The 57,671-nt window shown below is 48.5% G+C and carries 48 protein-coding genes, 1 tRNA gene and 1 pseudogene; 29 read left to right on the forward strand and 21 right to left on the reverse strand.

Features of this window, described 5'->3' with window-relative positions; genetic code table 11:
• The first annotated feature begins 82 nt into the window (after positions 1 to 82).
• From lpxL to Q0882_RS10615, 4 genes are all read left to right on the forward strand, one after another.
• Positions 83 to 994: an LpxL/LpxP family Kdo(2)-lipid IV(A) lauroyl/palmitoleoyl acyltransferase gene (gene lpxL / locus Q0882_RS10600; RefSeq protein ID WP_299181265.1), complete on the forward strand. Its 912-nt coding sequence runs from the start codon at positions 83 to 85 to the stop codon at positions 992 to 994.
• Between the two features lie 19 nt (positions 995 to 1,013).
• A complete protein-coding gene (locus tag Q0882_RS10605; RefSeq protein ID WP_299181267.1) occupies positions 1,014 to 1,787 on the forward strand; it encodes a glycosyltransferase family 32 protein in 774 nt (257 codons plus the stop codon).
• Positions 1,788 to 1,871: 84 nt separating this feature from the next.
• Complete coding sequence (locus tag Q0882_RS10610; RefSeq protein WP_299181270.1) at positions 1,872 to 2,966, forward strand: glycosyltransferase family 4 protein; 1,095 nt, start codon at positions 1,872 to 1,874, stop codon at positions 2,964 to 2,966.
• Between the two features lie 247 nt (positions 2,967 to 3,213).
• Positions 3,214 to 4,266 carry an O-antigen ligase gene (locus tag Q0882_RS10615; protein ID WP_299181273.1) on the forward strand — a complete coding sequence of 351 codons (1,053 nt, stop codon included), beginning with the start codon at positions 3,214 to 3,216 and terminating at the stop codon, positions 4,264 to 4,266.
• A 10-nt stretch (positions 4,267 to 4,276) separates the two neighbouring features.
• Here Q0882_RS10615 and Q0882_RS10620 read toward each other — a convergent pair whose 3' ends face one another.
• Genes Q0882_RS10620 through Q0882_RS10635 form a run of 4 tightly spaced genes read right to left on the reverse strand, consistent with a single transcriptional unit; the run spans position 4,277 to position 8,094 of the window.
• The gene (locus tag Q0882_RS10620) at positions 4,277 to 5,581 is read right to left on the reverse strand and encodes a hypothetical protein (RefSeq protein WP_299181276.1); all 1,305 of its coding nucleotides are present in this window, start codon (positions 5,579 to 5,581) and stop codon (positions 4,277 to 4,279) included.
• A 27-nt stretch (positions 5,582 to 5,608) separates the two neighbouring features.
• A complete protein-coding gene (locus Q0882_RS10625; RefSeq protein WP_299181279.1) occupies positions 5,609 to 6,595 on the reverse strand; it encodes a glycosyltransferase family 9 protein in 987 nt (328 codons plus the stop codon).
• Complete coding sequence (locus Q0882_RS10630; RefSeq protein WP_299181282.1) at positions 6,585 to 7,361, reverse strand: glycosyltransferase family 2 protein; 777 nt, start codon at positions 7,359 to 7,361, stop codon at positions 6,585 to 6,587. The genes Q0882_RS10625 and Q0882_RS10630 overlap by 11 nt, the downstream gene beginning before the upstream one ends.
• Complete coding sequence (locus tag Q0882_RS10635) at positions 7,354 to 8,094, reverse strand: lipopolysaccharide kinase InaA family protein (RefSeq protein ID WP_299181285.1); 741 nt, start codon at positions 8,092 to 8,094, stop codon at positions 7,354 to 7,356. Before Q0882_RS10635 ends, Q0882_RS10630 begins: the two co-directional genes overlap by 8 nt.
• Positions 8,095 to 8,299: 205 nt before the next feature.
• Between Q0882_RS10635 and Q0882_RS10640 the strand changes: the two genes are divergently transcribed.
• On the forward strand, positions 8,300 to 10,435 hold the full coding sequence (locus tag Q0882_RS10640) for an FAD-dependent oxidoreductase (protein ID WP_299181287.1): 2,136 nt from the start codon (positions 8,300 to 8,302) through the stop codon (positions 10,433 to 10,435).
• Here the strand turns inward: Q0882_RS10640 and Q0882_RS10645 are convergent.
• The 4 genes from Q0882_RS10645 to Q0882_RS10660 are packed head-to-tail and all read right to left on the reverse strand — an operon-like array spanning position 10,426 to position 13,602.
• Positions 10,426 to 11,136, reverse strand: coding sequence for a hypothetical protein (locus Q0882_RS10645; protein ID WP_299181289.1), 711 nt, complete (start codon positions 11,134 to 11,136; stop codon positions 10,426 to 10,428). The two genes, Q0882_RS10640 and Q0882_RS10645, sit on opposite strands and share 10 nt — an antisense overlap.
• Positions 11,129 to 11,980, reverse strand: coding sequence for an MTAP family purine nucleoside phosphorylase (locus Q0882_RS10650; RefSeq protein ID WP_299181292.1), 852 nt, complete (start codon positions 11,978 to 11,980; stop codon positions 11,129 to 11,131). Before Q0882_RS10650 ends, Q0882_RS10645 begins: the two co-directional genes overlap by 8 nt.
• A 10-nt stretch (positions 11,981 to 11,990) precedes the next feature.
• Positions 11,991 to 12,902, reverse strand: a complete 912-nt coding sequence (locus Q0882_RS10655) for a radical SAM protein (RefSeq protein WP_299181295.1) — start codon at positions 12,900 to 12,902, stop codon at positions 11,991 to 11,993.
• Positions 12,903 to 12,912: 10 nt separating this feature from the next.
• Positions 12,913 to 13,602 (reverse strand): DUF2064 domain-containing protein, encoded by a 690-nt coding sequence (locus tag Q0882_RS10660; protein ID WP_299181298.1) that lies wholly within the window; start codon positions 13,600 to 13,602, stop codon positions 12,913 to 12,915.
• A 156-nt stretch (positions 13,603 to 13,758) separates the two neighbouring features.
• Here Q0882_RS10660 and nfsA point away from each other — a divergent pair, with 156 nt between their 5' ends.
• The 3 genes from nfsA to Q0882_RS10675 are packed head-to-tail and all read left to right on the forward strand — an operon-like array spanning position 13,759 to position 16,540.
• Positions 13,759 to 14,496 (forward strand): oxygen-insensitive NADPH nitroreductase, encoded by a 738-nt coding sequence (gene nfsA / locus Q0882_RS10665; RefSeq protein ID WP_299181301.1) that lies wholly within the window; start codon positions 13,759 to 13,761, stop codon positions 14,494 to 14,496.
• Positions 14,497 to 14,546: 50 nt separating this feature from the next.
• Positions 14,547 to 15,779 (forward strand): EAL and HDOD domain-containing protein, encoded by a 1,233-nt coding sequence (locus tag Q0882_RS10670; RefSeq protein ID WP_299181304.1) that lies wholly within the window; start codon positions 14,547 to 14,549, stop codon positions 15,777 to 15,779.
• A gap of 17 nt (positions 15,780 to 15,796) precedes the next feature.
• Positions 15,797 to 16,540, forward strand: coding sequence for a sulfite exporter TauE/SafE family protein (locus Q0882_RS10675; RefSeq protein ID WP_299181307.1), 744 nt, complete (start codon positions 15,797 to 15,799; stop codon positions 16,538 to 16,540).
• Positions 16,541 to 16,589: 49 nt separating this feature from the next.
• On the opposite strand, the gene ilvD is transcribed toward Q0882_RS10675, so the two are convergent.
• Positions 16,590 to 18,422, reverse strand: a complete 1,833-nt coding sequence (gene ilvD, locus Q0882_RS10680; RefSeq protein WP_299181310.1) for a dihydroxy-acid dehydratase — start codon at positions 18,420 to 18,422, stop codon at positions 16,590 to 16,592.
• A gap of 171 nt (positions 18,423 to 18,593) precedes the next feature.
• Here ilvD and ald point away from each other — a divergent pair, with 171 nt between their 5' ends.
• From ald to Q0882_RS10715, 7 genes are all read left to right on the forward strand, one after another.
• The gene (gene ald, locus Q0882_RS10685; protein ID WP_299181313.1) at positions 18,594 to 19,703 is read left to right on the forward strand and encodes an alanine dehydrogenase; all 1,110 of its coding nucleotides are present in this window, start codon (positions 18,594 to 18,596) and stop codon (positions 19,701 to 19,703) included.
• Positions 19,704 to 19,774: 71 nt separating this feature from the next.
• Positions 19,775 to 20,020, forward strand: a complete 246-nt coding sequence (locus tag Q0882_RS10690; protein WP_299181317.1) for a hypothetical protein — start codon at positions 19,775 to 19,777, stop codon at positions 20,018 to 20,020.
• A gap of 16 nt (positions 20,021 to 20,036) precedes the next feature.
• Positions 20,037 to 20,687 (forward strand): Crp/Fnr family transcriptional regulator, encoded by a 651-nt coding sequence (locus Q0882_RS10695; protein ID WP_299181320.1) that lies wholly within the window; start codon positions 20,037 to 20,039, stop codon positions 20,685 to 20,687.
• 66 nt (positions 20,688 to 20,753) lie between these two features.
• Positions 20,754 to 20,951 (forward strand): DUF2892 domain-containing protein, encoded by a 198-nt coding sequence (locus tag Q0882_RS10700; protein ID WP_299181323.1) that lies wholly within the window; start codon positions 20,754 to 20,756, stop codon positions 20,949 to 20,951.
• Positions 20,952 to 21,186: 235 nt separating this feature from the next.
• Positions 21,187 to 21,450, forward strand: coding sequence for a PepSY domain-containing protein (locus Q0882_RS10705; protein ID WP_299181325.1), 264 nt, complete (start codon positions 21,187 to 21,189; stop codon positions 21,448 to 21,450).
• A gap of 17 nt (positions 21,451 to 21,467) precedes the next feature.
• Entirely contained in the window at positions 21,468 to 22,157 is a 690-nt protein-coding gene (locus Q0882_RS10710; RefSeq protein ID WP_299181327.1) for a response regulator transcription factor, read from the forward strand.
• Positions 22,154 to 23,515 (forward strand): ATP-binding protein, encoded by a 1,362-nt coding sequence (locus tag Q0882_RS10715; RefSeq protein WP_299181330.1) that lies wholly within the window; start codon positions 22,154 to 22,156, stop codon positions 23,513 to 23,515. The genes Q0882_RS10710 and Q0882_RS10715 overlap by 4 nt, the downstream gene beginning before the upstream one ends.
• Here the strand turns inward: Q0882_RS10715 and argA are convergent.
• Both argA and argE read right to left on the reverse strand, forming a co-directional pair.
• Positions 23,512 to 24,849 (reverse strand): amino-acid N-acetyltransferase, encoded by a 1,338-nt coding sequence (argA, locus tag Q0882_RS10720; protein WP_299181333.1) that lies wholly within the window; start codon positions 24,847 to 24,849, stop codon positions 23,512 to 23,514. The two genes, Q0882_RS10715 and argA, sit on opposite strands and share 4 nt — an antisense overlap.
• Before the next feature lie 7 nt (positions 24,850 to 24,856).
• Positions 24,857 to 26,008: an acetylornithine deacetylase gene (gene argE, locus Q0882_RS10725; RefSeq protein WP_299181336.1), complete on the reverse strand. Its 1,152-nt coding sequence runs from the start codon at positions 26,006 to 26,008 to the stop codon at positions 24,857 to 24,859.
• A gap of 150 nt (positions 26,009 to 26,158) precedes the next feature.
• Here argE and Q0882_RS10730 point away from each other — a divergent pair, with 150 nt between their 5' ends.
• Positions 26,159 to 27,280, forward strand: a complete 1,122-nt coding sequence (locus Q0882_RS10730) for an inorganic triphosphatase (RefSeq protein WP_299181339.1) — start codon at positions 26,159 to 26,161, stop codon at positions 27,278 to 27,280.
• A gap of 69 nt (positions 27,281 to 27,349) precedes the next feature.
• Positions 27,350 to 30,244: a bifunctional [glutamate--ammonia ligase]-adenylyl-L-tyrosine phosphorylase/[glutamate--ammonia-ligase] adenylyltransferase gene (gene glnE / locus Q0882_RS10735; protein WP_299181342.1), complete on the forward strand. Its 2,895-nt coding sequence runs from the start codon at positions 27,350 to 27,352 to the stop codon at positions 30,242 to 30,244.
• Positions 30,245 to 30,300: 56 nt separating this feature from the next.
• Here glnE and Q0882_RS10740 read toward each other — a convergent pair whose 3' ends face one another.
• Positions 30,301 to 31,332 (reverse strand): branched-chain amino acid aminotransferase, encoded by a 1,032-nt coding sequence (locus Q0882_RS10740; RefSeq protein WP_299181345.1) that lies wholly within the window; start codon positions 31,330 to 31,332, stop codon positions 30,301 to 30,303.
• A 273-nt stretch (positions 31,333 to 31,605) separates the two neighbouring features.
• Between Q0882_RS10740 and Q0882_RS10745 the strand changes: the two genes are divergently transcribed.
• The 4 genes from Q0882_RS10745 to Q0882_RS10760 all read left to right on the forward strand — a co-directional run bounded on the left by Q0882_RS10745 (position 31,606) and on the right by Q0882_RS10760 (position 38,687).
• Positions 31,606 to 33,381, forward strand: a complete 1,776-nt coding sequence (locus Q0882_RS10745; protein ID WP_299181348.1) for a phosphoethanolamine transferase — start codon at positions 31,606 to 31,608, stop codon at positions 33,379 to 33,381.
• A gap of 36 nt (positions 33,382 to 33,417) precedes the next feature.
• Entirely contained in the window at positions 33,418 to 34,446 is a 1,029-nt protein-coding gene (gene waaF, locus Q0882_RS10750) for a lipopolysaccharide heptosyltransferase II (protein ID WP_299181349.1), read from the forward strand.
• Positions 34,443 to 35,441 carry a lipopolysaccharide heptosyltransferase RfaC gene (gene rfaC, locus Q0882_RS10755; RefSeq protein ID WP_299181350.1) on the forward strand — a complete coding sequence of 333 codons (999 nt, stop codon included), beginning with the start codon at positions 34,443 to 34,445 and terminating at the stop codon, positions 35,439 to 35,441. Before waaF ends, rfaC begins: the two co-directional genes overlap by 4 nt.
• A 195-nt stretch (positions 35,442 to 35,636) precedes the next feature.
• Positions 35,637 to 38,687 carry an EAL domain-containing protein gene (locus Q0882_RS10760; RefSeq protein WP_299181352.1) on the forward strand — a complete coding sequence of 1,017 codons (3,051 nt, stop codon included), beginning with the start codon at positions 35,637 to 35,639 and terminating at the stop codon, positions 38,685 to 38,687.
• Positions 38,688 to 38,854: 167 nt separating this feature from the next.
• Here the strand turns inward: Q0882_RS10760 and Q0882_RS10765 are convergent.
• The 3 genes from Q0882_RS10765 to Q0882_RS10775 all read right to left on the reverse strand — a co-directional run bounded on the left by Q0882_RS10765 (position 38,855) and on the right by Q0882_RS10775 (position 41,577).
• Positions 38,855 to 38,930: transfer RNA gene (locus Q0882_RS10765), tRNA-Thr, on the reverse strand.
• Between the two features lie 166 nt (positions 38,931 to 39,096).
• Positions 39,097 to 39,279 (reverse strand): DUF3012 domain-containing protein, encoded by a 183-nt coding sequence (locus Q0882_RS10770; RefSeq protein WP_299181355.1) that lies wholly within the window; start codon positions 39,277 to 39,279, stop codon positions 39,097 to 39,099.
• A 54-nt stretch (positions 39,280 to 39,333) separates the two neighbouring features.
• On the reverse strand, positions 39,334 to 41,577 hold the full coding sequence (locus Q0882_RS10775) for a PAS domain-containing hybrid sensor histidine kinase/response regulator (protein WP_299181358.1): 2,244 nt from the start codon (positions 41,575 to 41,577) through the stop codon (positions 39,334 to 39,336).
• A 130-nt stretch (positions 41,578 to 41,707) separates the two neighbouring features.
• Between Q0882_RS10775 and Q0882_RS10780 the strand changes: the two genes are divergently transcribed.
• From Q0882_RS10780 to Q0882_RS10795, 4 genes are read left to right on the forward strand one after another with little or no spacing between them, the layout of a single operon-like run.
• Complete coding sequence (locus Q0882_RS10780) at positions 41,708 to 42,502, forward strand: prepilin-type N-terminal cleavage/methylation domain-containing protein (RefSeq protein ID WP_299181361.1); 795 nt, start codon at positions 41,708 to 41,710, stop codon at positions 42,500 to 42,502.
• Positions 42,503 to 42,518: 16 nt separating this feature from the next.
• Positions 42,519 to 42,917: a hypothetical protein gene (locus tag Q0882_RS10785; protein WP_299181365.1), complete on the forward strand. Its 399-nt coding sequence runs from the start codon at positions 42,519 to 42,521 to the stop codon at positions 42,915 to 42,917.
• 3 nt (positions 42,918 to 42,920) lie between these two features.
• Positions 42,921 to 44,972: a GspE/PulE family protein gene (locus tag Q0882_RS10790; protein ID WP_299181368.1), complete on the forward strand. Its 2,052-nt coding sequence runs from the start codon at positions 42,921 to 42,923 to the stop codon at positions 44,970 to 44,972.
• Positions 44,973 to 44,999: 27 nt separating this feature from the next.
• Positions 45,000 to 45,722, forward strand: coding sequence for a transglutaminase-like cysteine peptidase (locus Q0882_RS10795; RefSeq protein WP_299181369.1), 723 nt, complete (start codon positions 45,000 to 45,002; stop codon positions 45,720 to 45,722).
• On the opposite strand, the gene Q0882_RS10800 is transcribed toward Q0882_RS10795, so the two are convergent.
• Together Q0882_RS10800 and Q0882_RS10805 are read right to left on the reverse strand one after the other, a co-directional pair.
• Entirely contained in the window at positions 45,719 to 46,525 is an 807-nt protein-coding gene (locus tag Q0882_RS10800) for a tetratricopeptide repeat protein (protein WP_299181371.1), read from the reverse strand. The genes Q0882_RS10795 and Q0882_RS10800 overlap by 4 nt on opposite strands.
• Positions 46,526 to 46,708: 183 nt before the next feature.
• On the reverse strand, positions 46,709 to 48,496 hold the full coding sequence (locus Q0882_RS10805; RefSeq protein ID WP_299181373.1) for a reprolysin-like metallopeptidase: 1,788 nt from the start codon (positions 48,494 to 48,496) through the stop codon (positions 46,709 to 46,711).
• A 183-nt stretch (positions 48,497 to 48,679) separates the two neighbouring features.
• On the opposite strand from Q0882_RS10805, the gene Q0882_RS10810 reads away from it, so the two are divergent.
• From Q0882_RS10810 to Q0882_RS10820, 3 genes are all read left to right on the forward strand, one after another.
• A complete protein-coding gene (locus tag Q0882_RS10810) occupies positions 48,680 to 49,057 on the forward strand; it encodes a thiol-disulfide oxidoreductase DCC family protein (RefSeq protein WP_299181375.1) in 378 nt (125 codons plus the stop codon).
• 144 nt (positions 49,058 to 49,201) lie between these two features.
• The gene (locus tag Q0882_RS10815; protein ID WP_299181378.1) at positions 49,202 to 49,822 is read left to right on the forward strand and encodes a fasciclin domain-containing protein; all 621 of its coding nucleotides are present in this window, start codon (positions 49,202 to 49,204) and stop codon (positions 49,820 to 49,822) included.
• Positions 49,823 to 50,009: 187 nt separating this feature from the next.
• The gene (locus Q0882_RS10820; protein WP_299181380.1) at positions 50,010 to 50,666 is read left to right on the forward strand and encodes a glutathione S-transferase; all 657 of its coding nucleotides are present in this window, start codon (positions 50,010 to 50,012) and stop codon (positions 50,664 to 50,666) included.
• A gap of 167 nt (positions 50,667 to 50,833) precedes the next feature.
• Here Q0882_RS10820 and Q0882_RS10825 read toward each other — a convergent pair whose 3' ends face one another.
• On the reverse strand, positions 50,834 to 51,151 hold the full coding sequence (locus Q0882_RS10825; RefSeq protein WP_299181383.1) for a hypothetical protein: 318 nt from the start codon (positions 51,149 to 51,151) through the stop codon (positions 50,834 to 50,836).
• Between the two features lie 199 nt (positions 51,152 to 51,350).
• Here Q0882_RS10825 and Q0882_RS10830 point away from each other — a divergent pair, with 199 nt between their 5' ends.
• Positions 51,351 to 52,646: an acetyl-CoA hydrolase/transferase C-terminal domain-containing protein gene (locus Q0882_RS10830; RefSeq protein WP_299181385.1), complete on the forward strand. Its 1,296-nt coding sequence runs from the start codon at positions 51,351 to 51,353 to the stop codon at positions 52,644 to 52,646.
• A gap of 276 nt (positions 52,647 to 52,922) precedes the next feature.
• Here Q0882_RS10830 and rimK read toward each other — a convergent pair whose 3' ends face one another.
• The 3 genes and pseudogenes from rimK to acnA all read right to left on the reverse strand — a co-directional run bounded on the left by rimK (position 52,923) and on the right by acnA (position 57,392).
• Positions 52,923 to 53,819, reverse strand: coding sequence for a 30S ribosomal protein S6--L-glutamate ligase (gene rimK / locus Q0882_RS10835; protein ID WP_299181538.1), 897 nt, complete (start codon positions 53,817 to 53,819; stop codon positions 52,923 to 52,925).
• A gap of 81 nt (positions 53,820 to 53,900) precedes the next feature.
• Positions 53,901 to 54,305 (reverse strand): annotated as a pseudogene (locus tag Q0882_RS10840) (ATP-dependent zinc protease); the annotation flags it as partial.
• Positions 54,306 to 54,674: 369 nt separating this feature from the next.
• Positions 54,675 to 57,392: an aconitate hydratase AcnA gene (acnA, locus tag Q0882_RS10845; RefSeq protein WP_299181387.1), complete on the reverse strand. Its 2,718-nt coding sequence runs from the start codon at positions 57,390 to 57,392 to the stop codon at positions 54,675 to 54,677.
• Positions 57,393 to 57,671: the final 279 nt, after the last annotated feature.

A 57,671-nucleotide genomic window follows, 5' to 3' on the forward strand; every position in this document is an offset into this window, starting at 1 on the left:
CAGCCAACCCCCAACAGCGATCTCTGGTTACCTCACCAGCGGATGGGTATAATTGCTCCGATTTACTAATGGATCATTTTTTGTGGCAAAACTTACTCAATTTACTGCTCCCCGTTACTGGCTGACCTGGCTGGGCATCGCTCTGCTACGCCTGATCGCATTTTTGCCATTTAAGCCAGGGTTAGCACTAGGCAGGTTTATCGGGATATCTCTCTACCACCTGCTACCCAAACGACGATATATTGCCGAAGTCAACACCACTCTGTGCTTCCCAGAACTGAATAAAGATCAGCAAAAGCAGTTTGTTAAGAAAGTTTTTGCCGACAACGGTATCGGTGTTGTCGAAACCGCGTGGGCTTTTTGGAGTAACAAGAAATCCCTTCTCAACAAGACAACATATGTTGATTTGAAGCTGATTGATCAGGCGCTGGAGCAAGGAAAAGGTTTAATTCTATTAGGTGGGCACTACTCAACCCTTGATCTGGGCGGTGCGCTGTTCAGCCTAAAAGGCTATCCTCTGGTCAGCATGTACCGGCGACACAACAACCCACTGATGGAAGAGATTATATGTCGGGGTCGGTCAAGCTGGAGTGACCCGATAGAGCGAAAGCAACTCCGTCAGATCGTCAGAAAACTACGTAACAATCACATTGTCTGGTATGGCCCTGATCAGGACTTTGGTCGTAAGAATGCTGTCTTTGTACCTTTCTTTAAGCAAACCGCTGCAACAATCACCGCCACCAGCAAAATGGTTCGCCTGAATGACTCTCCCATCCTATGTTTGAGACAGCGACGGAATGATGATGACTCCGGTTACACCATCTCAGTGGCTCCAATAGAAGGCTTTCCGAGTGGCGATGAAACTGAGGATGCCCGACTGATGAATTTAGCTATAGAGCAGGCTGTACGCCAGGCACCTTCGCAATATATGTGGGTTCACAGACGATTTAAAACCCAGCCTGACCAGCAACTCAATCCCTATCAGCAACGCTGAAATAGAGTAGGAACTCCCCATGCCATTTAAGATTGTTCTAGCTAATCGTTTGCTGAAAATAACGGGAGCACTGATAAAAATGTTCTCTTTCCTGTTTCATTTCTTATTTCCAAATAAACGATTCACGATCCCTAAATACAGTGCCCCATTAGTCAAAGCAAAAACGAATTCAAAAATACCGAAAACGATCTGGCAAACCAATTTTACTAACCGTGTGAGCCTGCCGGTTTACTGTAACTACCTGTTCAATCGGCTCATCTCTCCAGATTTTGAATACCGATACGTGAGCACTGAAGAGCGAGTAGAGTTCATTAAAGAACACTCTTCTGATGAGATTTTTGAGGCTTACTCCAAACTGACTGACGGTGCTGCCCAGGCAGACATGTGGCGAATGCTGACCCTCAACCACTACGGTGGGGTCTATATGGATATCGACGCTCACGCTGTCTGGCCCATCTCTAAGATGATTGATGATAGTGATAGTGAACTGTTTTTAATGAACAAAGAGCACTATACAAATTACTTTATTGCCAGTTGCAAAGAGAATGCTGTCTTAAAGAAAACAATCGATCTGATTGTTCACAATATCCAGAATAGAAAAATTGGCCGTGGAGTCTACGATCTCACTGGGCCGGCGGTATTCAATCTTGCTATTGGAGAGATCCCGGTTAAACACCGCTTTTATAAAATCACCTGCATCCAGGGAAGCTTCACCAATGAACACTTTCAATACATAGATAAGCCCAGAGGAAAGTGGACACACGCAAAAAAGGAAGACCTTCTCAAAGATTGAGTCAATGTTCTGAAAAGCTAAAAACCCCTTATATCAGATCAGTTAATACGCAAGAAACACGCATAACCTAAAGAGTGATGACAGATGAACAAACGTATTATGCAACTTTGCTTATCCCCCAATCTGGGGGGATTAGAGCTATACATGCACCGTCTGTCGATGTTCCTTCGCCCCCGGATCGTCACTCACATAACCATTGCGGAGCAAAGTAGGCTACTCACAAAGTTCACTGAAGATCAGCAACGCCTTGTTCTACGAAGATCCTCATGGAAAAACATTTTCCATAACGCCAGAGCTCTGGCCCGGTATATCGATGACAATAAAATAGACTGCCTGCATATGCATTGGACTAAAGACCTTCCTCTTTGTGTCTTCGCAATAAAGCTCAGTCAGAGACAGCCCAAGCTGATACAGAGCCGTCATATGAATATGACGCGGTTCAAAAGTGACTTTTATCACCGTTACCTTTATAAAAAGGTCGACTTAATGATCGCCGTCACTCAGCAAGTAAAACAGCAGATCACGCATTTTGTGCCTAAAGATATCTGTCCTACAGTCAAAGTTTCATATATTGGCGCGGCTCCTTACCAACCCATCTCTTCGCAAACTTATATAGCGCTTCGCCAACAATATAATCTCGGAGACAACTTCGTCATTGCGTTGGCTGGGCGCATTGAACCCGCTAAAGGCCAGGCTATTCTGATCGAGGCGCTACAAAAGCTGGATAAATGTAATATCAAGCTACTCCTCATTGGCGATGCGATGGAAGCCGATTACCTCGCTCAGCTCAAAGCGGATATTGCAGAATCACAGCTGACAGATGATATTGTGTTTACAGGTTTTGCGGATAATGTGCAGGATCTGATGGCGATCAGCGACTGTGTCGTTCTAGCTACAGACAAAGAAACCTTTGGAATGGTTATTATCGAAGCGATGCATACAGGTACAGCTGTGATTGCCAGCAATAGCGGTGGCCCACTGGAGATAATTGAGGACAAGAAAGATGGCCTACTATTTGAGAGTGGAGACCCTGACAACCTCGCCGAAAAGCTAACTTATTATATTGATAACCCTGAGTCACAAAAACAGATCGCACACTCAGGCAAAGAGACCGCAAAGCATAGGTTTGACCAAGATAAGCAGTTTAAAGAGATAGAAAACATTCTCACAAACGCTTAGAAGCACACTAAAGAAAGAGATTTAAAGTTTGTCTTTTAAAATTACAGAATTTAACAGCATTCTCTATACCAGGGCTTATCTAAGCCTCATCGTCGGCTGCTTCATCATTTTCTCAGTTACATTTCATAAAAGTTATAGCCTATTTGCCGGCTTACTAGTGCTCTCCTACTTAAGTTTCTTAAGCCCAAGCATACGTAAACAGATCAGTTTAAGCCGTACAGAGAAAGCGCTAATCTTAGTTATGCTGATGTACATAGCATCCTTTTTTATTGAACTCTTCCTATTTGATTCAGGGCCTCGCATCCTCGATAAGCCCGCCAAAGTACTATTATTAATCCCTCTCATCTTTCTGCTCAATGCGGTGAAGATTAACCATAAGCTGATTATCTCCTCCTTCATAATCAGCTCATTCGCTTTGTTCTGCGTAGCCATCTATGAGAAATACACTCTCGGTGCAGCCAGAGTCGGAAATTCCATCAATGCGATCCAGTTTGGCGCTATCTCGATTGCGATAGCTGCCGCTGCGTTAGCACTAACTGCTTCAGTCCCGCATCAATCACTTAAACAGAAGCTGCTGTTGATCACACTCACTCTTTTGTCATGCGGAGGGCTCGTAGCGGGGATTTTCACACAAAGCAGAGGAAGTATCATCGCAATCCCAATTATCTTTATCTTATTATCAGTTCTATACCTTAAACGGGAAAACAGTCACAAAATTAAAGCTGCATTAATCTTCCTGCTTTTAATAGCTGTTACCGGCATATCAATGAACAACAGTTCAACCATGGCAAGGTTCGAACACTCCTATAAGAATGCCATCTCTTTTTACGAGGGCCGTAAAACAGATACCTCATCTGGCATACGCCTAGGTCTTTGGCAGGCAAGTATAGAAGCAGGTCTACAATCACCGATTACTGGCGTAGGTTATGAAGGGTATGTTAGATATAAAAACGAGCAAGTGAAAAGTGGCAGGTTCGGTAAAGAGCTTCTTCGTTTTGATGATGCTCACAACACCTATGTTTATTCCTTTGCTCGTCGGGGCCTGATCGGGCTTGTCACAGCCATTACCTTTCTCGGTTTCCCAATCTATCTTGGATTACAGGCCTGGCGAAAAGAGGATCACTCAATCGCGCCCTATGCAGCAGCGCTGACCGCTTTCGGGAGCGTTTTCGTTATTGCGAACCTCTCTCAGGAAGTTATTCTTCTGAACACAGGAATCATAATGTATACGGGACTGCTGGTGATCCTAACCAGCCTGCTCCATGAAAGAATGAGCGCGATAAAAAGTCCACCGGACTAATTTACAAAACTTACCTTTCAACCAGATAAATAGGGCTATCAGAGATCATTATTTTGTTGCCAATCTCATGACCTGTTTTATCTATTATTTTTCGATTATCAAGGCTCAATTGATATCTTTCAGCATAAGTTTGAAGTGACTCCTCTTTACCATTACACCATAAGACAACAATGTTTTTACTATTCTGACAATCCAGATGGTAGACATTGCCATGCTCCAGATAAGCTTGCACTTCAACGTCCCCCAATAATTCCAGCATTGTCCGATAAACATAAAAGGCTTCACGCTTTCGAAGCCCTTCCCGGCTATCTACCAGGCCATAGCCGTTAGCAATCAACTGGTGCCAATAAACAGCTTCAACCCGACAAGAAGCGATGGCCTGGAGATAGTACCTAAGCATGTAATTCGCGTACTCAAATTCACTGACACATTCGGTTTCACTTGTCGGTGCCCAGGGCGCTGTGTTCTCAAGTGGCCAGTTGGTCTCAGTGAGTAACAAGCGATCAGATGATTTAGGACTAAGCCGAATGATGCTATGTAGGAAACCTATCTTGTTATATGTATCGAAGAGATATAGCTGTGTATTTTCCGGTGCACCTCTTCTGTCCACATATAACAAAGCTGCGACCATATCAAAGCGAACGGGAAACAGGTTAAACAGCGCTCTGAGGACATAAGGGTACTCAAAATCAATCACAGAGGGTCCCAGCAAGCTTAGTCCAGAAAAATGATGATCTCTGACGCTTTGAGCAACTTTGAAGAATCGCAGATACTCATCAACAGAGAAGAATCCCCACTTGGAGCGATTGATGGTCGTACCGATCTGGAATTTTTGAACAAAAGGAAAGAACGCTTCAAACACACGCTGTATATCTACCCTTAATCGCTCCGAATCTTCGATATGCTCACGACTCTGTACCACCACCAAGAGCACCTCTTTCCCCTTAAACCCTTTGAGGAACTGACAATACTCTTCAAGTCGATGCATATCAGCCAAAAAAAACCTGACCTGAATACTGTTACAGCCCAGCTCCTCCACAAGCTCATATTGGGCTTCCCCTTTATCCAGATTTACGCATAAAGAGAAAAAAGACTTACTGCACGCACGTACTTTCTTGCGATTCAAAAGCCACGCGAGCAATGCGATTGGGAAGATGATGCAGGATGTTAAAAAAGTCAGAAAATGAGCTTTAACATGCTGGCGCTTCATACTTGTTTTATACCTTCGATCCCTGATGATCGAAGGTTGATCGGAGTACTCATCCCATGGATGCTTCTCTCCAATCACAAATTTATTGATCTTTTGTTTTGCCACTATTGTTTCTAGCCTTGCACAATATGCTTAAAGAGCTGCAACCAAGTCGAGTAATCTGGCTTCAATGTCATCATATTTTTTCTGAGGATACCCCTCAGATAGAGAAAGATTATTCTGATATTCACTCTGATTTACAGAGGCCCAGCGTGCAGGTGACGCCACTCTAACTTCACCAAAGAAAGACAAAGTTCGGATATTCATTCCTGCTGCCAGATGCATAGTGCCCGTAGATGTACTGACAAAAATAGAGAAACCACTCAGTAGTAGAGCAAAATCATAAATACTCCCTACAGATTGATAGATAACCACTTGCTCACCCAGTCTCTCCTCGACCCCCGATACAAGCTCTCTATCATCTGGCCCAAAGGTAAATACGACCTGACACCCCCCTCTCTCTATCAGAGCTTTCGCCAGGCGAACATAGTGTTCCAGGGTGAGATTACCATCCGTACTCCCCCCGCTTCCGGGATGCAACCCAATGATTGGAAGCCCCATATCCAGATCATTTTTATTACAAAAATCCCGTACTGCAGCATCACATTTTCGTGGGTCAAAGTTAAACAGAGGAAAGCTGATCTGAGGATTATCGATCCGTTCATCCAACGCTTTTAATAGATCAAGGTTATATTGGTACTCTGTTTTTTCGACTCGACTACGTCGCTGTTTAATCCTGCAATTAAACCAGATTTGAGCAACCTTTGTGGCAGGTGCAATCCGCTTTGGAATACCTGCCCTCCAGAGCAAGAAGCCCAACTGATTATCGATATAGGCTGAAATACTGACACTACAGTTGGCTTTTTTTATAGCTCTTAACGTAGCGGACATATCATTTGGATCATACTCAATGACCTCGTCGATATAATCCAGTTCACGCGCAAGACTGACATTAACCTTAGCAACCAGAGCAACAAGTTTAAGGTCAGGTCTGGCCGCTTTAAGGCACTGAAACATAGGCAAAGCCACAACAAAATCGCCAATCTTGTCATGTCTGGTTATCAGTACACTAGTTGCCATTCCCGACCCCATTCTTAATCGTTTTATTCAGTTCATAAAGCTTCATGTACTTATAAAAATTTGTAGCCATATGGGAAAAAGCGATCACAAGGCCCGGCGAACCATCCATAAAACCGCGTTTAATAATATAGGTTTTAAAGAAGGAGAAATTTGAACTTAAAAAAGCCTTTAAAGGTGAGGAACTCTTCAGGCCCTTATTCTCTTCGGCAAACAGAGAGGAATACTTATCAAGCTTAATAATGAACTGAGAAATATTCTGATAGGGATAATGCTTTACTGCGCCCTGTAGCGGAATCACATCCATTCCATCGACAACCACATGCTCATGCACTTTGTTGCTGTTAAAGCCGGTCTTGGTACGGTTGTATAATCGAACAATAATATCTTTGCCCCAGCAGTGCTTAACTTCCCTGTCTTTGTAGAAGTTGCTGCGCAAGATAGAATAGACGCAATGATCGTCCAGCGATAACTCTTTCAATCCTTCGATAAACGTTTCTGACAGCACCTCATCGGCATCAAGCGACAGAACCCAGTTATTTTTGGCATAGCCCGCCGCTTTCTGTTTGGTTTCACCAAACCCTAAAAAAGCACCTTCAACCAGGTTCACATTTGGATACTCTTTTGCCAAATCCTGAGTACCATCATCGGAACCATTATCATATAAAACGACTTCGTCAAAAGCGGTCAGTGATTCCAGTACAGGCACAATCGTTTCTGCAGCATTTTTGACTATTATCACACAGGAGATATGACTGATATTAATCATTCACCGGTTTACCTTTTAAACGTTTTTTGAAGTTTTTGATCTTTTTATTTTTATTCGAGTAATGACACACTCTTTCACAGAAGTTATCAGGTACCTGAGCACAGCTCTGATACTCCTCCGCTATGAGCTGCAAGTCTGCATCGCTCGCCCATAACTTTTCAAACCCCTTCGCCCTCATTTCAGCATCCATTGCTTGAATCCGCATGCGGTTCACATCAACAATTTTGAATTGATATCCCCCTTCCGATGCCCGCTTAATGAGGATATTCCCCGGTGAATAGTCTTTGTGAAATATCCCTGCATTATGAAGATCAAGTGTAAAGCGAGCGAACGCCTTCAATACGTTATCCCTATCCTCAAAGTCAGCATCCAACAAGGGTTCCCTGATCGTAAAATCATACTCAAAGCATTCACTCAAAAAGTAACTATGACTGAGCAATCCATTTCGGCTGTATTCAACAAACCCGATCGGTGTCGGTGTAAATCTCTCCAAAAGCAGGGAGTTTTGGTAAGAGCGTTCCGCTTTACTCGGGCGCAGGAAAGTATAGATAAGGCGCTGCAGCAACCCTGGGACCTTAAACGATTTCAGTACTAAACGTTCTCCCTCGTACTGAATAATTTTAAGTTCATTACGCGCTTTATGAATCGAACGCTGACTACCTTCGAATGCTGATGGCAGATCACTCAAGAGCTTTTGAAAATCCATGCACAGGGGGTTCAAAACCGTTTTCATCAGCTGACCAGACCTTGTTTAGACATTAGCGACTTCTCATATCGATATGCACGACCAACCATTTCGTGATCATCTATACAAAACCGTATATTTTACCATAAGTTGCTATAGGTAGCCTTAAATCGAAACAGCATAATATCGCCGCACAACTGAACTAATTTCCTATCGCTTTGACTAATAGAAAATAATTTTAAAAGGTCTCCACATGAAGAAGGCACTCCTACTACTTTTCATTGCATTGGCCGTCAGCGCCTTCTTCATCTTCGACCTGAACCAGTACCTCAGCCTTGAATTTATCAAGGAGAACCAGGCCCGCTTTAATCATTTCTATGCTGAAAACCCAATTCTGACGCTAACAATTTTCTTTATTATCTATGTTGTGGTCACAGGATTATCTCTACCTGGTGCAGCTATTATGACCCTCGCAGGCGGAGCACTTTTTGGTTTTTCAGCAGGGTTACTGGTGATCTCCTTTGCCAGCAGTATCGGCGCTACTCTTGCTTTTCTCTTCTCTCGCTTCCTGCTGAGAGATGGGATCCAACAGCGTTTTTCCCAGCAACTCAGTTCCATCAATCAAGGGATAGAGAAAGAGGGTGCTTTCTATCTTTTCACATTACGCTTAGTCCCTATATTCCCGTTTTTTGTTATCAATCTGGCGATGGGCCTGACCCCAATCAAAACATGGACATTCTATTGGGTCAGCCAACTGGGGATGCTGGCGGGTACTGCCGTTTATGTAAACGCAGGAACACAATTGGGGCAGTTGGATTCTCTGGCAGGAATACTCTCACCAGAGATACTGGTCTCTTTTGCCCTGCTGGGTATATTCCCGCTGATAACCAAGAAAACCATCGATCATATAAAAGCCCGCGCAATCTACAAAGGCTTCTCCAAACCCAAGCATTTTGATACTAACCTTGTGGTCATAGGCGCAGGCTCTGCTGGCCTGGTGACCTCCTATATTGCGGCAGCGGTCAAAGCCAAAGTTAATCTTATCGAGAAACACAAAATGGGTGGGGATTGCTTAAATACGGGCTGTGTACCCTCAAAAGCGCTGATCCGCTCAGCTCGCTTTGTCGCCGACAGCAAACGAAGTAAGGAGTACGGAATTGCGCGTAGCGATGTGAAATTCAACTTTGCTGAGATCATGGAACGAGTCTCTAACGTTATCAAAACGGTTGAACCACATGATTCAATAGAGCGCTACACAGGGCTTGGTGTGGATTGTGTTCAGGGTGCCGCAACTATCCTCAACCCCTATGAAGTTGTTGTTAACGGAGAGATCATTACAACCCGCAACATTGTCATCGCAACGGGGGCTCGTCCCCGCATTCCCGCCATTCGCAATATTGAAGCGATGCAACCACTGACCTCTGATAATCTCTGGGAGTTACGCGATCTGCCTAAACGCCTGCTGGTTCTCGGAGGCGGACCTATCGGTTGCGAACTCAGTCAATGTTTCGCACGCTTGGGTTCGGAGGTAAGCATAGTCCTGCGAGGCAATCGCATCATGCCAAAAGAGGACCCTGATGTCTCAGAATATGTAAGTGATCAATTCGCCAAGGAGGGCGTTCAGATCCTTTCTGAACGAAAAATGCGCGAGTTTAGAGAGCAGGATGGTGAGAGGATTCTAATCTGCGAACATCAGGGAAACATTGAAGAGATTCGCTTTGACCAGCTACTGATTGCTACGGGTCGTCAGGCCAATGTTGAGGGTTTCGGCCTGGACAAACTGGGGATCCCCACCAAAGAGGATGGCACTCTTGAAGTTAACGAGTACTTACAAACTAAATACCCCAATATCTACGCATGTGGCGATGTTGCAGGTCCAAACCAGTTTACGCATGCAGCGGCTCATCAAGCCTGGTATGCAGCTGTTAATGCGCTCTTCGGAACGTTTAAAAAATTTAAAGTTGATTACTCTGTGATCCCAGCTGCCACATTTACCGATCCTGAAGTTGCCCGCGTCGGGCTGAATGAGACCGAAGCTGAGGCCCATGGGATCGCCTATGAGGTCACCCTGTTTGATCTTGAAGAGCTCGACAGAGCGATCGCTGACAGTGATAACCATGGTTTCGTAAAAGTACTTACAGTCCCCGGCAGGGACAAGATTCTTGGCGCCACGATCGTCGGTCCCCACTCAGGAGAACTCATTACCGAGTATGTAACCGCAATGAAGCATGGGCTAGGACTGAATAAAATTCTCGGAACCATTCATATCTACCCTACATTGAGCGAGGCCAATAAATATGCGGCCGGTGAATGGAAGAGAGCCAATGCGCCACAGGAGATATTAAATTGGGTGGCAAAATACCATCGCTGGATGCGCGGTCAGAAATAGCGTGTTCGCAGGAGCCGGATAAATTCCGGCCACGCCTGCTTTATCCACAACCGTTGATATAGCAGAGTCAGTGAGAGCCACCCCTTACGCTCATATTTACGAGCACTGGTTCGCAACTTTTGCCAACAGCATTTGAGTGGAACCCTGTTCTGACGTGCATACCAGACAAACAGGTGATCTTCGCCATAGGCTACAGATTCGGGATACCCCCCTACCAGATTAAATTTTTCCTTTTTAATCAAAAATCCCTGATCACCAAACGGAACTCCCAACAGAAGCGACCTCAAATTAGCCCCTAGGCTATTGAGAGGCATAGAGCTGGGGCCATCTGACATAAATTCGAGTAAACAATAGTGCAGGCTATTTGGGTAACGGGAGAGATTGGCTAGAAGCGCATCAATCAGGGCTGGCGAGAATCGGCTATCCAGATGTAAGAACCAGATAAACTGGCCTGACGCATGCGCAGCCCCCGTATTCATCTGGATACCCCGATCGGGAGCTGTAAAGAGCCAATAAACAGGGTAGGCATTCATGACCTGATCCGTTTGCTCCTTCAGCACCGCCTGCTCTATTGGATCACAACCGACCAAGATAATTTCACTACCCTCCGGCAGGAGATGAAGATCCTCAATCAACCCTTGTGGAATATCTGGCTCTTCAGGTCCAACCGGAATCACAACGGATAGCAGCGGCTCAGGCACTCAAAACTTCCAACAGTTGCAACTGGCTTTCGTCGAGTGCCTCCTTAGGCGTAAGCACGGCACTCGCTAAACTTTTTCGACAACCGCACACCTCTGAGCAGCTTTGTGCCTGTGCGATATAAGCTGTTAGTACTTTTTTAGCTTTCTCCAGGCTAGCGCCATAACGTGCAATGACCTGCTCGACACTCACATGTTGAGCAGGGTCATCCAACCAGCAATCATAATCGGTCGCTATTGCGATGGTGGTATAGCAAAGCTGCGCTTCACGCGCGAGAAAAACCTCCGGGACATTCGTCATACCCACCAGATCACAGCCGGCAGCTCCCCGAAGGAAAAAGCTTTCAGCACGCGTGCCCAGCCGGGGACCATCAACACAACCATACGTTTTATTCCGATGTAACTTAATATCAACGGTTGTCGCTGCTCGCTCCAGCGCATCTGCCAGTGACTTACAGGTCGGCTCCGCTGTGGAAACGTGGGCTGCCAGCCCGTTACCAAAGAAACTCTTCTGCCGGTCCCCCTTTACAAAATCGAAATATTGATCCGGAAGGGAAAGATCCCCCGGTTCAATTTCGGCCTGCAAACTGCCGACCGCTGACAAGCCGATCAGTTGGGTCACTCCCAGCTTCTTTAAAGCCCAGACATTGGCGCGATAGTTCACCTCAGAGGGGAGAAGCTCATGCCTCACACCATGCCGGGGTAGAAACAATAGATCCCTGTCACTCATGACCCCCTGTACGATGGGGGCTGAAGGCGCTCCGAAAGGGGTATCGATCTGATGCTTCTGCTTAACTTCAAGCCCTTCCAGCTGATAGATTCCCGTGCCACCAATAATACCCAGCATTAATACCCCCTTATCCTTCGCTACAGGATGCCCCATAGGCAAAACAACTATAACAACGATGATGTTTCATACTGATTCGCTCATCCAGACTCTGGCGTAAATCACTCCCCAGATCATATTCTTCATCATCATCCACCAATGTACAGGCATAGACCCGCATCTGACCCTGTTTTTTAACAACCATTTTACTGAAGGCGCACATGAAGTTTTGCCGACTCTCCTCATTTTGGTAAGTCGTCATACACGCAGTGGTCACTTGTGGTACCTGTGGCAGGCTCCCGGGTGTTGCAAAATCCGGGAAGGCCACAATATGCAGATTTTCAGGCAAGCCATTCTGTTTAAACAAAGCGCTGTAGGCTTGTTCAACCCGTTCTCGGTTCTCCCCCTTATCCATATGCCGGGCAACCGAGACCTGAAAGCCTGCTGAATATAACTGTTGTAACCCTTGCAGCGCCTTATGAAACGCCCCCTCTCCGCGACCTGCATCGTGCATCTCTGCTGCTGGCTTATCGATACTAACCCGGAACTTGACCGGATGTTTTGTTCCAGCCAACGTAGCAACCTCAGCCATCCTCTGCTGTAGCGCCTCGGTGCCATTTGTCAGCACTAAACAGGGACGAAATTGCGCCGCATAAGCTAAAATTTTCACCAACTGTTTAGCCAGAAAGGGCTCCCCTCCTGTAAACGAAAACTGCTCCACCCCCAGCTCCAGAGCTTCATCTATGTAAGGTTTCACATCGCCAAATTTCACAAGCTCCAGACGTTTATCACCGGGCCCTGATCCCTCGAGGCAGAAAGAGCACTGTAAATTGCAAGCGGTGCCAGTATGAAACCAGAGCTCGCGCAGGGTGAAAGGGTCGATATAACCACGCGCATCTCCCTCTGGCGTATAGTTCCAATTTTCCGTGCGGATTCTTTGCATAGTTTAACCATCAAACCTTAATCATATTGGATTCAGAGCCCACTAATGGGTTGACCAACCTCAACAGCGCCTGCCTTGAGGGGCGCTCATCATCGTGAAGATCTTTCACCAATTTAATCAGGTCCGCTTCCAGATCTATATCATAGCTAGGCCTTATATAGCTGACGGAACGATGTTGAGCCCGGCACGCCTGATCCAGTTCTTCGCCCAAACGGTCCGTACTCCAGGGAAGATCACTAATATCTGGCCATCCTGAGGATGATGCCATCAAGGTAATCCCCCCATCCTCCGCTGCACTCAGCACTACATCGGAGGTAACCAGTCCCTTTGCGGCTTCCCGCAGGTAACTGTGATCCAGGATAGGCGCATCAGAGCCAATGATGAGGATACGTTGGTGGCCTGAATCCCTGAGGTGGTTATCAACCGCCACAATCCGCTCACCCAGATTGCCTTCAGGCTGCACCACTACGGTGACACCAGGGAGCAGCCGCTCCGCCCAATCCCGATCCTGTTCAGAAGAGGGGGAGAGCACAACAGGTCCCTGCCAATGACCCGCATCCTCTATAGCACAATTTAAAAGGGCACGAGCAATATCCAGTGCCACTTCAGGCCCAAGAGTAGCCGCTATACGCTGTTTTCCCTGATGCAGGCGGGGCTTTTTACAAAATATCAGGAGTGTGGTGTCTGAACGATTAGTCAATGAATCATCCTTATATGGAACAACTGTTTGATAGACAGGAAGTTTTTGTAATAGTTCATGCAATCATCGTGTTTATAAGCTAACGTAAATTGATGGTCGATTCAGCCTCTTTAACGCTCTCAACCAACTTACTCACACATTCGTACCGGTATTAAGATGAATCAGGTAATACAACTTCTCAATAGCCACCGTTCTATTCGAAAATTCACGTCGCAAGCCGTCGAACAGGAGCAGATTAATCAGTACATCCAAGCAGGACAGGCAGCAGCAACCTCCAGCTTTATTCAGGCCTGCACTGTCATTCAGGTGAATCACCCTGATACCCGTGCATCTCTGGCAGAGTGGGCCGGCAACCAGACTTATGTTAAGGATGCCCCACGCTTTCTGGTGTTCTGTGCTGATATGAATCGACACCGTATCAGTTGTGAGATGCATGATTCCGAAATGCTTTCCGGATTTACAGAACAGTTTATAACTGCAACGGTCGACTGCGCCCTGTTTGCTCAGAATGTTGCGATCGCGGCCGAATCAGAAGGCTTAGGTGTGGTCTATATCGGTGGTCTGCGCAATAAAATTAACCACGTTACTGATGCACTTTCCCTTCCTCAGCTGGTTTATCCGGTATTTGGTATGTGCCTGGGCTACCCGGATCAAGATCCTGAAGTGAAACCACGCCTCCCCCTGGAAGTAGTACTAAAACAGGACCGGTATGATGATTCCACAGACGCGGAACTGATCGCGACATATGACCAGACGGTCAGAACTTACTACCAGCAGCGCACGGGCGGTCAGAAAGAGATGAGCTGGAGTGAGCAAATTTCCACTATGCTACGAAAGGAAGCTCGCCCCCATATGCTTTCTTTCTTACAATCTCGCGGGTATCTTAGGAGATAGATAAAATTTTACGCTTAATTTAATTTTCATGGTCGGCAAGGAGAATAATAATGGGCGATTCCATTGAAACGGGCGAATCACTCGATCTACTGTTAGCACGTCAGCCTGTATTCAATAAAAGCCAGGATGTTGTCGCTTATGTACTGCTTTATCGCAACGATGATGAACAGGCGCCTCATACAATTAATGACCACCTTGCAACCTCCTCTGTCATTCTGAATACCTACGCCAGCATCTGCGAAGATGGCCAGGTTCGTTCTCTCCCCTGCTACATCAAGTTGACAGATAAGACGTTGATGGCAGAGAACTTTCCAGAGCTGCCCAAAGAGCATTTTATTCTGGAGATATTAGGTCACTCAGATATCACACCTGAGTTTGTCGAGCGGGTTAAAGAGCTGGGGCAGCAGGGATACCGGTTAGCACTATCCGACTTTAAACCAGTGAAAAAATTTAAACCTCTACTGAACCTGATCCATATCCTTAAACTGGATATGCAAGCCATTGAGTCGGATAAACTTCACGATCTGGTGCGCACCCTGCGCCCATATAACTTAGAGTTGCTCGCCGACAAAGTCGAAACTCAGGAGGAGTTCCGGCAGTGCCATGAACTGGGCTTCTCACTCTATCAGGGCTATTTCCTGTCAAAACCCGAGCCGGTCAAAGGCAAAAAACTGGGTAGCAGCAAAGTACTCTTGATGCAGATGATGGTGGAACTGCAGAGCCCAACCGCAACCGCACAATCTGTCGAGCAGTTAGTGGTTAATGACCCCCTGCTGACGTATCGGATACTGCGCGTGGTGAACTCAGCCGCTTTCAGTCTGCAGCGCGAGATCGAGTCACTCTCCCATGCCATCAGCCTTCTGGGCTTTGAGCAGATACGTAAATGGGTTAGCCTCTTTCTGGTCACTGATACTCAGGATAAGCCTGAAGAGCTGACCCGCAGCATGCTGGTGCGTGGGCGAATGTGTGAACTGCTTGCCGAGATGCTGGGCCGACACCAACCGATCAATAACTTCATCACCGGGCTCTTTTCTAAGCTGGACGTCTTGTTAGATATGGAGATGCAGGAGCTGCTTGAGCAGGTTCCTTTACAAGCTGATGTGAAAGCCGCACTACTAACACATGAGGGACAACTGGGCCAGATCTTGCAGCAGGTGTCTCAATACGAAAGTGGCGACTTTGATGATATGGATCTGCTACTGGACAAATCCTTCTACGAAGCCGCCTACCGCCACAGCCTGACATGGTCTCAGCAGGTGATGATGAGTTTGAGTGAGAAATAAACTCAGCTAGCGCTCTCATGCCAATAACAGAGAACTTCGATCTGGTCCTGCTGCTGGTTCTTTCAGCAGCAGGAACCTCCTTCATCACAGCTGCGATGGGGATTGGTGGCGGGGTTCTTCTACTGGCCATTCTCGCATCCGTTCTTCCTCCTGCTGCGCTTATTCCTGTACACGGTCTGGTACAACTGGGGTCAAATGGAAACCGCGCCTGGATGACCCGACATCATATCGACTGGTGCATGGTTAAAAGCTTTACCGCAGGTGCATGTACCGGTGCATTTTTAGCCTCATTTGTAGTGATTCAGTTACCCCTTGAGTTAATACAACTCTCCGTCGCTCTTTTTATCCTCTATCTGGTTTGGGGCCCTAAACCCCAGAAGCATCAAACCAGTGAACAGGGGCATCTAATAGCGGGAGCAGGAACAACCTTTATATCGATGTTTGTCGGCGCAACAGGCCCACTAGTCGCAGGATTTGTACACCGTAAAAACTATGATAAACATGTAACAACTGCCACCTTCGCTACCTGTATGAGCTTTCAGCACCTGTTGAAAATGCTTGTATTCTCCCTTATCGGGTTTGCTTTCTGGGCTTGGTTACCTCTCATCATATTGATGATCCTCGGCGGAGTCTTAGGTACCTGGCTTGGTCTGAAAATGCTGAATCGAATTCCTCCAAAGCGCTTTAAATTGGTATTTAAAACCGTGATCACACTGATGGCCTTCCGGCTTCTGTGGCAAGCCTCACAGACGCTACTTTGAGGCAATAAAAAAGGCAGCCGAAGCTGCCTTTAACGATGACTTAGTGGAATCAGTCCAGTTTAGCCAGATCCCTTACAGCACCCTTGTCCGCAGAGGTTGCCAGTTTCGCGTAAGCTTTCAACGCTGCAGATACCTTACGTGGACGCTCCTCTACAGGCTTCCAACCCAGCTTATCCTGCTCAGCACGACGCTCCGCCAACTCTTCATCCGAGAGTAGAACATCAATCGTACGGTTCGGAATATCGATCCGGATACGGTCACCATTGCGTACCAACCCTATCGCTCCACCCGCAGCCGCTTCTGGGGAAACATGTCCGATAGACAGGCCCGAAGTACCGCCAGAAAAACGGCCATCCGTCAGCAATGCACAGGCCTTTCCCAGGCCTTTAGACTTGATATAGGAGGTCGGATACAGCATCTCCTGCATGCCCGGACCACCCTGAGGGCCTTCATAACGAACGATAACAACATCACCCGCCTTCACCTTATCTTCAAGGATGTTTGCAACCGCTTCATCCTGTGATTCTGTTATATGCGCAGGCCCTTCAAAGACCAGAATGGACTCATCCACACCTGCAGATTTAACAACGCAACCATCAAGCGCAATATTACCGTGAAGGACGGCCAAGCCCCCTTCCAATGAGAACGCATTCTCGATAGAACGGATACAACCATTCTCACGGTCACCATCCAGCGTCGGCCAACGGGTCGACTGACTGAACGCTTCCTGTGTCGGGATTCCAGCAGGACCCGCTTTATAGAACTCCATCACCTCCGGAGTCGGGTTACGCATAATGTCCCACTGATCCAGCGCATCTTTCATCGTTGGCGCATGTACAGTCGGTACATCAGTGTGAAGTTTACCCGCACGATCCAGTTCACCCAAAATACCCATAATGCCGCCTGCGCGGTGCACATCTTCAATATGGTATTTCTGAGTATTCGGCGCCACTTTACACAGCTGAGGGACAACCCGGGAGAGACGGTCGATATCCTTCATCGTAAAGTCGATCTCAGCTTCCTGAGCGATCGCTAACAGGTGCAGAATGGTGTTCGTGGAGCCACCCATCGCAATATCCAGCGTGATCGCATTTTCAAAAGCTTTAAACCCAACAGCACGAGGCAATACACCTTCGTTATCCTGCTCATAATACTCTTTAGCCATATCGACAATGGTACGGCCCGCTTGCAGGAACAACTGTTTACGGTCTGCATGCGTTGCAACGACAGTACCATTACCAGGCAGAGCCAAACCAAGTGCTTCCGCCAGACAGTTCATCGAGTTTGCGGTAAACATGCCGGAACATGACCCACAGGTCGGGCATGCAGATCGTTCAACCTCATCAACCAACTCATCCGAAGCTTCCGGGTCGACCGCCAATACCATTGCGTCTACCAGATCCAGCTTATGCTCTGCCAGCTTGGTTTTACCCGCTTCCATAGGACCACCGGTGACAAAAATAACCGGGATATTCAGACGCATAGCGGCCATCAGCATCCCCGGTGTGATCTTGTCACAGTTCGAGATACAGACCAATGCATCCGCACAGTGAGCATTGACCATGTACTCCACAGAGTCCGCAATAATGTCGCGAGACGGCAGCGAATAAAGCATACCGTCATGCCCCATTGCGATTCCGTCATCCACTGCGATCGTATTGAACTCTTTCGCCACACCACCCGCTTTTTCAATCTCACGAGCAACCAGCTGTCCCATATCCTTCAGGTGGACATGCCCTGGTACAAACTGGGTAAAGGAGTTGGCAACAGCGATGATAGGTTTATGGAAATCTTCATCTTTCATACCTGTCGCACGCCAGAGTGCGCGTGCACCAGCCATATTACGACCCGCAGTCGATGTCTTTGAGCGATATTGCGGCATTAGCTTAACCCTTGGAGTAATAAAATTTTCTTTGCAGGCGGTCGAGTATAGCAGAACCACCGTAAAACCGTTGTCTGGCGATATTGTTTTCTTCGCAACAACACATGTCATGAATTGGATCACAGATTGATTGACTACACTAGAAGTAGTCTGGACTTATGGAGGCAGGTCATGCGTATCGGTATCCCTAAAGAGATTAAAGTGCATGAATATCGCGTCGGGCTCACCCCCTCTGGGGTACGGGAACTCGTCACACAGGGTCATCAGCTACTGGTTGAACAATCCGCAGGGACTGCGATCGGTTTCAGCGATACGGATTACCAGCAGGCAGGCGCCCGGATATGCGATTCTGCTGATCTGCTCTGGCAACAAGCTGAGATGGTCGTCAAAGTAAAGGAGCCTCAGGCAGAGGAGGCGCAGCAGCTTCGGGAGGGGCAGATTCTGTTCACTTACCTCCACCTGGCTGCCGAGGAGCAGTTAACCCACGCTCTGATCAACTCTGGAGCGATCGCCATCGCCTATGAAACCATCACCGATTCACATGGCCGTTTACCGCTCTTAGCACCGATGAGCGAGGTCGCAGGAAGGATGTCTGTTCAGGCGGGTGCTCACTGTCTGGAGATCGCGCAACAGGGGCGCGGCGTACTGCTCGGAGGCGTACCCGGTGTAGCCCCCGGAAACGTTATAATTTTGGGCGGAGGTGTTGTCGGCACGAATGCGGCTCAAATGGCACTTGGGCTAGGGGCCAATACGACTATTTTTGATACATCACCCGATCGTTTACGCGAACTTGATCAACAGTTTCATGGCCGGCTCCAGACCCGCTACTCCACGCGAGACAGTATCTTAACCGCGCTACCGGACGCTGACCTGGTTATCGGCGCAGTTTTGATTCCCGGCGCTGCCGCACCCAAACTTGTGACCCGCGAAGATCTGACACTACTGCCAGACGGTGCTGTAATTGTTGATGTCGCCATCGATCAGGGAGGGTGCTTTGAAACCAGCCGTGCGACAACACACCAGAACCCGACCTTCATCGAGGAGGGGGTGGTACATTACTGTGTTGCCAATATGCCCGGGGGGGTGGCACGTACATCCACGCTGGCACTCACCAATGCAACCCTGCCTTATATTATCCGCCTTGCAGCCAGGGGTTGGCGGCCAGCATTACGTGAGGATATCAACTTTGCCCGCGGATTGAATGTTGCTGGCGGCCATCTTTACTGTCCGGGTGTGGCTGAAGCTTTTGACCTTAAACTCCGACCAATTGATCAACTGTAAGCTCCTCCCCCTCTTGATCAAAACCGAGTTGCGCACTAGTCTGGGCGGCACTGTTAATTTTCGGAGCCAATATGTCCAGCCTTGATAAAAAAGAGATCCGTTCAGATATATGGATGCAACGTCTGATTAAAACAGGGATTCCCATTGCCGTAATCAGTGTTATCTCCCTGTGGACCGGTTGGTTTTTCAAGATTCCCGAGCTGGGTAATCTGTTTATCGTCACCGCAGCGATCGCCCTGTTTCTGGGATTGATCTATAACGTCCGTTTTGTCATTCTCTCTGTCCGCCAGCTGAAAGCAAAAGACCCGAAGCGCTGAGTTAAGATAATCCTATATGTCTCATCCATTGCTTAACCACTATCCTGAACTGGATCAACTTGACACAGCGGGCAGAGAGATCATCCAACAGGCCCAGCTAATTAATGTGCCTGCGGGCACGGTTCTGTTTCGTCATGGGGATCGCTGTAACAACTTTATTATGGTTACAGGTGGCACCGTCAAAGTGGTTGCGCGCGCGCCCTCAGGTCGAGAGATTGTTCTCTACCGTATCGAGGGGAGCGGCACCTGTGTTTTGACCACTTCATGTCTGCTGGGCCAGAGGGATTACCCCGCCGAGGGTATCGCGGAATCACCCGTTGAAGCATATTTATTACCCCATCATGCGTTCTCTTCAGCCCTGAATAACTCATCAGGCTTACGCGCATTTATCTTTTCCTCCTATGCTCATCCTCTCTCCGACATGATCGAGCTGGTACAGAGCATCGCGTTTGAAAGTATTGAAACCCGCCTTACCGAATATCTGTTAGCCCATACCGATAAAAGTCTGCAGATTCGAGCATCCCATCAACAGATCGCGGATGAACTGGGTACAGCCAGAGAAGTTGTGTCACGCCACCTAAAAAAGATGGAGCAGCAAAACAGTATCCGCCTCGAACGTGGCTGCATCCATATATGTGACCTCAGTCAACTTAGTTCTGTGACTTAATCACAGACCCAGCTCTTCCGTCTCACTAGAATAACCTCAAACGTAGATTTTAAGAGGTTAATCGTCATGGAAAAGAACATTGGTAATCTGGATAAGATGGTAAGAGTTCTGGTGGGACTGGTTTTGATCGCACTGGTATTTGTCGGCCCCCAATCAGTATGGGGGTGGATTGGTGTTCCAGTCATTCTGATCGCACTGTTTGGCTGGTGCCCGCTCTACAAAGTATTAGGCATCAGCACTTGCCGCAAATGCACTAACAGCTAACCGCTTAGGCAGAGCGATTTACGCTCTGCCTTTCCCTCTCCGTTCACCCTCGATACAGTTTCATCTGCCTACACTTCTCTCACAAGCACTGTCCTCAAAGCGTTTCCCGTTCAACTATTTACTTCTGATTCAATGATACGTGATACTTGTGAGCCTACACTTAAGATACAAGCAACAGATACGATCCGGTGCGCCAAAGTATCGGAGCATTACACGCAAGAATGAGGTTGGAGTCATGTTTAAGCAGCTGCTTCTCAGATCGCTGCTCACATTGAGCCTTGCTATGGGTTGTTCTCAAATTACCCTAGCGACAGAGCCCACAACGGTAACGCTAAAAGAAGCGATGATCAAAGCGACTGAGGTCACAGGTGGCGAAGTCATTAAAACTGAAACAACCCAATTCCGGGATCGGGCCGTTTATAAAATTCGTCTGGTCAAAGAGGGTCGGGTCAAAGATGTTCTCATCGACAGCCAAAATGGCAAAGTATTGAAACACTGACAAGGAGCTGTAGCACAATGAAACTATTAGTTGTTGAAGATGATCCGGATCTACGCCGTCAGTTAGTCACCGCTCTAAACAGTAATAACTATACGGTCGAAGAGAGTGCCGATGGGGAAGATGCTCTCTATATGGGGCAGGAGTATCCCTACGATCTTGCTATTGTCGATCTGGGCCTGCCCAAGCTATCGGGTATCGAGGTGATCAAACAGTGGCGTGAAGAGGGTAAAGAGTTTCCTATTATTATTCTGACAGCGCGCGGCGACTGGCAGGATAAAGTGGAAGGGCTTGAGGCCGGTGCTGATGACTATCTGGTCAAACCGTTCCATATGGAAGAGTTAAACGCCCGCCTCAATGCACTGCTAAGAAGAGCGGCAGGCCATGCCAAACCGGTGCTTAAATTCGGTTCTCTCAGCATCGATACCACGGGTCGGGTGGTCTATCTGAATGACGAACCCGTCAATCTGACCAGCTATGAGTATCGCACCTTTGAATACCTGGTACTTAATGCCGGCAAAACCATCTCGAAAAGTGAACTGACCGAGCACCTTTACCATCAGGATTTTGACCGTGACAGCAATGTCTTGGAGGTCTTTATTCGTCGACTTCGTCAGAAACTAGACCCCGATCAGACCCTGCAACCGATCACGACTGTTCGCGGTTTGGGATACCGCTTTGCCCTGAGCGAAGATAAGGGTAGCGAGTGAATATCAAATCCCCCCTGCGCTCGCTGCAGGGGCGACTGCTGATCGCATCGGTATTTGTTCTTCCTGTCGTCCTGCTGATCGCAGGACTGGCTCTCAGCAATGCCTATCACTACAGTCTGGAAAACTCGGTTAAGGACCGCCTGCAACTTCAGGTATACCTGTTGCTGGGCGCAGTCGAACTGAAAGAGGACCATATTCGCTTTCCTGAAAGCCTTCACGAGCCCCGTTACGAACAGATTGGATCCGGCTTATATGCGTCTATCCACGATCAAAAGGGCAACCTTCTTTGGCGCTCACTCTCCTCTGTACTCCTGGACGATCCCCAGCTATCCGAAGCGATCAACCTAAGCGGTCTGACCACAGGAGAGCCTCTCTTTGAGCATATGAGTGAGGCCAATCTATACCGGTTCCAGCTACGTATTATTTGGGAATCTGGGGGGCAGGAAAAATCTTTTCTCTTCACCGTCATGGAGAGCGATGATCTGGTCGTCAGGGATATCAAAGCTTACAACCAACAGATCACGCTCTGGCTGAGTATTATTTTCTTAGTTGCCCTACTGGCGCAAAGCATCATCCTCAGTTGGGGCCTGACCCCTCTGCGCCGTCTGGCCCGAGACCTGAAACAGATAGAATCAGGTCATTCAGAGCAACTCGCAGGTAGCTATCCGGAAGAGGTGGAACCGGTCACTGCCAACCTGAATGGATTAATTGAGAGCGAACGGAAACAGAGAGAGCGCTATCGCAATACGCTGGGGGATCTGGCACACAGTTTAAAAACACCCTTGGCTGTGATGCGGGGTGCTGAACATGAGCCGCATGAACTACCGGAGTATCAGGCGCTGGTAACAGAGCAAGTTGAGCGCATGGACCAGATTGTGCAGTACCAGTTAGCCCGTGCCGTTAAAAGTCAGACGAAACCCTTAGGCAAAGCGGTTGCAGTCGTTCCAATTATCGAACGTATGCTGGGGGCTCTGGGCAAAGTCTATCGTAACAAACAGATGCAGGTTGAAACGCAACTGGCGGACAGTTTGACCTTCTATGGAGATGAGCGGGATCTGATGGAGGTACTGGGTAACATTTTGGAGAACGCCTTTAAATATGGGCACAGTTCAGTCTCCATCAGCGGTACCTACCAACACTCAGAACTTAAACTTTCAATTTGTGATGACGGCCCCGGAGTCAGTCCGGAGATGCGACAGATGATTCTTCAGCGGGGGGCTCGACTGGATACCTCGATTCAGGGACAGGGGATCGGCCTATCGGTGGCAACCGATATCATTAGCAGCTATCAGGGGCAGTTAGAGGTGAAGGATTCACCTCTGGGGGGCACCTGCTTTATCATACATTTCCCCGATTAAAGGGTCCGTACAAAGACCTTCGAGTTGCGTTGCAGGTTAAACATCTCTTTTTTCTCCCCCGGAAGCTGCTCTACAGTCGATTCAACAAACCCATGCTCCACAAACCAGTGAGCTGTTTTTGTTGTCAGAACAAACAACCGCTTCAGCCCCTGTTTAAGTGCCTGCTGCTGGATCGCTTCCAGTAACTGATCACCCCGCGCTCCCCCTTTGTATTCTGAGGCCACCACAACGCAAGCAAGCTCACCCATCTTCTCTTGTGAGAACGGGTACAGAGCGGCACAGCCGATGACCACACCATCGCGTTCAATCAGGGTGAATCGCTCAATTTCATTTTCCAGAACTTCACGGGAACGCCGTACGAGCGTGCCATCCTGCTCAAGCGGGTCAATCAGTTCGAGTACCGCGCCAACATCCTCGATTGTTGCCTTACGCAACTGTTCATAAGATTCCTGAAGCACCATCGTGCCGGACCCATCCCGGGTAAACAGTTCAGCCAGAAGGGCACCATCCACTTTGTGACTCACCAGATGACAGCGTTTAACGCCACGCCTGCAGGCATTCACTGCGGCTTCCAGGTTCCGCGACAGCTCGGTATGAGGTTGATTGGTCTCCTCAAGAGAGGACAGATATTGCCCCACCAGCCTTTCAGCCTTGCGTGTCAGCAGCTCACTGCGGAGCTTACCGCTGCTATCGAGCACTCCGGGATCTGCGCCAAACAGTATCAGCTTATCAGCATCGATGGCTGAGGCTGCTGCGGTCGCTACATCTTCAACAGCCAGATTAAACAGTTCACCCGTCGGGGAGTAACCCAGATGTGACAACAGGACGATATTACCGTCATCAAGCTGCTGCCGAATCGCTTCGCTATCAAGACGTCGTACCTCACCCGTATGGGCCATATCGACCCCATCCAGCACACCTACCGGCTTAGCCGTGACAAAATTACCAGAAACCACCTTGATCCGTGAGCCCGCCATTGGTGTATTCGGCAGGCCCAGCGAGAGACGCGCTTCTATCTCTGCCCGGACAATCGCAGATGCCTCAATCACGCAGGTCAAGGTTGCCTGATCCGTCACACGCAGGTGATGGTGCAGACGTGTTTCAATCTGCTTATGTTCTAACCGTTCAGCAATCTGTGGGCGAGAGCCATACACCAGAATCAGTCGCACCCCCAGGCTATTCAGAAGCGCGATGTCATGCACGATATTGGCAAAATTAGGATCCGCCACTGACTCGCCGCTCAACATCAGCACAAAGGTATTTCCCCGATGTGCATTGATATAGGGAGATGAGTGGCGGAACCAGTTAACGTATTGTTTAGTATCGTCTTTCACAGCAGGTCTACAGGCAGTATTGTTCAATCATTTTCTCTAATATGGCTACTGTAGGCTTAATCTGATCAAAAGCCAAATACTCATCCGGCTGGTGCGCCTGATCAATAAAGCCTGGCCCCATCACAATGGTATCCATACCCAGCTCCTGCATAAATGGCGCCTCCGTTCCAAAGGCTACACTTTCTGCATTGTAACCGGTCAATTGCTCGGCCATCTTAACCAGTTCAGAATCCTGTTTGTTTGCAAATGCGGGGATACCGGGAAAAAGCGACTCAGTACGTATCTCGACACCAAACTGCTCAGCCAAAGGCGATAACCGCTTGGTGACATCTTCTCGCAGGTTATCCAGATCCATACCCGGCAGAGGGCGGAGGTCATATTCCACTTCACACCGGCTGCAGATCCTGTTCGGATTATCTCCCCCATGGATGCACCCAAGATTGAGCGTTGGCTCAGCGATTTTGAAGGCACTGTTTTGATGTGTCTGCTTCATCTCATTGCGGAAGCTGATCAGCTCTGTCAGAACCGAGTGCATCGCATCCAGCGCGTTAGCACCTAATGATGGGTCCGATGAGTGCCCCGCTTTTCCCTCAACCCTGACCGCTTCCATCATCATCCCTTTATGCATATAGATCGGCTTGAGCCCTGTCGGCTCACCGATGATAGCGTAACGCGCTTTGGGCTTACCCGCTTTTGCCAGCGCACGCGCGCCACTCATGGAACTCTCTTCATCAGCCGTTGCCAGAATAATCAGGGGTTGCTGCAGCGGCTGCTGTAGATATTTTTTTGCCGCCTCAATCGCGATCGGAAAGAACCCTTTCATATCGCAGGTTCCCAACCCATAAAACCGATTGTTTTTTTCCGTCAATTTAAAGGGGTCGCTCTGCCATAATTCAGCATTAAACGGTACCGTATCGGTATGACCCGCCAACACCAGACCACCGGGGCCCGATCCTAACGTTGCAATCAGGTTGGCCTTACCCGGATGCCCCTCTACCGGCATAACCTCGGTGCTGAACCCCAATCCGGAAAGCCAGGTATCCAGGAGCTCGATCACCGCTAAATTACTCTGATCCCAATCCGGCTGAGTACAACTGACCGAGGGACTTGCAATCAACTGGGTCAGCATGGTCACCAGATCTGGGCAGTTTTTAGACATTGGTTGCTCCTGAAAACATCATTCTTTTCCTGCATTGTCGCTGGTTTACTGATAGAGGTCCATTTAAAGGCTATAGACCTATGTTTAGCTCGCATCCGTGGGGTAGACTTAGGAAAGATTGATCGCCAGCTTAACCAGAGAACGACAATAATGGCATTGGAAGTAGAGTTAAAACTAACCTTGAGCCCACATCATGTGGAATCTCTCAAACAACAACCCCTTTTCCGCTCCGAGCATATTCGCGAACTAGGTACGCAACGCTTAGGCAATACCTACTACGACACGCCAGATCAGCAGCTGACAGCCCATCGGGTCGCACTGCGTATCCGCCGTAAAGGGGAGCAGTTGATTCAAACACTCAAAAGCAGTGGCTCATCGGAAGCGGGCCTGCACAGTCGACATGAGTGGGAGTGGTTACTCGCGTCGGAACAACTCGATTACGACCTTCTGAAAACAGCCGAGTGGCCTAAGGCCCTGCATTGTGAAACCCTGCAGGATGAGATTCAGCCTGTCTTTAGTACCGATTTTAATCGCACAATATGGATCCTCGATACCCTGGATCAGCAGGGCAGGACGCTAAAGGCTGAGATCGCTCTTGATCAGGGCATGGTCACTGCAAACGGCCTTGAGGATCCGCTGTGCGAACTTGAACTGGAGCTGCTCGAAGGGGAAGCCACTGAGCTGGTAAGGTTTGCGCTCGAGCTTGCGAGGCATGTTCCCCTCTACATCAGCGACATAAGCAAAGCTGAAAGAGGTTATCGCCTCCTCGATCCAGAAAGCTATAGCGTCACACGGCAACAGCCTGAGTTCACCTCGGAAACGTCTCTGGAGGAGAGTTTCTGCGCCCTTTTACAGAACGAGCTCAGTCTCTGGCCTCGCTACTTTGAAGCCTGGAAGTTTAGCCGCAACTGGCAGTATATCCCGCTGGCCCTGGAGTCATTGCGCAATACCTGTGCCTTCTATGAGACATTCACGGATATCATCCCAGCAGAGCCCGATGGTGTACTGGATCAACTGCTGACCAAACTGATCCGTCAGGTACGTGACATTGATGCCTGGCGACGAACGGCCCTGCTAGCGGATTGCTCCGGATCTTCATGGATAGAAAAACATGCAGAACGGGCAGCCTCTCGTATGGAGGTTCTGCTGCAAACAGCTGAGCCCGGTGTCCTCGCACTGCTGATTTCGGAGCAGCTGATCGAACAGTCCTGGCGGGAACGCTGGGATGAGCAGAAACAACTTTTGGCTCAACGCCCTTTACAAGAAAAATGATAAGCGTCACACACCCGGATTCGGGTCACTGTTACACTTAAAGGATTCGTATTTCAGGAGAACAACCCCATGCTGCAACCGCATATGGCATTACTACCCGAGGCGCTTCACCCTCTCCTAGAACAGAATTGGGAGCAGGTCGCTCCGGTTCTTGAATCGCTGAGTGAATACCCGGATAGTTTTCCATCTGATCTGACCCGGGTGCTAACCGGCAGTAATTTTGTCACGGAGCAGTTGAGCCGAAGCCAGGAGATGCTGCCATCGCTTCTCGATAGTGGTGACCTCTACCGGAAATATGAATCCGATCACTATCAAGACACCCTCCACGCCCTGCTATCAGAACAGAGTACGGAAGAGGAGTTACATCGAGCAGTACGCAAATTCCGACAGCGTGAGCAGACCCGTCTGATCTGGCGGGATCTGACACGACTCAGCGATATGCGAACAACGACACGCGAACTTTCCTGGTTAGCGGATGCCTGTGTCGAGCAAACCATGAACTGGCTCTATGACCAGGCTTGTGAACGTTGGGGGACACCCACAGGTCGTCACAGCCGAAAACCACAACGTATGGTTGTCCTCGGCATGGGGAAACTCGGTGCAAACGAGTTGAATCTCTCCTCAGATATCGATCTGATCTTTGTCTACCCTGAGAACGGTGAAACTGAGGGCAGTAAGAAATGCCTGGATAATCAGGATTTCTTTATCCGTTTAGGTAAGAAGCTGATTCAGGCTCTGGATAACACCACCATTGACGGCTTTGTCTTCCGTGTTGATATGCGCCTGCGCCCGTTTGGCTCAGCAGGCCCACTGGTCATCAGCTTCGATGCAATGGAAGGCTACTATCAGGAACATGGCCGAGAGTGGGAACGATACGCCATGATCAAAGCACGTGTCATGGCGGGAGATAAAGAAGCGGGTAAAGAGCTGATGCAGATTCTGCGTCCATTCGTCTATCGCAAATATATCGACTTCAGCGCCTTTGACTCTCTACGTGAAATGAAAGAGATGATCAGCCGGGAAGTACGTCGTAAAGGGCTTAACAACAATGTTAAGTTGGGCTCCGGCGGGATCCGTGAGGTCGAATTTATTGCTCAGGTTTTTCAGCTGCTACGTGGTGGACGGGATACTCGGTTACAACAACGAGAGCTGTGCAATGTGCTACCAACACTGCCCGACGCCGTAGGCATGCCACAAAACGCTTCCGATGAACTGATGCTAGCCTATGAATTTCTGCGTAACGCAGAACATGCCATTCAGGCGGTAGCTGATAAACAGACACAGGAACTTCCGGTCGATGAAAAAGAACAGCTCAGGCTCGCTTTCAGCATGGGCTTTAATAGCTGGGATGAGTTTGCCAACGCCCTGGAAGCCTACCGCCAGAATGTTCGCATCCACTTTGCAGACCTGATCGCACCCAGCGAAGAGAGTGGCGATGATGATCAGAACCAGAATACAGAGATCTGGCTGTCGCTCTGGAATGATGATCTCGAAGCTGCCGATGCTGAGAAAATGCTCAGCACTCAGGGATTCAGTGATGCCCAACCCGCCTGGGAGTTGATCGATCAACTGCGTCAATCCCGTACCGTACAGATGCTACAACAGGTTGCTCAGGAGCGACTGCTGTTAGTCCTTCCGGTAATGCTACAGGAGGTGGCCTCAACCACCAATCCAACGGAAACCCTAGGGCGTGTGTTACAACTGATTCAGGCGATTCTTCGCCGTTCAGCCTATCTGGTGCTGCTTGCGGAAAACCCGACCGCATTACAACAGCTGGTCAGACTGTGCTCCGCATCTAGCTGGTTTTCAGAGAAACTCGCTAAACAGCCGATTCTTCTGGATGAACTGATCGACCCGAGTACGCTCTATTCACCTCCTAATAAAGAGCAACTAAACAGTGAGTTACGCCAGCAGCTGTTACGTATACCTGAAGAGGATACAGAGCAACTGATGGATGCCCTGCGCTACTTTAAAAATGCCCATGTACTTAAAGTCGCGGCATCGGAGATCACCGGCGCTCTGCCACTCATGAAAGTCAGCGATTACCTCACATGGACTGCCGAGGTGATTCTAGAAGCGGTCGTCGATATTGCCTGGAAGTTGATGACCGAAAAGCATGGCTCGCCGCAAAAATCAGCTGGTGTACCCTGCAACCCGGATTTTATCGTTTTGGGCTACGGGAAAATGGGGGGCATCGAACTCTCATACGGTTCGGACCTCGATCTGGTATTCATCCATGACTCCGACCCTAACCTGTTCACTGACGGTGATAAGCAGATCGCAAACTCGGTCTTTTTCACGCGACTGGGACAGAAGATCATCCATATCCTCAACACCTTCACCACATCCGGTCAGCTCTATGAAGTGGATATGCGCCTTCGCCCATCGGGCAACTCTGGACTGCTGGTCAGTTCGTTAAAAGCATTTTCCGACTATCAAAATAAAGAAGCCTGGACATGGGAACATCAAGCGCTGGTGCGTGCCCGGGTTGTTGCAGGTGATGCAGCGCTGGCTACCCGCTTTGAAGCCGTCCGTGCAGAGATTCTGGAGAAGGTTAGAGAAACTCCGAAACTGCTGGAGGAGGTCTCTGAGATGCGCGAAAAAATGCGTCAGCATCTGGGTAGCAAAAACAGCAGCAACGAAGAGAGCCCGGTCTTCCATCTAAAACATGATCGCGGTGGGATTGTCGATATTGAGTTTCTGGTTCAGTTCCTGGTACTGAAGCATTCACACCAGTTTGCTGAACTGCATGAGTTCACCGATAACATCCGCATTCTTGATGCGGCGGAACACACCGGTCTAATCAGCTCGGATGATGCAACGACCCTTCGAGAAGCCTATAAGGCTTATCGTGCGCTGGGACATCGTCAGACTTTGCAGGATCGCTCCAATACGATCTCTGACTCAGAGATGACCGATATGCGTTCAGCTGTCGCCGCCATCTGGGATAAAACGCTAGTCTGAGAGAGCATAAAAAAAGGCAGGTTCTAAACCTGCCTTTTTATCTGATACCGTTTGAATTAAACGTCGGTCAGCCAACCGTGCTTATCTTCAGCTTTGCCCCACTGGATATCGTTCAGCGCTTTACGCAGCTTCAGCGTAGTCTCGCCGATACCACCACTTCCAACAGTGAACTCTTTATTCTGATAAACCATAGTACCGACCGGAGCAAGAACTGCAGCCGTACCGGATAACGCAGCTTCACAACCTGGCTTGGCAATGCGCTCGAGCATCTCCTCAACGGTGATGCGACGCTCTGACACTTTCAGGCCCATGTCCCGTGCAATAGTCAGAATAGAATCTCGGGTTACACCGTGGAGGAAGCTTTCATCCAGATCACGGGTAATCACTTCATCCCCATCAATCAACAGGAAGTTTGCAGCACCTGTCTCCTGAATATCGCCATTCGGACAGAACAGTACCTGATCAACATTGTGCTCAGCTTTCGCTTTCATGGTTGGCAAAAGCGCACTGGCGTAGTTACCACCACTTTTGATCATGCCGTTATGCGGTGCACAACGAAGACCGGTGTCATCCACCAGCAGTCTCAGTGCCCGATCACCACCTGCAAAATAATCACCAACCGGCGAGAGAAGCACATAGAAACAAGCTGTTTCCGAGGGTGCTGCAGCCTTACCAATCGCAGGTTCTGTTCCAAACAGTGTCGGGCGGATATACATCGAACCTGGAGGCGTCGGCACATCTGTTTCAAAACGTTTTACCGTATCCAGAATCATCTGCGTAACGAACGTTTCATCCAGTTCAGGCAGAGCTAACAGGCGTGCACTTTGAGCCATACGCTCAACATTCCGATCGATACGGAAAACCTTAACGGTACCATCTTCATGTCGGAACGCCTTTAACCCTTCAAAACAGGTACTCGAGTAATGCAACACATGTGCTCCTGGGTGCAGCTGAATGCTGTCACTAGGGACCATTTCGACCGCACTCCAGCTAGAACCGTCAAACCATGTGATTGACATTTCAGGCATAAAAACGGAGCCGAATGCAGTAGCCATGTTACCTTCCTTACTCTTAACATTGTTATCCACGCCGGATGGGGCAGACAACAGAAATGAATGGGTGATCTATAAACAAGGGCTGATATTCTAATCGCCAAGCGAGCAAATTGGAATTACCCTGAAAAGATTCGCCCAACATAGTAAAAATATGCTGCCTCAGCGTGATTAGGGCGTTTAAATCTGGTTTACGGTATTATTCACCTCTGACCTGACACAGGCACTCATATTCAGCGACTAACTGGCATGATGCCATGCCTGTAATTTTGACTGATACTCACGTTTAGGACGCTTGATTTTACTGCAATGAGCAAAGCATTTACGCAACTGGTTGACCGGGGTAGAGCGGCACCTAAAAGATTTTTTCTACTGATTTTTATCTGCCTCGCCATCTCAGATCTTCTCTTGGTCCGCGACCTATCATGGTTACTTGAGAATCTGGAGGGGAAACGTTTCTGGGTCAATTACGGTTTAAGCCTGGGCACTCTGTTCCTGTTATTACTGGTTTTCGCACCAATTAAAAACGGGCCGGCACGATCACTGTTCCTTTTCTTTATTCTCGGCACTCAGGTAGCGCAGCAATCGTATTTTGCTATTTACGGCAACTTTGTTTCAGTGTTTGACCTTCGCTTTGTCGCAGCAGACCCGATGCTGACCCTACAACTCTGGTTAGACAACGCGATTATTCTAAAACCCCTGATTCTGCTGGCTCTGGAGATCCCCCTTTTACTCCTGCTGTTCCGTCTGGAGCTAAAGCCCAACCTCTGGCTGAAAGCCGGCAGTACCATTGTCGCCTCCCTACTCTTTTTGCTGGTCACCTTCAGTTGGTACGGGATCAGCAAGTTCCAGTTTAGCTCGGTCGCCTACGCGGGCGTTTTCCCCAGCCTGATTGAGCGCCAGACGTTTAAAGGTAAACTGGCGAACAAACCGGTTGTCCCTGAACAGGCTGACAATCTGGCTAGCAAACCGGATATTGTGTTTGTCATTGGTGAATCACTAACATTAAGCCAACTGGGTGTTTATGGTTATGAACGCCAAACCACCCCCCATCTTCAGGCCATGATAGATCAGAAAGAGATGCTCCTCTTTCGCAATGCCGTTTCAATCGGTACCCGCACATTAAGTTCGGTCCCTTATATGTTGACCGGCCTCCAGGGGATCGACCCTTACGGACTGGTCTACAGCAGCCCGACGCTGTTCAATTATGCTAAGGCCGCCGGCTACCAAACTGCCCTGATCACTGCGCAGGATTTCCAATGGCGCAATGTCGATCAGATCTTTGTCGACCAAGATCTGGATCACTATCAATCAGGGACCGACTTTAGCGCTTCAGTCTCAGTTTCCGAAGGAGCTGATGATATGAAGGTCTTGGAAGAGGGTATCTTTCCATACCTGACACGTACGTTAAGTAAAGAGCGGAAGGCGCCGATGCTGCTCGTTGCGCAGATGAACGGCAGTCACTACCCATACAACACCCATTCCCCCGCTTCGGTTAAGCAGTTTCTTCCAGAAACTAACCCCAATGGGGTGAACGCCTATGACAACACAGTGCTCTATACCGACCTTTACCTCTCCCGTTTGGTGGAACGGGTCCGCGAGTACTCGCCGAATGCCTGGATCATCTATTCCTCTGATCATGGACAGGATATATCACGTAACAAAACCCAGTTTAATCGTAGCTACAGCTCTGGTGTCATTCATAATCCATTGATGGTCTTCCCGCCTGCTCAAGCTTATACACAACTCAAACAAAATATTGATGCACCGGTGAGTCAGGCTGATATTTTCGCAACGTTTCTGGATATTATGCAGTTGGACCCCGTTTCAGAGATCAACGGCCTCTCGCTGCAAAATAAGATTGATCCAGAGAGAAACAGGGTTGTTTCTGCTTACATGAAAACACTGCACAATGAACCTAATGCGGTACTGGTATTGCCGGATTTGACCTATATCCATGTCGATTTTGATCGTCAAAGTGCAACCTTAGCCGACGGCAAGACTATTGTTCCCTATGATTCACTGGAACCTGCTCTGCGCCAGACGTTTGACCGCAGACTTACCCATGCGACAGAGACACAGTAACGTGCTGTCAGTGATAGAGATAGATTCAGGACGCTTATGAAAACACTGATTATCGGCCCCTCCTGGGTAGGCGATATGCTAATGAGCCAGTCTTTGTACCGGCATCTTAAAGAGCAAAACCCACAACGGTGTATTGATGTGCTTGCACCCGATTGGTGTCGTCCGGTCCTAGAGAGGATGCCTGAGGTCAACTCCGCCATTGCGATGCCAGTTGGACACGGCAGTTTGCAGTGGGAGGTGCGCAAGCGGATCGGTTCAGAGCTGCATGAGCATAACTACGAGCAAGCACTGGTACTGCCAAACTCCCTGAAATCAGCCTTGATTCCCTGGTTTGCTAAGATCCCTTTGCGAACAGGTTGGCGCGGAGAGATGCGCTACGGGCTGTTAAATGACCTGCGCAAACTGGATAAGCAAGCTTATCCATTAATGGTTCAAAGATATGTTGCACTCTCACAGCCCAAGGGCACCCCTGCTCTACCACTTGAAACGATCTTACCGCCTAGCCTAAGGGTTGATTCACAGGCCCAGCAAAAGGCGATTGACGAGTTTAAGCTCTCGCAAACCGGAGCCATCGCATTCTGCCCCGGGGCCGAATTCGGACCCGCAAAACGCTGGCCTGATTATCACTACGCTCAACTTGCACGCCACCTGATCGCGGATGGCCATACCATCTGGCTATTTGGCTCCCAAAAAGATGATCCGATATGTCAGCAGATCATCAACCAGCTTTCACCGGCTGAACAAGCCAACTGTCACAATCTTGCTGGCAGAACCAGTCTGCCTCAAGCGATCGATCTGATCGCAGCTTGCCAGGTTGCTATCAGCAATGATTCTGGATTGATGCATATTGCTGCTGCGGTAAATACACCACTTATTGCCCTCTATGGTCCGACCAGCCCAGGGTTTACACCTCCTCTTTCAGAGAGGGCCTCCATCATCCGTCTGATAGAGGGTTTCCATAAGATTCGTAAAGGCGACGCCGATCAGGGTTATCATCAAAGTATGATCGACATAACGCCAGAGATGGCTTTTGCTGAAACGCAGAAATGGTTGGATAAAAGATGAGAGTACTGGTAGTGAAAACATCCTCTATGGGGGATGTTATCCATACGTTGCCAGCTTTGACCGATGCGATGAACGCGCACCCGGAAATCAGGTTTGACTGGGTGGTCGAAGAGGGCTTCCAAGAGATCCCCGAATGGCACCCAGCTGTTGATCAGGTGATCCCTGTCGCTATTCGCCGTTGGCGAAAAAATATCATCAAGACCCTTAGATCCGGGGAATGGTCTGCCTATAAAAAACAGCTGACACTGAATCACTATGACGCAGTAATTGATGCTCAGGGGCTCCTGAAAAGTGCACTATTGGTTACTCGTCTTGCAAGCGGTTCCAGTTACGGGCTGGATAAACATTCTGCGAAAGAACCCTTTTCTGCGCATTTCTATGATCACCCGATCGGTGTGGCAAAACAGCAGCACGCAGTAGAACGCGTCCGGCAGTTGTTCGCTCAGGCTTTAAAATACCCCCTGCCTGAAACACGGGGCGACTTCGCAATCCGCTCACATTTTCTCAATCCGTCCGAAGATGCGTCCCCCTATCTGGTATTCCAACACAGCACCACACGGTTTGATAAACACTGGCCGGAAGCATACTGGTCATCATTGATAGAGAAAGCGGGTGCAGCAGGCTGGCAGATCAAACTCCCCTGGGGGAATCCTAAAGAGCGAGAACGAGCCGAACGTTTAGCTGCGCAACATAACTTTGTCGAGATACTCCCCAAACTTTCGATTGCAGAGGTTGCCTCAGTGCTGGTCAATGCACGTGCCTGTGTATCGGTGGATACCGGCCTGTCACACCTGGCGGCCGCATTAGATACGCCAAATTTCATTCTGTTTGGCCCAACTGATCCGGGTCTGGTTGGAGGCTATGGTAAAGATCAAACCTGCCTGAAATCCTCCGATTATCCTGAGATCCAGGCCCAGATTGAACCTGTAGTATTTGCGGCACTGACTCCTGAGATCGTTTGGAATGAACTGACCAATTTCCTGAACACGCGCTAGTATGCTTACCACTGAAAGTCGTACTCCCGTTCTACAGAAGCAATAGATAATTTCCAGTGCTAATATAAAAACCAAGATCTATAAGAGCCTAGGAAAGGCTAACCATAAACAGATCATTCACAGGCAATCGGACGCCACTGGCTGAATTGATAGAGTATAAATATCAGACTATGACAGTAGATAGGGTCAACTCGGGTGGATAACCGTTCATCACAATCACAAACTTGGGTCACAACCCGTGGCATCTTGGCTCTGGTTCTACTGCCATTATTTCTGGTGGCTGCCGGTGCAGGTTTTATCTACCTGAATCTACTCTCTCAAACTGAACGTGAAGCGAAAACTCACAGCCAAAACGTCTCACAGTTACTCGCAAATCAAGCAAGTGCATTTATCCGTAATCACACTCATACCGTTGAACTACTCGCTCAGGAAAACCAAATTCAGCGCTTCCTCAGCGAAGCAACAACCCAGCCAGATATACAAAATGTCACACCTCTCTTACAGCGCTATTGCCAAACACTTGGGGCCTCGATCTGTTACCTCCTTAATCAACAGGGAGACGCGATTGTAGATAGCCACACGGAAGGGGACTCAATCGTTGGTAATAACTACGGTTTCCGGCCGTACTTCAAAAATGCGATGCAGGGTAATACCAGCGTCCATCTGGCATTAGGTGTAACAACCAAGAAACGCGGGATCTATTTCAGCAGCCCCGTTTTATCTAAAGCCGCAAAGCCCATCGGCGTCGCTGTGATCAAGTATCTACCCGATCAGATCGAGCAACGCTTCAATGGACTTGCCGGTGAGGCCAATCTGGTCAATGAATACGGGGTAGTTTTCGCATCCAGCAAACCTGACTGGTTGTACAAAACACTGTTTCCAATCTCCCCTCAGGAACAACAGGTTATTGCTAAAACCCGGCAATTTGGTGATTCACCACCAGATAGCATCGGTTTCAAACGAAAAGAGCAGGGTCAGGTGATCTCCCCTGACCAAACTATCTATCTCCTAGAAAGTGAACCTGTCGCCGAGTTACCCAACTGGAAGATCACCTACCTTCTCCCCCCTGAACACTTCAGAGCTCTGAATCAAGCCAGCCAAAAACGCGCTGAACTGATTCTTCTTGGCTTGCTCATGTTTATTACTCTGCTGGCGATCTACCACCTCTACCGTCAGCTAACCTCCACCCTGCAGGTAAAACAGCATTACCAGAATGCATTACAAGAGAGCCAAAGCCGGCTGCTGCGTTTTGAACGCGCAAGCTCTGAAGCAATTCTGGTACATAACGATGATGGCATTGTCGACATCAATGAACGCGCAGAAGCACTATTTGGCTATAACCGGGAAGAGTTTTTGGCCCTCTCGCCTGAAGACTTCTTTACCTCAGATTCGTTGGATATCGCTATTCAACAGGCTGACAGCGGCTCAGAGCAACCTTATCAGGCAGCGGTCCTGACCAAAGACCACCGAGAGATCCCCGTGGTGATCACCGGCCGGGAGGTCGATTGGAATGGAGAGACAGCAAGAGCCGCATCCTTCCGGGATATCAGTAAGCGTATTGAAGCCCAGAGAAAGCTTCTGGCCAGCGAGGATCGCTTTCGACAACTGTCAGAGCTGGTCTCCGAGGGATTGCTAATCTACCAGAATCACAGGGTTATTGATGTCAATCACACCCTGTGCACGATTATAGGTGAGCGCAGAGAGGATATTATCTCATCCCCCTTAACCACTCTGTTTGAACCTGAGACACTGAACCAGATTGCCCATTATCAGAATCAGGGCTATACACAACCGTTTGAGATGGAGCTGATCCGCAAGGATGCTTCTCCCTTCCCTGCCGAGATTACTATCGCCAGCATGCGGTTTGACGACGGACTTTATACCGTCCTATCCATACGTGATATCAGTAGGCAGAAAGAGCAGGAGGAGCACATCCTCTATCAAGCACAGTACGATCTTCTGACACATGTACCCAACCGTTTTCTGGCCCGTGACCGTACCGAGCAGGCGATGCGCAATGCTGATCGGCATAAAACCCAACTCGCGCTGATGTTTATTGATCTGGACGGTTTCAAAAAGGTCAACGACAGCCTCGGGCATGATGTTGGAGATAATCTGCTGCAACAAGCAGCCAAGCGCTTCCAGTCCTGCCTCAAGGAGAATCATACCCTCGCACGACACGGTGGCGATGAGTTTCTGATCCTGTTAGAAGATATTCACTCAGCAACTGATGCTGAACTGATCGCAGAACAGATCCTGCAACAGTTCACCCATCCCTTTATGATTCAGAATAAGCAGTTGATTGTCACCACCAGTATCGGCATCTCCATCTATCCTGATGATGCATCCGATTACAGATCACTGCTTCGGGCAGCAGACATTGGGATGTACAAAGCGAAAAAAGATGGGCGCAACACCTTCCACTACTACACTCAGGAGATGAACGATATCGCAACCCGGCAGTTGGATATCGATAATAACCTGCGTACCGCGATCCAGAACAACGAACTCACCATGGTGTATCAGCCTCTTATTTCGGGTATTCGCGGTCATCAACAGATTATTGGTGCCGAAGCATTGATCCGCTGGCATTCAGACGCTCTGGGGTTTGTGTCTCCTGAGGAGTTTATTCCGATCACAGAGCAAACCGGACTGATTATCCCGATCGGTCGCTGGATCCTAAAACAAACCTGCCAACAAGCCCGATTCTGGGTCGATCAGGGATATTCGGAGTTCTCCGTCTCAGTGAATGTCTCACCACGGCAATTCAAGGGTAATGATTTTCTGTCAGATCTGAAGCATGCCCTTGAAGAGGCACAGCTCCCCGCGCACCATCTGAACCTCGAAGTAACAGAGGGGCTGCTGATCGAAGCCTCTACTGAACTGATGAACTCTTTAAGGGAGATCTCTGATCTAGGAGTGAAGATATCCATGGATGACTTCGGGACCGGTTACTCCTCCCTGAACTACCTGAAAACCTTCCCCTTTGATAACCTGAAAATCGATCGCTCGTTCATCAACGAACTGCCAGACAATTCCGACTCTAAGATTCTGGTCACTGCAACCATCGCTATGGCTCATCAGTTGGGTTTAAGCGTCACAGCAGAGGGGATCGAGACTAAGGAGCAGTACAACTATCTGAGTGAGCTTCGCTGTGATCTGTTACAGGGTTACTACTTTGGAAAACCGATGCCTGCGAAGGAGTTCACTGCGTTACTCGACAGTAGTGATTACTGCCACTCTTAGTGGCAAACCAATTGTCACCTCAGCAGAGCATCTAAAATCAAAATTTAAAAGATGGCTCAGATGACCCGTAGGTTGAACTATGGGTAGGTAACGATTTGAACCATTGGCTCCGAGAGGGTGTTTTTTTATAACGCTTTTATCTGAGGAGTATTGTTACAAGGGAGAGATGGTGCCGGCACCAAGAGTCGAACTCGGGACCTACTGATTACAAGTCAGTTGCTCTACCAACTGAGCTATACCGGCACATCGATCAGGCGGGCGCATGATAGGCAGTTATTGATGATGAATCAAGTCTGTTCAGTAAATTTATTTTGGATAAACCGAACAAAAGCCATCCCTCCCAACTCTGCCTATAAAAAAAGGGTTCCAGACCAATCTGGAACCCTTCCTAAGGGAAGGTCAAATACGCTTAGAAGATACAATGCTTAGCAAAATCTTTACCTTCATTTACGCTCCATTCACCCTTAGGTTTCTCCTTCAGGTCGGCGCACCACTCTTTGCTTCCAACTTCTGGGGAGCAACCCTGCAGAAGCAGTGCTGACATAAGCAACGATGCTGTCGCAACTAATTTAAAGGTGGCTTTGTTCATCATAATTCCTCTTTTCCCTGGCACTAACCAACTGTTGATCAGGCTGATAGCTGAAATTTAACATAATGAGTCTTGACCTGTAACAGTCTTCACTTCAACTGTGCTCCCACTTGCACCATCTCGCCTCTTCCCAATCCAGCGATCCAGCACCTGAAGAACCTGCGGAGGATCGATCGGTTTAGTCAGATAATCATCCATTCCCACCTTCAGTGCCTTTTCACGATCGCCTTTCATCGCATTGGCGGTCATCGCAATCACCGGTATCTGACAGAGCTGCGGCGATGCCCGAATCTGCCTTGTGGCCTCGTAACCATCCATAACCGGCATCTGGCAATCCATCAGAACAGCATCATAGGTCGCTGAAGTTAACCGCTGTAACCCTTGCTCACCATCTGCAGCAACCTCTACCACTACTCCGTTACGACGTAACAGCTCCTGAAGTACCAACTGATTGATCTCATTATCTTCCACCAGTAAAACCCGGCTACCTTTCAACGCTGCCAATTCAGACACCTCGCTAGCCTTCAGCTCTTTCGGTGGCATAGCCTCCTCGTCCTCTCCCTTACAGAACGTCAGGGTAAAGCTGAATGAACTCCCCTGATTTTCACAACTATCGACCCTGATACCCCCTCCCATCAATTTCACCAACCTCTCAGAGATCGCCAGGCCAAGTCCGGTTCCGCCATATTTACGCGTTGTTGAAGCATCCGCCTGAGAGAAGGGGCGAAACAGGAGGTTTTCCTCCTCTTCAGAGATACCAATCCCGGTATCTTCAACCGAAAAACGAACGCTCACCTGCTGTTGATCTAACACCTCATCAAGCGTTACTTTAATCCAAACCGCTCCTCCAGAGTGACTAAACTTAACCGCATTGGAGGTCAGATTTTTCAAAACCTGGCCTAATCTCAGCGGGTCCCCAAGCAATACCCCTGGGAGGTCGGGATCACAGTTCACCTCTAACTTCAGCTGTTTCTCCACCGCTCGTGGTTGAAACAGGCTTACGACATCATCCAAAACATCCCGAAGATCGAACCGGATCTGTTCTACTTCGATCTTATCCGCCTCAATTTTTGAAAAATCCAACAGATCATTCAGAATCCCCAGTAGATCCTCGGCGGAGGAGTGCGCCTTACCGACAAAGTTTTTCTGTTTGGTATTCAGATCAGTCTGCAGTGCAAGATAGGTCATTCCGATAATTCCATTCATCGGAGTGCGTAGCTCATGGCTGATATTTGCGAGAAACATACTTTTAGCTTCACTCGCAGCCTCAGCGCTTTTCTTCGCAACTAATAGTTCACGAGCTATCCGCTGGCTGTTGGAGATATCCTGCACTGTGCCTGTCATCGAGGCAGGATCGCCATTGTCATCAAAGATGACCTGGCCTCGTCCAGAGATGTCACGAACCGTACCATCAGCCCAGCACACCCGATGATCACATGCATACGCCCCATCTCCCTGGAGTGCTTCCAGGAGCGTCTGCTTTACCCGCTCTGCATCATCAGGATGGAGGCCCTGCTCAAATTGCTGCACTGTCGGTGTGAAAATTTGTGGTTGAAATCCCCACAAGCGAAAATGCTCATCAGACCATCGCAACTGATCATGTTTAATATCCCACTCAAAACTGCCCACCTGAGCCACCTTTTGAGCGGCATTAAGACGCGCTTCACTTCTTTTCAAAGATTCTTCACGCTGCTGTGCCTTCACCCTAAGGGTTATATTCTCCCGAAAGTTAGCAAAAAAAGATTGTGCCCCAGTGAATAATGCAGCCAGATAGAGCAACACCAGCCCCCCCATCACTGACCCCATCAAGGTCTGTGTGAGCAAGAGACGTGCCGCTAATGGAAGCAATACAAGAAACAGAAAGACTCTAATGGCTTTAGGGTTGCTTGACAGCGTCGTCAAACCACCGGCTGTCATACCCGCAGATATAAAGATGATGAACATCTGGTGCTCTGGAGAGTCCGGCGGGAAAAGAAACCAGGCCAGTCCTCCCCAGACACAACCAGAAAGAAATACGCCAACAATGAATCGCTTGTCCCAGAATCTGGAATTCTTCTGGTTGATCTCAGCTTTTAGATAAAACCGATAATCGATTAAGCGCCAACAGGTCACACCAAAGAAAAGGGCAAACCAGATCAGCAGATCAGATTGAGGGAGGACTTGCCAACTGAACGCTACAAACGCAACAGCATTGAACAGAGCAACCGTTTGCGAGCGGGGCAATGCACTGTAGGTTTGCCATAGCTGCTCTTTACATAAAGCCAGATCCACATTGGATAAATTCACTACATACTCACTCACAGCACTGATACTCAAATGATATTAGTAGAGGAGTGTGCGATTGTCATGCGCCCTAAACAATCACATATCCCCTGTTTATTGGAGTACTTTCTGGGAGGAAGAAACGTTATACATAAACTATATTCAGTTGATGTGTACGCAATACAGTAAGTATTCAGCGAAGGAGTATCCACTCTTGGATAGATGTAAAGGTTTCACCTTGATAGAAATCTTATTAGTGATTGCAATTATCGGTATTCTTGCGGCAATCGCCATACCCTCATACCAACGCTATATTCATACAGCCAAGTCAGAAGAGCTACTATTGCGCATTCAGACGTTGCGTGAAAGAGTTGCCATGGAGAAAAGCGCGGGTAACCTGAGCACTGACATGAAATCACCGCTTCATCCAGGAGTCTGGCCCAAACCGATCTCGCTTCAGTCTGCATTGCTCGAACTGCCTCACTTCAAAACACAGATCGCGCTTACACCTGACAAACGTCTCGTTGCCGTATTTATCGCTACAGATGCCGAAGGGCGGTTTATTGTCGATGAAGTACGTCACCATATCGCTGAGAAACTGATCCAAGGCTATTTCAACCGCACCCTGATCGGTATCTGGTTAACAGATCTGCCAATGAACACAACCACTGCCCAGACAACCGTCAACTTACAGACTCAATCAGCACAATCTACGGTTAAACCCAATAATCCCCCAGTTGTTTCACATCCAGCAGTAGCCGATAACCAACACACTACATCATCAACTCAAACAACCAGCCAAACATCGGCCCCAGCGGGTACAACACATCAACACACACTACCACCAAGTAAGCCTACTGTGCAGACTTCACAGGTACCTGTAGTCACAATCCCGGCAGAATGCATTAAACACAACGGTGGGTACTACCATCGCAACCCTCACCGCCCTAATTGTCCAATATGAGCGCAGGAAATCTATCATGAGCGATATTAACGATTATATAGCGATGGCAGTTGCAAAAGATGAATCTTCAGTTGAAACACAACAGGTTAAGAAAACCCTGGTAAAACGCTTCAACTTTTTTTTATGGCCACTGTTTCTCATTTTGGTCTTAGCGGAAGCTGAGCATTACAAACTCGCTCATGAACTTGGGCCGGATGAACACCATTTAATGAATATTGATCAGCTCTATGATCAAGCAGAACAGCAGTTGACTCTAAGGTATCAAGAGGGTGAGCCACTACTTGCACCTTTTGATGACCCTATTTTGAATTCAACGATCGGAGTCCTTCCTGACGGAGAGAGTAAAGTGACTCTTTTCTATCGCGGCGATCACAGACAAGCGCCTGGCCGAGAACTGGTTTTCAAAAATGGATAGTGCATGATTTCACTCAATTGGCTTCAAAAACTACTTATCACAGCCTGCCCAGAAAGAGCAGCCGAACTTTCAGCTATTCAATTAACCGATGATGACCTTGAAACCTGGAATCGATTGTCACACTCCATGGAGATGAGTTCAGAACAGCTCTTCCAGTTCATACAAAATCATACCCATACCCCCTGTGCAGACTTAACAACCATAAATCAGGGACAACTGCCCCCTATTAAAGAATCGGTAGCGCGCCGTTTCAATGTGATCGCGTGTGGAAACCGTAACAGGACACCCTTACTAGCCTGCACTAACCCTTTTGATGACCAGTTAAATCAAGAGATATCTTTCAACCTTGGTCACAAGGTAGAACTCCTATTTGCTCCTCCTGAAAACATAGCCAATGCAATCAACCTCAGCTATGCCTTACAGGATCAGGAAGGAAGCCGAAGTTTATGGATATCTGATGACACATTGAACCAGACGGCCAGTCCGGATGAAGCGATCGAAAGGATCACGCTATTAATACTGGATGAAGCAGTAAAGAAAAGTGCCAGTGATATACATATCCAATCCTTTTTAGGCGGTGGCCTAGTTCGATACCGCGTGGATGGTCAGTTGATCCGTGGTTCCAGTCTGCCTCGAAAAGTACAGGATTCAATCCTCCGTTTCATCATGAACCGGGCACACCTGGATACCTCCAACCACAGTACCCCCCAGGATGGGCGTATCCAGATGAGGATAAACAATCAGGCTTATGACCTTAGAATCTCAATTCTACCAAGTCATGACAGTCAGCGTTTAGTGATACGCCTGTTAAATCAAAGTCGTGAGTTTTCTATGATGAGACTTGGGTTTCCTCTGGCGGAACAACGAGCACTTGAAAGACTCTGTCAGGAAAGCCGTGGATTTATCCTATTTACCGGACCAACCGGTTCAGGCAAAACAACCAGTTTATATACGCTGTTGAGCAGTCTGAATACACCCAATAAAAACATTATGACTGCGGAGGACCCGGTTGAATACCGTATTCCCGGCATCAGTCAGATTGAAGTAGATGAGCAGAGAAACCGCGGCTTCGACACCATATTAAAGTCGATGCTACGCCAGGACCCAGATATCATCCTCATTGGAGAGATACGCGATGAACAAACACTAAAAACCGCACTGCAAGCTGTGATGACAGGGCACCTTGTCTTTGCCACTCTTCATACAACTGATATACAGGGGACAATTAGAAGGCTCTTGGATTTAGGTGCGACCCAAGGTCAACTTGCTGATAGCCTAAAAGGCATCATTGCTCAGCGGATGGCGAGAAAGCTCTGTTCAGAGTGTGCGACACCGATAGACACATTCAACCATCTGGAACAGTTATTCTTCGAATCTATTCAGGAACCCCCTGCCATGCGCTCAAGCGGGTGCGAACATTGTAACTACACCGGTTATAAGCAGCGTTTCCCACTATTAGAAGTCTACGAACCCTCTCAGGGCGATCATACTGCCTTAAGGCAGGAACGCTTTTTAGAAACGACGCTTTCAAAGCGAGATCGAAGTATGAATGTCATTGCCACGGAGTCCGTCATCTCTGGAATCACCAGCATTGATGAGATTACACGGATATTGGGGGCGGATTACTGGCGCGACTTCAACTCCCTAGTGATGCAGGATGCTCTCTCTCAAAGTTGTCACGGTTTAACAAACAAGCAAGAACCAACACTACTCCTAATCGGCGCAAACCCACAATTAGCCACCGAGATTGAAGAGTGCGTCCAATACCCTGTCATGATGGTAAATGATGCAGATGAGGCTGGTGCACAACTGCACATACATGCGGGCTTGTTCGCACAACTTATCGTACTGCATGCAGACGATGACATTCCCTCCAAGCTGAAGCTATTACGTCAACGACTTGCCTGGGCGGGATTACCTACTGCATTTATTGTTGATCAGATGACTCCCGGCTTAAAGCTGTTATTTGAACACCATCAGATAACTCGCTGGTTAACGACACCTATTAACGCCGATGAGCTTATAAGTCTAACCGCAACTCTGATTGAAATATGATTCAAGGGCTACCTGATGAAGCATTTAATGAGCCATCGACTAAAATCATTGCCTCTATCACTGATCGCGTTGTTAGCATTCACACTCTTCAATGTATCGCCGCTTTACGGATTTACCCACATAATCTGGACAGAAGATATGTACCACTTTGTTGGTAAAAAGTATGGCTGGAACGCAGAGAGACGTATGCGCCAATGGCATCAGGTCATCGAAAGGAATGGTAGAGAAAGTTGGCTGGAAGACCTGCAAGCTGTTAACGGATTTTTCAATCGAGTAAGTTGGACGTCAGATAGCTCGCATTGGGGCAAAAAGGAGTATTGGCAAACTCCCCTCGAAACGCTGATAGAGTTCAAAGGTGATTGTGAAGATATCGCTATCGCTAAATACACAACACTACGGATCATGGGTTACACTGAAAAACAGCTAAACCTTGTCTACTCACTGGCAGGTAAAACACCTCATATGGTGCTTACTTTTTATCCGCAAGGACAAGATCATCCCTACGTCTTAGACAGTCTAAATAAGCAGTTACTGACGAGCGACCAACGCAGAGACCTCACTACGGTTTATGAATTTAATAACGATTCGCTGTGGCTGACCGATAAACATTTCGAGAAATACAAACGTACACAATCCAGACACCTTGCCCTACTGGATGAACTAAAAGTAAGGCTAGACAACAATCGACATCTGCTCAGATCTCACAATCGGGGTAAACCCGTCGTTCCCTTCGCCAGTAATACACTTTAATCAGCAGGAGCCAACTTGGTAACGGCCGGCTGATAATGCTGCTCAGCTGACATGCGTAACCAATGCATCGAAGTGTCACTGTTTTTTGGTCTCCCCACCCCGGTCTCATACATCACGGACAGAGCATATTGCGCTTCAGCATCCCCCCCTTCTGCAGCGACCTGAAATAACTCACCGGCACGCGATATATCCTGCTCAACCCCAAGACCCGCCTCATAAAGCCAGGCCAGTCGGGTGATTGCAACCAGATTGGGAGGGTTCATTTCAGAAAGTTCGATCAGTTTAGAGAGCGCTTCATCCAGCTCCCCTTTTGCTATGAGCTGACGCACCGTCAGCATCGCATCCCCTTCAGTAGGGTGACCGGTTTGAATCGATTCAATCAGGGCCGCCGCATCAGTATCACCGTCCAAGGCAGCAATGGTGAGCCAGTGCAGCGCCGTCTCAGCGGAGATCATATCAGGGTGGTTCAGATGCATAAGCCCCACCTGATAAGCTCCGGCGCGGCTACCATGTTCAGCGGCTTTAAGATAAAAGTTCAGCGCCTGTGAAAGATCTTTCTCGACCCCCATCCCCTGCTCATAGAGAATCCCCAGATTGAAGGCTGCCTCACCGTTTCCTCTGGCATAGATCGTCTGCCACATATCATGCGCCGTATTATAATGAGCCATTTTAAATTCAGCATAGGCCAAATAGAGCTGCATCTTTGGCTCCGCCGCGTAAAACTCCTCTGGCAGTTCCGCCTCAGCACGCACATTCACCCCGATCAACAAGGTCAGAAGAACCCAACCATAAACAGTTCGCATAAACACCCCCGGCTATCCGTGTAAAAACTGTAGTAGATCTCCGCCCCCTATACGAGTCAGGGTCGTCTAAGGACACCGAAAACAGCGCCAAAGTAGTAGAGATAGATGAGAGGTAGAGGCCTAATGGGTAGTGATCAGGCGACATAGGACGCCGGGTTCATGAGTGAACCCGGCTGATGTAGATTAACGGTTTTTCTTACCTCCACGACCTCCGCCGTTAGAACCGCCAGATCCGCCACCATCGGTGATCCCCTCAGCAAGAGTCCACACACTGCTGGCAGTACCAAACTCATTATGTGCGGTCAGACGGTACCGGTAATCACCACCCCCGGGTTGATCTGTATGCGGGCTCACAACGGTGCCTAAAGCAGTCAGACTGGTCCACTTACCGTTCTTCGGATGTCGACGTTCGCGCTCAAGGGTGTAGTGCCCAACATTCGTATCATCGTTCCAACTCAATACAACATCGCTGCCGCTCACAGAGACAGAGCTAAAAGCAGGTTGAGCTGGAGGTTCTGGTACCGTATCCATCACATTGACAGAAACAATCGTAAAAGCGCTAGCACCCGTATCATCGGTGATATTCAGCTGTACCGAGTAGTTACCCGACTGACTGAAGGTGTGAGTCGGGTTCTGCAGTGTACTGCCTTGCTGATCCCCAAAATCCCAGCTCCACTGAGTAATCGGGTTACTCGCCGTGGATGAGTCAGTGAATGAACACGCCAGCAAGGTACAGTTATAGGTAAAGTCAGCAACCGGTGCAGCACCAACCACCGCCGAACGCCACTGCGACACAGGGGTCCGGGTTTGATTCAAAGAGCGTGCATTATCCGCCTCGCCTTCGATACCGGTGACTAAACCGTTAAATGTGAGATCTGGATTGGAGAAGAACTGCTCACGGCTACACCCACCCGGACAGTTATACGCCATAATAGTTCTGAAGTTTTCGCCCGGGTCCTGATAGCCGTAGGAGTAGGCATAGATCGGCGTACCGGGATTAGCTTCCACATTGTGGGTGGATCCCATGTTGTGGCCCAGTTCATGTGCGGTCGAGTAATAACCTGTAGCGCAGTCAGAGGCAACTACTGAGAAACCATAAGCTGCGTCATATCGAATATCACCGGTATTCACATAGGCACGGCCGCAGGTACCCGGCACTTCGCTAAACCAGCTCACCATATCGGCACCATACTGATCACGCAGGCTATGAACATGGTCCATCACACCATCATTAGTGGACCTGAGCGCCGCCAGATCGCTACCACTATCGCCCAGCGAATTAATCACCTCAGCGGTATGTACCAGCCGCAGTTGTGTGCCAACCTGACTGGTAGCGTAGGCCTGATTAGATTCGGTGATCGCCAGTGCGATATGTGCATTCACACCGTCTAAACCACCATAACGCTGCTTCGTGTCGGTGGAGTAAACAATCATAACGTCAATTTGAGAGCCATCGTCCGACGCCTGGTCGGTTGCCTCTCCCGTACTGCTACCTGTCGCAGCCAACCCGTCCGATTCAATCGGGTCACTTTCAGGGTAAGGCTCATTTGGCGTGACCTCCATCAGCATATGGATCTCTTCGGAAACCTGCTGAATCTTAAAGACCCGACCCGCAAACCGGATAACTCCAGCCAGCGCCTTACCGTGCTGAGTAATCAATGCACTACTGTCGGATTCACCCTCCACCGACCCACTCCAAACCTGGGAACCATTAGGGAACGGACGACCGGGTCGACCCAGCAGATCCATCGCTCCGCCATCAGGCAGAGGCAAGCTAAACTTACGCGATTTGAGTGAACGCAGATTCGAGGCAAAGTAATAACCTGCCATCGCGCCTACAGGAAGTTGTACGTGCTCAGGGATCTTATCTACAGCTGGGCTTTGGGCGAAGTCGGCCGCCTGCAGACTCAGAGAGAGCGGGCTGCTAGCAATAACGCCCCCGATAAGAAAAGCGCTGAGTTTAGTCTTCATAATCAGTACTCATAAAAATAAGAGACAGTTGAATAAACAGTAGCAGCAATCCCCTCCCCAATAAACTGCAGAATATTAATGACAGTTTTATCCAATTTTTACGCAGCATTGCTGACAGAGGCTTAACTACCAACCTTCAGCTAGCCTTATTATTAGAGAACACAGAGAGAGTTTTCAGCCAAGATGAAACCTTCAGATGGGAAAATTACCGTTTTTTACGATGGTTCCTGCCCTCAGTGCGTGCAGGATCGGTGTAACTATGAGCGCCACGCCAAAGGTGACGACAAAGAGATCGAGGTTGAGTGGTTCGATATCACCGGACGAGAGGGGGATCTGATAGCCATGGGTATAGATCCTGACAAGGCACTAAGGGAGCTACACATTCGCGATCAAAATGGAGAGATCCTGTCTGAACTAGATGCCTATCAGGTTCTGATGGCACGAGTCCCCCACTATCGCTGGTTAGGCAGGTTTATAAACCTGCCACTCATCAGACCTATCTCGCGCTACCTCTATCACTGGATGGTCATACGCCGCCTTAAAAAAGAGGGGCGCATCTGAAGCTCAAACTTTGATCGCAGATAATTTATAAAAAAAATTGATCTAACTTTCTACCTTCCTCCGTAGCAGAGATAACTTCAGCACAGATCTGAATCGTTCAGAACTGACTCCCTTTCTGAAGATGACCTAAACCGGAGAAGACCGATGAACAATGTAAAAAGAATTCTGGGTATCACTCTACTTGCAGCACCGATCAGTGTAATGGCGGGTAATAGCGATTCAGATACCATCGTATCAATTGCTGCGGGTAATGATTCATTTAGCACCTTAGTCACTGCACTAAAAGCCGCCGATCTGGTCTCCACCCTGCAAACAGATGGCCCTTTTACTGTATTCGCACCGACCAATGAAGCATTTGCCAAAATCCCGGAAGAAACATTAACTAATCTCCTCAAACCCGAAAACAAAGCACAGTTACAGGCAGTACTGACCTATCACGTAGTCTCAGGTAGTGTGAATGCTGAAACCGCGATGAGTTTATCTGAAGCGACCACCGTTCAGGGTGAAAAGATCGATATCCGCGTAAATGGCAATAAAGTGATGATCAACAATGCAGAAGTGGTCGCCACGGACATACAGGCAAGTAACGGTATCATCCATGTTATCGATAACGTCATCCTGCCGCCCTCAAGCATGAGTACAGCAAACACAGACGCAGTGAATAAAGTAATCGCCGAGCAACCCACTGCAGCAGGCAATATGACTACGGCATGGGATTATCAGCTGCAACAGCTCATTAACCCCGCTATCGGTGGTGACCTGTAACGGGTTATGAACTAATAAAGGCCTGCAAACGTGGCGTACGCACATTCATAATGTCGTGCAGCCACGTTTAAATACTCCCGACTGAACACCCCCTTTCACTCACCCTCTATTTGATCCCTGAATAAGTCTGCAGAGCACGCCATGACATCGTTGTATAATGCCGATAAATGTTACTCTGAGACCCGAAATGACCGATCACTATCCCGTTCTCTACACCTTTAGACGCTGCCCATACGCGATTCGTGCTCGCCTTGCACTGGCGTACAGTCGCCAGACTTTAATCTGGCGCGAAGTGGTACTCAAAGATAAACCTGCCGCTATGCTGGAGATATCTCCGAAAGCGACAGTGCCGGTGCTTCAGCTTCCTCAGGGAGAGGTGATCGATGAGAGCTTTGATATCATGCAGTGGGCTCTTCAGCAGAGCGACCCGGATAATTGGCTTGATCAAACAAACCGCCCGGAGATAATTGCGCTGATCGCTGAAAATGATCTCGAATTTAAACCCCACCTGGATAAGTATAAATACGCGGATCGCTTTCCCGAGGAGAGTATGACCACATACCGGGCCAGAGCAGAACTGTTTCTCACGAGCTTAGAGCAACGGCTGGAACAGCATCCTTTTCTACTCGGGGACAAGATAACCCTGGCTGATGCAGCGATCGTCCCTTTTATCCGGCAGTTTGCAGGCGTCGACGCCCAGTGGTTTCAACATGCACCCTACCCCTGCTTAAGACGCTGGCTAGAAGCGTGGCTCAACAATGAACTCTTTCTCTCGGTTATGAAGAAGTATCCACAGTGGAAAGAGGGGGATAGACCTCTGCTCTTTCCAACGGACATTGATTGAAAGTCACGGGTGCAGGTCCCTTATCACAAGATATTGGAAGCATTAATGGCGAATTCAAAGATATTCAACTACAGTGAAAAGACATCATATACCAGCGAGTATGATGTATAGAAAGGACTCAAGCCCCCTCTTGGATGAGGGGGCTTTATTATATCCGGGCTAAACTCCTACTCAGTCAGTAGTGCAATTTTCTCTTCAAGCAGATCAATCTCAACCTGAACCGGTTTGTCGGTCTCCCTTCGACCCAGAGGTTTAGAACGATTAAACCGTTCTCTGAGTTCTAGCTGCTTACGGGTATCATGATCTTGTCGACGATCATGAATGGAGCGTCTTCGGTCTTCTCCGGGATAGAGGTCAAACATAAATCGCTTCCACCACTCCTCCGCTTCCTGCATGTTATGCAGATGGGGACTGACTTTTTCCCTCTTTTCATTCAACCAGTAGAAAACGATCCTGCTATTAAGGAGATCTTTAACCAGCTTCACAGCATCACCTATTCGGTTATCACCACATTTAATTAAAACTAGTCGACCCTGTATAAATATTCCAATTCCCACCCATCCAAAGACCCTCCATCCCTTAATTATCAGGCTTTAGCGCTTATTTACTGGTGCGGCTGTCTTTTTCGGTATTAAAACGCTATAAAGCGCTCTGGATCTATTATTTCCCTGATTGGAGTTAAACATGTCACCCCGAATTGCCTCTAGCCCTCAAGATGCTGTCTCATCCATCCAGGATAATGAGGCGATCTGGACACACAACATGGCTGCCACTCCCGATCTGCTGCTCAAAGGGCTGGCTCAACATGCACTATCATGCCGTAATCTGACCCTATTACAGTTGCATACCGAAGGTGAAGGTGCCGGCTTAATGGTGTCACCCGAGCTGCAAGGTCACCTCCGCTGTCGCTGTTACTTTGTCAGTGCCGTCACCCGTAAAGCGGTACAGAAGGGGGACGCTGATTATGTGCCGATGCTACTGGCAGAGGTTCCCAAATTAATTCGTAATGGAGAACAGCGGGTAGATACCGCCATCATTCAGGTGAGTCCACCCGACCAGCATGGAAACTGCTCTTTAGGTATTTCAGTAGAAGCAACCCACGCTGCACTGGAGAAAGCGGGTAAGATCATCGCGCATATCAACCCCAATATGCCCCGTACCCACGGTGATGGCATCATCTCTTATAAAAGTTTCCACACCGTGTACGAGGAGGCTGCCCCAATAAGCTGCCATACCCCTGCGGTTCAAAATGAGATCTATCAGGCAATTGGTCAGAATGTTGCTGGACTAGTTCAGGATCGAGACTGTATCCAAACAGGGATTGGCGCCATACCTGATGCAGTACTTGCCTGCCTGGGTGATCGAAAAGATCTGGGAGTACATACCGAGATGTTTTCAGATGGTGTGCTTCCCCTCGTTGAGAAAGGTGTTATCACCGGTGCATATAAGAAAAATCACCCGGGTAAAATTGTTACCAGTTTTGTGATCGGCAGCCAGAAACTGTATGACTTTGTCCATGACAACCCTGCCGTACAGTTCCTGGACACCGAGTATGTGAACGATATGCGCAGCATACAGCGTAATCCCCAAGCGATGTCGATCAACAGTGCCATTCAGGTCGACCTGACCGGTCAGGTATCAGCCGATTCGATGGGGACAAAGATCTACTCAGGCTTCGGCGGTCAGATCGATTTTGTTCGCGGTGCATCCCTCTCCGAAGGAGGACGCGGGGTAATCGCCTTACCGTCAACCGCAGCGGGAGGTTCAGTCTCACGTATCACAACCACCCTCAGCGATGGAGCCGGTGTCGTCACCACACGTGCCCACGTTCACTACATCGCCACCGAGTACGGCATTGTCAGCCTGCGCGGTCGCAGTTTGAAAGAGCGAGCTCGTGACCTGATCGAGATCGCACACCCCGACTTCCGCGAAGCACTCAACCGTGAAAGCTTTGAAAAGCTACGTTTAAGCCTGAATTAATGGGTAGAGGCATGGTCCGAGCGTGATCATCACAACTGCCAAGTAGTTTGCGCAGAGAAACAGGGGAAACAGTGTGATAACTGGTTCCCCTTTTTTATATCTGCTTTGGTAAGTATCTGATGATCCCCTGCAGGGGCAACGGCGCTGATCGCAGCGCTATGCTATGAGTAGGCAGCTCTACAATTATTAAGGCAGGTACAATGATTAAGGCAGGTACAATGCAGAGGATAAAACTGATTATTTCCAGCTCCATCCTCAAGCGTGACGTTTAAGCCATTAAGACGAAACAACCTTCCACTTTAATTTTTTTTCAATCGCCTGAATCATCAAGCCCGCTACATCTTTACCTGTCGCACCTTCGATCCCTTCCAGGCCAGGAGATGAGTTTACTTCCAACAAAAGAGGGCCTTTAGCTGAGCGAATAATATCGACGCCTGCTACTTTAAGCCCCATAGATTTAGCAGCTTTGATTGCAATTCTTTTCTCTTCTGCGGTTGGTATGATAAGACTGGCCGTTCCACCTTGATGGATATTAGCCCTGAACTCCCCGGGCTCAGCTTCTCGTTGGATAGAAGCAACAACCTTGCTATCCACCACAAAGCATCGAATATCTTTACCATTGGCCTCTTTAATAAACTCCTGAACCAGAATATCCGCCTTTAAACTCTTAAAAGCGTTAATAACACTCTCTGCTGCTTTCTTTGTCTCGGCAAGCACCACACCTTTACCCTGAGTCCCTTCAAGTAACTTAATAATCAGAGGGGCACCACCCACCATGTTGATCAGATCATCTGTTTCAAGGGGTGAGTTGGCAAAACCGGTGATGGGGATGTCAATTTTGCTTTCAAACAGCAGCTGTAACGAGTGAAGCTTATCCCTGGATTGGGTAATAGCACCCGCGGTATTGAGGCAGTACACACCCATCGACTCAAACTGCCTGGTAAGTGCACAGCCATAAAAAGTCATGCTAGGTCTGATTCTTGGGATGATCGCATCAAGGTCATTAAGCACTTTACCACCACGATAATGGACCTCGGGGCTTTCAGCGTCCATTTTCATGTAACAGTGTTTTATATTAAGGAAGACCATCTCATGGCCTCTTTCTTCACCCGCCTCAATAATTCGCCTATTACTGTATAAATTAGGATTGCTCGCTAAGACCCCAATCTTCAATCCTTTTTTAGGTGGTTTCTTGGTGAGATATAACTCTTCTAGCGCCTCTTTAGCCAAATCACCCAGAGAGAAGGATCGCTCAGGATCAACCAATAACTTTCCTGACATTGCTTCACGCCCGAGCAGCATCCTGTAACCCATTGCATCCCGGTTTGTCAGGGTAAGCTCTACATCCCAGCTTTGATCACCAATAGCCAAGCTGGTTTTAATAACATAGCGTTTCTCTGAGTTACCACTTGAGCTTTTTACGCTTCGTCGATCGAAGATGGGAGCTTCACAATGAACAACGGTTTTCCTGTTGTCCTGTAGAGGGCAGACGTCAAACCTAACCCAACTAACCCCATCACGCTGAAACGGTTTAATATTTAACGCATGGATAGCTGAAGTTTTAGCACCTGAGTCAACTCTGGCCTTGATGGCGGGTACTGCAAGTTGAGGAAACTTACACCACTCTTCAGCTCCACAGATAGTTTTCTCGATAGTCACTCATTCGGTCCTCATTTCTGGCATTTTCACATTCAGTAATCAGTGCAATTTGACTCCTGTTTTGTATCAGAAACAATCTTTATTTTCATTCTGCTTAAGCGGCTGCCTGATGAGCGATCACCCTATTTCATTATGGTTAGGTGATCGATCCCATCGAAGTCCGGTGGATAAACGAGATACGTTAAAAAAAACGGGGGTATGGGCATATCCCCAATGTCATCGACCTGTTAAAACCCTAAAAAGGCATCCTCGGGTCAACCAATCAAGATAGTTATCCACATAAGACCTGGATAAAGGATGGATAGATATATTCACAGGCATAAAAAAACCGCCGATAAGCGGCGGTTTTTATGATGACGTAAGGCGACCTTATGTGTTCGAAGCGATAATATCGCGCAACACCATCGGCAAGATGCCTTTATGACGGATCTGATCCAGCTCTGATGAAGTATCAACACGGGAGGTCAACTCCAGCTGCTGCGATGTACCATCTGCTCGCTGAATGGTCAGGGCTACTGTTCCGCGAGGTTCCAGCGTATCAATACCACTCAGATCGAAGGTCTCTGTACCATCCAGATTCAGAGAAGCACGTGTTACACCTTCAGGTAGCTGCAGCGGAAGAACGCCCATCCCCACCAGATTAGACTTGTGAATACGCTCAAAACTCTCCGCGATGATCGCTCGAACACCCAGCAGAGCAGGACCTTTTGCCGCCCAGTCGCGTGATGACCCTGTACCATACAGCTTGCCGCCAAATACAACGGTAGATGTACCCTCTTCACGGTAGCGCTCAGCAGCATCATAAATAGACATCTGCGCGGGTGCACTGTCAGATGAGTAGTAGTTAGTTACTGCACCTGTAGTACCCGGCAGCAGAAGGTTTCTGGCTTTAACATTGCCAAAAATACTGCGCAGCATCACGTGGTGGTTACCACGGCGTGCTCCAAGCGATGTCATATCGCTATCTGCAACACCTTGTGAGCTCAGGTATTCGCCTGGAGGAGAATCTGGACGAATACGGCTTACTGGAGAGATATGGTCGGTTGTTGTGTTGTCATCACACATCACCAGCATGCGCGCACCGGAGATGTTGTTCAGTGAATCTGCTGGCGTTTCCAGTGAGAAACCGTCGAAGAACGAGATCTCCTGGATATAGGTTGAATCCGGCGCCCAGTCGTAAACCGGACCCGTAGGGGATTCCAGGTTCTGCCATGTAGCAGGGCCATCCAAAGAGTTTTCATAGGTTTCACGGAACGCTTTCGGATCCATACATTCCAGCATGGTCTGTGAAATCTCAGCATTACTCGGCCAGATATCCTTTAAGAAAACATCGTTCCCTTTGGCATCCTGACCAATTGGCTGAGTAGTCACATCAATATTCACATTACCAGCCATCGCCATAGCGACAACCAGTGGTGGTGACATCAGGAAGTTGGTATCAACATCCGGGTGAACACGGCCTTCAAAGTTACGGTTACCAGACAGCACAGACGCCGCGATAATATCGTGGTTCTGCAGCGCTTCTTCGATACTTGGAGCCAGTGGGCCAGAGTTACCAACACAGGTGGTACAACCATAACCCGCAGTATTAAAGCCCAGCGCGTCCAGGTGCTGTTGCAGTCCCGCCTTGGTTAAAAAGTCCGTAGCAACCGGTGACCCCGGAGCCAACGATGTTTTAACACCATCAGGTACTTTCATGCCAAGCTCATTGGCTTTCTTAGCCAGCAAGCCCGCCGCAATCAGCAGGCCAGGGTTAGAAGTATTAGTACAGGCAGTGATCGCGGCAATTACGATATCACCATCTTTTAACTCTCTTTCAGGCAGCGGTGCGAAAATACCCGCTTCGTCTGCTTTCATTGGCGTTACAGTAACGACTTCAGGGTTGCGCTCGCCTTCAGCCGCTGCTTTTCTGAATACGTTGCCGATCTCAGCCAGTGGCAATCTGTCCTGCGGTCTTTTCGGGCCCGCCACAGATGGTTCAACAGTAGACAGATCCAGCTGAAGAAGATCTGTATAGCGTGGAAGCGCCTGACCTGGCTTCCAAGCCATATTTTGTGCTTTATAGTATTCGAGTGGCAGATCACCATCTCTGCCGGTCGCTCTCATATAATCCGCAGAGATCTCATCAAATGGGAAGAAGCCCATGGTTGCGCCATATTCTGGCGACATGTTTGCGATGGTCGCACGGTCTGGTAGGGAAAGATTGGCACAACCTTCACCAACATATTCAACAAACTTACCAACAACACCACCTGGGTATTTACGCAGCATTTCTGTGATCGTCAGTACCAGGTCAGTTGCAGTAACGCCTTCCCTGAGTGCACCTGTGAGCTCAACACCGACAACTTCAGGTGCCAACATCTGCATAGGCTGACCCAGCATAGAAGCTCCGGCTTCAATACCGCCAACACCCCAACCGACAATACCCAGCGCGTTAGCCATAGGTGTGTGGCTGTCCATACCAATCAGCGTGTCTGGGGCCATCAGTCCATTAATGTCGAGATAACCCTGAGCCAGATACTCAAGGTTTACCTGATGCACGATACCGGTTTGTGGCGGAATAATACGGATGGTTTCAAAGGCCTGCGCACCCCATTTCAGGAACGCATAACGCTCTTTGTTTCGCTCTGCTTCCAATTCACCGTTGATTCTCAGTGAAGCGGGGCTACCGGTGTTATCCATGGTAACCGTGTGATCGATAACCAGATCTGCGCGTACCAGAGGCTCAATAATAGCTGGATCCAGCCCCATTCGCTGAACTGCTGAACGCATCGCAGCAAAATCGACAATAGCGGGCGTGCCACTCAGGTCGTGCATAATGACGCGACCCGCAGTGAAAGGGATTTCGATCGGCTCTTTGCCCTGATGTTCTGTCCAGCCGCCAAGTGCTTGAACCTGCTCAGCGGTTACGCCGTTTTGGCCAACATTACGGGCGATACCTTCCAGGATAGGACGCAGAGAAAAAGGCAATTCATCCAGTTTTATACCAAACTTCTCAGCAGTATCTGGAAGGCTATGGTAGCTGTGTGCTGTTCCGGGGAGTGTCCTTACAGAACTGGATGGATCGAAATCGATAGGGCTTGTCATTTTTTATACCTCACGCAGATGGGACGTTTCTAAACCTACAACCTTCTTTTGAACGAAACTCCAGCCACTGTTGGAGCTGCTCGGTTTTATTGAGTGTCATAGTTTCAGCCGTCAAGCGAACCGCTATTTCCTGCAATAAACATTATTATCTTTTCAGGATTGTCGACAATATTAGCCGTGGATCGCCTTGAATCAAGTGATTTTGGCATATTTTTGGGTAAATTACATACAATCTAAGACTATTTGCTAGTGCATATGATTATTTTATAGCCATTCATT

This window comes from uncultured Neptuniibacter sp. (assembly GCF_947498015.1).
GTDB lineage: Bacteria > Pseudomonadota > Gammaproteobacteria > Pseudomonadales > Balneatricaceae > Neptuniibacter.

What these genes read in the sequence shown, in the direction of transcription:
- Q0882_RS10605 (WP_299181267.1), top strand. Translation starts at nt 1,014, where the DNA reads ATGCCATTTAAGATTGTTCTAGCTAATCGTTTGCTGAAAATAACGGGA.
- Q0882_RS10610 (WP_299181270.1), top strand. Translation starts at nt 1,872, where the DNA reads ATGAACAAACGTATTATGCAACTTTGCTTATCCCCCAATCTGGGGGGA.
- Q0882_RS10615 (WP_299181273.1), top strand. Translation starts at nt 3,214, where the DNA reads ATGTACATAGCATCCTTTTTTATTGAACTCTTCCTATTTGATTCAGGG.
- Q0882_RS10625 (WP_299181279.1), bottom strand. Translation starts at nt 6,595, where the DNA reads ATGGCAACTAGTGTACTGATAACCAGACATGACAAGATTGGCGATTTT.
- Q0882_RS10630 (WP_299181282.1), bottom strand. Translation starts at nt 7,361, where the DNA reads ATGATTAATATCAGTCATATCTCCTGTGTGATAATAGTCAAAAATGCT.
- Q0882_RS10635 (WP_299181285.1), bottom strand. Translation starts at nt 8,094, where the DNA reads ATGAAAACGGTTTTGAACCCCCTGTGCATGGATTTTCAAAAGCTCTTG.
- Q0882_RS10640 (WP_299181287.1), top strand. Translation starts at nt 8,300, where the DNA reads ATGAAGAAGGCACTCCTACTACTTTTCATTGCATTGGCCGTCAGCGCC.
- Q0882_RS10650 (WP_299181292.1), bottom strand. Translation starts at nt 11,980, where the DNA reads ATGCTGGGTATTATTGGTGGCACGGGAATCTATCAGCTGGAAGGGCTT.
- Q0882_RS10655 (WP_299181295.1), bottom strand. Translation starts at nt 12,902, where the DNA reads ATGCAAAGAATCCGCACGGAAAATTGGAACTATACGCCAGAGGGAGAT.
- nfsA (WP_299181301.1), top strand. Translation starts at nt 13,759, where the DNA reads ATGAATCAGGTAATACAACTTCTCAATAGCCACCGTTCTATTCGAAAA.
- Q0882_RS10670 (WP_299181304.1), top strand. Translation starts at nt 14,547, where the DNA reads ATGGGCGATTCCATTGAAACGGGCGAATCACTCGATCTACTGTTAGCA.
- Q0882_RS10675 (WP_299181307.1), top strand. Translation starts at nt 15,797, where the DNA reads ATGCCAATAACAGAGAACTTCGATCTGGTCCTGCTGCTGGTTCTTTCA.
- ilvD (WP_299181310.1), bottom strand. Translation starts at nt 18,422, where the DNA reads ATGCCGCAATATCGCTCAAAGACATCGACTGCGGGTCGTAATATGGCT.
- ald (WP_299181313.1), top strand. Translation starts at nt 18,594, where the DNA reads ATGCGTATCGGTATCCCTAAAGAGATTAAAGTGCATGAATATCGCGTC.
- Q0882_RS10690 (WP_299181317.1), top strand. Translation starts at nt 19,775, where the DNA reads ATGTCCAGCCTTGATAAAAAAGAGATCCGTTCAGATATATGGATGCAA.
- Q0882_RS10695 (WP_299181320.1), top strand. Translation starts at nt 20,037, where the DNA reads ATGTCTCATCCATTGCTTAACCACTATCCTGAACTGGATCAACTTGAC.
- Q0882_RS10700 (WP_299181323.1), top strand. Translation starts at nt 20,754, where the DNA reads ATGGAAAAGAACATTGGTAATCTGGATAAGATGGTAAGAGTTCTGGTG.
- Q0882_RS10705 (WP_299181325.1), top strand. Translation starts at nt 21,187, where the DNA reads ATGTTTAAGCAGCTGCTTCTCAGATCGCTGCTCACATTGAGCCTTGCT.
- Q0882_RS10710 (WP_299181327.1), top strand. Translation starts at nt 21,468, where the DNA reads ATGAAACTATTAGTTGTTGAAGATGATCCGGATCTACGCCGTCAGTTA.
- argE (WP_299181336.1), bottom strand. Translation starts at nt 26,008, where the DNA reads ATGTCTAAAAACTGCCCAGATCTGGTGACCATGCTGACCCAGTTGATT.
- Q0882_RS10730 (WP_299181339.1), top strand. Translation starts at nt 26,159, where the DNA reads ATGGCATTGGAAGTAGAGTTAAAACTAACCTTGAGCCCACATCATGTG.
- glnE (WP_299181342.1), top strand. Translation starts at nt 27,350, where the DNA reads ATGCTGCAACCGCATATGGCATTACTACCCGAGGCGCTTCACCCTCTC.
- Q0882_RS10745 (WP_299181348.1), top strand. Translation starts at nt 31,606, where the DNA reads ATGAGCAAAGCATTTACGCAACTGGTTGACCGGGGTAGAGCGGCACCT.
- waaF (WP_299181349.1), top strand. Translation starts at nt 33,418, where the DNA reads ATGAAAACACTGATTATCGGCCCCTCCTGGGTAGGCGATATGCTAATG.
- rfaC (WP_299181350.1), top strand. Translation starts at nt 34,443, where the DNA reads ATGAGAGTACTGGTAGTGAAAACATCCTCTATGGGGGATGTTATCCAT.
- Q0882_RS10770 (WP_299181355.1), bottom strand. Translation starts at nt 39,279, where the DNA reads ATGATGAACAAAGCCACCTTTAAATTAGTTGCGACAGCATCGTTGCTT.
- Q0882_RS10780 (WP_299181361.1), top strand. Translation starts at nt 41,708, where the DNA reads ATGTGTACGCAATACAGTAAGTATTCAGCGAAGGAGTATCCACTCTTG.
- Q0882_RS10785 (WP_299181365.1), top strand. Translation starts at nt 42,519, where the DNA reads ATGAGCGATATTAACGATTATATAGCGATGGCAGTTGCAAAAGATGAA.
- Q0882_RS10790 (WP_299181368.1), top strand. Translation starts at nt 42,921, where the DNA reads ATGATTTCACTCAATTGGCTTCAAAAACTACTTATCACAGCCTGCCCA.
- Q0882_RS10795 (WP_299181369.1), top strand. Translation starts at nt 45,000, where the DNA reads ATGAGCCATCGACTAAAATCATTGCCTCTATCACTGATCGCGTTGTTA.
- Q0882_RS10800 (WP_299181371.1), bottom strand. Translation starts at nt 46,525, where the DNA reads ATGCGAACTGTTTATGGTTGGGTTCTTCTGACCTTGTTGATCGGGGTG.
- Q0882_RS10805 (WP_299181373.1), bottom strand. Translation starts at nt 48,496, where the DNA reads ATGAAGACTAAACTCAGCGCTTTTCTTATCGGGGGCGTTATTGCTAGC.
- Q0882_RS10810 (WP_299181375.1), top strand. Translation starts at nt 48,680, where the DNA reads ATGAAACCTTCAGATGGGAAAATTACCGTTTTTTACGATGGTTCCTGC.
- Q0882_RS10815 (WP_299181378.1), top strand. Translation starts at nt 49,202, where the DNA reads ATGAACAATGTAAAAAGAATTCTGGGTATCACTCTACTTGCAGCACCG.
- Q0882_RS10820 (WP_299181380.1), top strand. Translation starts at nt 50,010, where the DNA reads ATGACCGATCACTATCCCGTTCTCTACACCTTTAGACGCTGCCCATAC.
- Q0882_RS10830 (WP_299181385.1), top strand. Translation starts at nt 51,351, where the DNA reads ATGTCACCCCGAATTGCCTCTAGCCCTCAAGATGCTGTCTCATCCATC.
- acnA (WP_299181387.1), bottom strand. Translation starts at nt 57,392, where the DNA reads ATGACAAGCCCTATCGATTTCGATCCATCCAGTTCTGTAAGGACACTC.